This window comes from Streptomyces sp. AK02-01A (genome assembly GCF_033795305.1).
GTDB lineage: Bacteria > Actinomycetota > Actinomycetes > Streptomycetales > Streptomycetaceae > Streptomyces.
Window position 1 is genome coordinate 57270 of sequence record NZ_JARBAE010000005.1, and the last position, 57671, is coordinate 114940.

The window sequence follows — 57671 nt, forward strand, 5'->3', positions numbered from 1 at the left end:
GCGCCCCTTCGACCTTTTCGAAATGCTCCAGCTCAAGCTGGAAGAGCTTGACCATCTCCACGGCGAGACCGGCGGTGCCGGCGATGCCCACGGCCGAGTACTCGTCGGCCGGGAAGACCTTCTCGATGTCGCGCTGAGCGATCATGTTGCCCATGGTCGCCCGCCGGTCACCGGCGAGCACCACACCGCCGGGGAAGGTCACCGCGACGATCGTCGTGCCGTGCGGGGCCTCGATCGCGCCCTGCAGCGGCGGCAGCGAGCGCTTGCCGGGCAGCATGTCCGGCGAGTGGTGGGACAGGAAGTCCATGAACGAGGACGAGCCGGGCGTCAGGAAGGCTGCCGGCAGACGCCCGGTGCTACGAGGGTTGGCTTCCACACGTTTCCTTCCGGATGGGCGGCGGCCCGCCGCTCGGGCCGGGCCGATCATTAGAGCTGTGCACGGACCTTACCCGCGCCGTCGCCGGTCATCCGCCCCGGTGCGACCGGCTTTCGCCGGCGGCCCCGGGACGGACAACGGCCGCTACTGGCCGCCCTTTTGGACAAAGGACCGCACAAAGTCCTCTGCGTTCTCCTCAAGTACGTCGTCGATCTCGTCCAGGACGGAGTCGACGTCGTCGGACAGCTTCTCCTGGCGCTCCTTGAGGTCCTCGGAAGCCTGCGCGTCCTGCGCCTGCTCCTCGACCTCCTCCGTGGAACGCGTGGCCTTCTGCTGTCCGCCGTCGGTGTCCTTGGTCGCCATATCCCTCACCCCGCTCGGTTCGCCCCGCTCGATGTGACCTTCAAGATCCGACCCTACAAGGAGGGTCCGACATCGGCCCCGCACTTCCTACAACGTCCGGCGACCACCTCCATGATTCCCGTACGGGGACCATTTCAGCCTCCGGACAGCACCCGGACCAGCTCCTCAGCGGTGCGGCAGCGGTCGAGCAGCTCCTTGACGTGGTTACGCGTGCCGCGCAACGGCTCCAGGGTGGGCACCCGCTGCAGCGAGTCCCGGCCCGGCAGATCGAAGATGACCGAATCCCATGACGCGGCGGCCACATCGTCCGCGTACTGCTCCAGGCAGCGGCCGCGGAAGTAGGCCCTGGTGTCCTCCGGAGGCTTTGTCCTGGCCCGCTCGACGTCCTGCTCGTCCAGCAGGCGGCGCATCTTGCCACGGGCCGCCAGACGGTTGTACAGGCCCTTCTCGGGCCGTACGTCGGCGTACTGCAGATCCACGAGATGCAGCCGGGCCGCGTCCCACTCCAGCCCGTCCCGGCGGCGGTAGCCCTCCAGGACCTCGCGCTTGGTGATCCAGTCCAGCTCCCCGGACAGGCTCATCGGGTCGTTCTCCAGCCGGTTGAGCGTGTCCTCCCAGCGGCCCAGGACGTCCTTGGTCTGCTCGTCGGCGTCGGCGCCGTACCGTTCCTCGACATACTTCCTGGCCAGCTCGAAGTACTCCATCTGAAGCTGGACGGCGGTCAGTGTCCGGCCGCTGCGCAGCGTGACGAGCTGGCGGAGGCCGGGATCGTGCGAGACCTGGTGCAGCGTACGGACCGGCTGGTCGACGGCCAGATCCACATTGATGAAGCCGTCCTCGATCATGGAAAGGACGAGCGAGGTCGTACCGAGTTTGAGATACGTCGAGATCTCCGACAGGTTCGCGTCGCCGATGATCACATGCAGCCGGCGGTACTTCTCCGCGTCCGAATGCGGTTCGTCGCGCGTATTGATGATCGGGCGCTTGAGGGTCGTCTCCAGACCCACCTCGACCTCGAAATAGTCGGCCCGCTGGCTGATCTGGAAGCCGTGCTCGTGGCCGTCCTGTCCGATGCCGACCCGGCCGGCGCCGGTGACCACCTGCCGGGAGACGAAGAACGGCGTGAGGTGGCGCACGATGTCCGAGAAGGGCGTCTCCCGCCTCATCAGGTAGTTCTCGTGCGTGCCGTAGGAGGCGCCCTTGTTGTCGGTGTTGTTCTTGTACAGATGGATCGGCTGGGCGCCGGGAAGCTGCGCGGCGCGCTCGGCGGCCTCGGCCATGATGCGCTCGCCGGCCTTGTCCCAGAGGACGGCGTCACGCGGATTGGTGATCTCGGGAGAGCTGTACTCCGGATGGGCGTGGTCCACGTACAGCCGTGCGCCGTTCGTGAGGATCACATTGGCCAGACCGATGTCCTCGTCGGTGAGCTGGCTGGAGTCGGCCGTCTCGCGGGCGAGGTCGAAGCCGCGGGCGTCCCGCAGCGGGTTCTCCTCCTCGAAGTCCCAGCGGGCTCGTCGCGCCCGGTGCATCGCCGCCGCGTAGGCGTTGACGATCTGGGACGAGGTGAGCATGGCATTGGCGTTCGGGTGGCCCGGAACGGAGATGCCGTACTCCGTCTCGATGCCCATTACTCGCCGTACGGTCATGCGGCCCTCCTTGCCCGGCGGCACTCCCCTCCGGGAGCGGCGCTCAAGTACCGCTGTCTCTCAGATGCGTGTGCGGTGCCCGTCCCCGCACTGCGCGACGCGGCGGTACGAAAGAGCCTAGAACGCCTTTGCGCCGGTGGGGAGATCATTTCCGTCATTGGCCTGGTGTGGTGGAAGGTGCGGGTAAAGCAACCGGCTGCGGATGCCCGTCCGGACATCCGCAGCCGGTGCTCGTTCCGGGGCGTGTTTCGAAAGGAGCGCCGTCCGCCCGGCGGGCCAGGCGCTACTTTCGCAACAGGCCCTAGAGGTACTGACCGGTGTTCGCCACCGTGTCGATGGAGCGTCCGGTGTCCGCGCCCTGCTTTCCGGTGACAAGGGTACGAATGAACACGATCCGCTCGCCCTTCTTTCCGGAGATCCTGGCCCAGTCGTCCGGGTTGGTGGTGTTCGGCAGGTCCTCGTTCTCCTTGAACTCGTCCACGCAAGCCTGGAGGAGATGGGAGACTCTGAGGCCCTTCTGGTTGTGGTCGAGGAAATCCTTGATGGCCATCTTCTTGGCCCGGTCGACAATGTTCTGGATCATCGCGCCGGAGTTGAAGTCCTTGAAATAGAGGACTTCCTTGTCGCCGTTCGCGTACGTGACTTCGAGGAAGCGGTTCTCCTCGGACTCCGCGTACATCTGCTCCACGACGGACTGAATCATTCCGTGCGCCGCGGCGGCCTTGGAGCCGTTGTGCTCGGACAGGTCGTCCGCGTGCAGCGGCAGCGTGGCCGTCAGGTACTTCGCGAAGATGTCCTTCGCCGCCTCCGCGTCCGGACGCTCGATCTTGATCTTCACATCGAGCCGGCCGGGCCGCAGGATCGCGGGGTCGATCATGTCCTCGCGGTTGGAGGCGCCGATGACGATGACGTTCTCCAGGCCCTCCACACCGTCGATCTCGGCGAGCAACTGCGGGACGATGGTGTTCTCCACGTCCGAGCTGACACCGGATCCACGCGTGCGGAAGAGGGATTCCATCTCGTCGAAGAAGACGATGACGGGAGTACCCTCGCTCGCTTTCTCCCGGGCACGCTGGAAGACCAGGCGGATATGCCGCTCGGTCTCACCGACGTACTTGTTGAGGAGCTCCGGGCCCTTGATGTTGAGGAAGTAGCTCTTCCCCGCCGGACGGCCGGTCACCTCGGCGACCTTCTTGGCGAGGGAGTTCGCCACGGCCTTGGCGATCAGTGTCTTGCCGCAGCCGGGCGGACCGTAGAGCAGGATGCCCTTCGGCGGCCTGAGCTCGTGCTCCTTGAAGAGGTCCGGGTGGAGGTACGGAAGCTCGACCGCGTCGCGGATCATCTCGATCTGGCCGCCCAGACCGCCGATCTTGTCGTAGTCGACGTCCGGGACCTCTTCGAGGACCAGTTCCTCGACCTCGCTCTTGGGAACCACTTCGTAGACATAGCCGGAGCGGGGTTCGAGCAGAAGGGCGTCGCCGGGACGGATGGTGATGTCCAGCAGTGGCTCCGCGAGCCGCACCACCCGTTCCTCGTCGGTGTGCCCGATCACCAGGGCGCGCTCGCCGTCCTCAAGGATCTCCTTGAGAGTGACGATGTCCCCGGCACGCTCGAACGCCATGGCTTCGACCACATTGAGTGCCTCGTTGAGCATGACTTCCTGGCCGCGCCTGACCTCGTCAAGCTCGACGCCGGGGCTGACATTCACCCGGAGCTTGCGGCCCCCGGTGAAAATGTCGGCCGTACCGTCCTCATTCGACTGCAGAAAGACCCCGAAGCCGGCCGGCGGCTGTGCGAGCCGGTCGACCTCCTCCTTGAGGGCCACGATCTGGTCGCGGGCCTCACGCAGCGTATTGGCGAGCCGCTCGTTCTGCGCGGACACGCCCGCCAGGTTCGTCTGCAACTCGACGATCCGCTCTTCGAGAATCCTCGTGTGCCGCGGAGAGTCGGCGAGCTTACGTCGCAGGACGGCGATTTCCTGCTCGAGATAGGCAACCTGGCCGGCTGGGTCTTCAGACCCCCGCCCCGGCCGGATGCCGCGGTTGATGTCGTCGTCGTGGGCTGCCACGGTCCTCACCTCCTCCAAGGGGAGCTGGACGCTTCCTGACCCTACCTGGGTGGGTGATGATTGAAACCCCTAGATCACAAAGACTGTCGGAGTGTGTCCGATCTTCACCCTTGCGCTCTCCCTCACGCCAGGGGAATACCCACCGATCAACATCGGAAAGCGGCCGGTTGTATCGTCGAAGTGTTCAACACCCGTCAGGGCTTGCGCGACTTACTTCAGATCGCGTCACCCGACGCAGCAAACGGCAGGAGAGATGACCGTGCAGCAGGAGGCTCCCACCGAAGGCGTCACCGGGACCGGTGAAGCGCTGGAAGTCTGGATCGACCAGGATCTCTGCACCGGGGACGGGATCTGTGCCCAGTATGCCCCGGAGGTCTTCGAACTGGACATTGACGGCCTGGCCTATGTGAAGAGCCCCGACGACGAGCTGCTCCAGTCACCCGGCGCGACGACGCCCGTACCACTGCCGCTGTTGCGCGATGTGGTCGATTCGGCCAAGGAGTGTCCGGGCGACTGCATCCATGTACGGCGCGTCTCCGACAGGACCGAGGTGTACGGCCCCGACGCGGAGTAGAGCCCGAAGTCACCCGGGGTGAGCGGTCAGACGCTCTGTGCGACGGGCCGCTCACTCCGTACGAACGCGCCGTTCTTCCACTGCCAGGAGAGCCTTCGCTCCTCGTCGGGGCAGCAGCTCGGCACGTCGGGACCCGAGTAGCCGAGCAGCGTCGCCAGCACCGCGCCGTCCCGGATCGCGAAGTCGTCTCCGACGCTCTGCTTGTCCTGGGGATCGACCAGCGTCGCCACCACGCGCGGCCCGGACTTCGCCGTCGCGGTCAGCACATACACACCGCTCGGCGGGGTGCCGGAGCCGGCGGCGCAGCGGACGACCGCCGCGGTCTCGGGGCTGCCGTCCCCGTCGAGGTCGCCGGATGCCTTCGCCGTGACCACCTGTGCCGCTCCGCCGCACTCCAGTGGGAAGTCCACACCGGACGGATCGGGAGCGGGAAGCGGGGCGCGGTCCCGGGCGGCGGCCCCGTGGGCGCCGGAGCCCGACTGGGACGCCTTGGCGGCGTCGGGCTGCAGCAGACCCGCCAGCGCCACGACAGCGGCCATCGCGGCGGCCGTCGCGAGCCAGTGCATCGGGCGGGGCCGGGTGTGCGCGAGGTCCGGGACATCGGAGAGCTGCACGCGGAGTGTCTCCTGTGAGGGGTGCCGGCGAGTGACCAACGGTGGGAGGGAGACAGCATCGTGCCACACGTCACAGCCAGGCGGAACAGCGGGGTCCGTAAGCGCAACATGACGATGCCGCCGTCGAGTTCCCCGGTTCGAAGGGAGAACTCGGCGGCGGCGTCGTCATGTTGGCGGGCGGCGGCCGGAGCGCTGATCAGCCGCGGGAGCCGCTGCCGCTGCCGGGGCCGTCGTAGTCGTCGCCGTAGGCGCCCTTGGCGGGACGGCGGCGGCGCAGCGGCGGCTCGACGCCGTCCGCGAGCCGGCGGGCGGTGACCAGGAAGCCGGTGTGGCCGATCATCCGGTGGTCCGGCCGTACGGCCAGGCCCTCGACATGCCAGTTGCGGATCATCGACTCCCAGGCGGCCGGCTCGTTGAACGTGCCGAACTCCCGGATCGTCTCGACCGTGCGGGCGAGCTGAGTGGTCGTCGCGACATAGGCGCAGAGGATGCCGCCGGGGACGAGCGCCTTGGAGACGGCCTCGATGCACTCCCAGGGAGCGAGCATGTCCAGGATCACGCGGTCGACGTCCGTGTCCGACAGATTGTCCTGAAGGTCACCGACCGTGAGCTGCCAGGCAGGGTGAGGCTCGCCGAAATAGCGCTCCACATTCTGCTGGGCGATCTCCGCGAAGTCCTGGCGGCGCTCGTACGAGTGCAGCATGCCCTGGTCTCCGATGACGCGCAGCAGGAAACTGCTGAGCGAGCCGGAGCCCACTCCCGCCTCGACGACGCGTGCGCCGGGAAAGATGTCGGCGAAGGCCAGGATCTGGCCGGCGTCCTTCGGATAGACCACGGCGGCGCCGCGGGGCATGGACAGGACATAGTCGGGGAGCAGGGGGCGCAGCGCGAGATAGGCGACGTTTCCCGTGGTACGGACAACACTGCCCTCGGGAGCACCGATCAGCTCGTCGTGCGGGAAGGACCCTTTGTGGGTGTGGAAATTCTTCCCGGCTTCGAGCGTGAAGGTGTAGTGGCGTCCCTTGGGATCGGTGAGCTGGACCTGGTCCCCGACCTTGAAGGGCCCGCGTCGGCGGGCGGCACCGGTCGGTTCGGACATGTGACCAGCCTAGCCGCTTTTTCGGGGCCCTCGGTTCGCCTCCGGTGCCCGTACCTCCCGGTCCCGGCGATCAGCTCGCGTGCGGCCGGGCCATCGCGGCGACGAAAGCGCGTTCGACGTCGGCGGTGGACAGCACGCCGTAGATCTCGCCGGTCTCCTCAAGCACCAGATACTCGGTGGCGGGGCTGGCCCGGAGGCGGTCCAGGAGGGCCTCTCCCGCCAGCTCCGCGGGGACCTTCATGGCGTCCGTGAGGTCCTGGGCCAGTCCGCTCACCGCGACCCAGGGCCGCCGGTGCTGCGGGACGCCGACGATCGCCGCCTCCCGGACGATCCCCGTCGGGTCGCCGTGGCCGTCGACGACGACCAGCGCGCGGGCGCCCGCCTCGTTGGCCCGGCGCAGCGCCTCGGAGAGCGGCGTACTGGATTCGACCGGCACCGCGCGCCGGGTGAGCGCGCGGGCCTGGAGCTCGGGAAGGTGCTCGCGGAGTCTGGCCATCCGCAGGCTGTTGCCGGCGCCGGTCCAGATGATCGCGGCGAGGATGGCGGCGAGCAGCGCGTCGGTGACGGTCTCGGTGCCGCTGACGGACTCGGCCGACCTGCCGAGCGCTCCGGTCTGCGTGAGCACCGGAAGGCCGAAGAGGACGGCGACGGCCAGCGCACGGCCGACCCAGGCGGCGGCGACGGTGCCGCTCATCGGTTTGCCGGTGATCTTCCAGACGACCGCGCGCAGCATCCGGCCGCCGTCCAGCGGAAGACCGGGCAGCAGATTGAACGCGGCAACGATCAGATTCGAGACCATCAGACCGGCGAGCAGGACGCCGGGAACCGTACCGGGCTCGACGGCCAGCAGGCCGAGGTAGAAGAGACCGGAGAGCACCAGCGAGAGCAGCGGTCCCACGAAGGCGAGGATGAATTCGCGGCCGGGCGTCTCGGATTCCTTCTCGATCTCGGAGACGCCTCCGAAGAACTGGAGCTGGATCCGGCGCACCGGCAGTTTGAAGCGCAGCGCGGCGACCGTATGGGCCAGTTCGTGGACGAGTACGGAGGCGTAGAAGGCCACCGCGAAGAACAGCGAGACCAGATATCGCAGGCCGCCGAGCTCGGGCAGCACCCGCTCAAGCTGGCCGCCGAAGATCCAGGTGATCAGCGCGGCCACCAGGAACCAGCTCGGAGCGACATACACCGGCACACCGAAGGGACGGCCCATGAGGATGCCGCCACCGGGGCTCTCGCGCTTCGGCGGCTTCCCGCCGGAGCCCGTGTCCCCGGGCCCGGACCGCCTGGTCTCGCCGCTCTCGTCGTCCTCTTTCACGGGTTCCCTTCGTCGGCGGCGGTGTCGCTCAGTCGATCATGCAGTGCGAGAGGCTCTGTAGTCGATGGTATTCGGCTCACTGTCAGTCCAGGGCCATAGGGTCTGCGTCATGAGTACGAGCGTGCCCCCTTCCTCGCTGTCGCCGTCGCGTGCGAGCGACTTCATGCAGTGCCCTCTGCTGTACCGGTTCCGGGTGATCGACAAGCTGCCGGAGAAGCCGAGCGAGGCGGCGACCCGGGGCACGCTGGTGCACGCCGTGCTGGAGCGGCTCTTCGACGCACCCGCCGTCGAGCGCACCGCGCCGCGGGCCAAGGCGCTGATCCCGGGCCAGTGGGACCGGCTGCTGGAGTCCAGGCCGGAGCTGGGTGAGCTGTTCGCGCGGGACGAGGAGGGCGAGCGGCTGGCGCGCTGGCTGGCGGAGGCCGAGCTGCTGGTGGAGCGGTGGTTCTCGCTGGAGGATCCGACGCGGCTGGAGCCGGCGGAGCGGGAGCTGTTCGTCGAGACGGAGCTGGAGTCGGGGCTGCGGCTGCGCGGAGTGATCGACCGCGTCGATGTGGCGCCCACCGGCGAGGTGCGGATCGTCGACTACAAGACGGGCAAGGCTCCCCGCCCCGAGTACGCGGAAGGGGCGCTCTTCCAGATGAAGTTCTACGCCCTGGTGATCTGGCGGCTCAGGCGCCTGGTGCCGCGCCGGCTCCAGCTTGTGTATCTCGGCAGCGGCGAGGTCGTGACTTACGACCCGGTGGAGGCCGACCTGGAGCGGGTGGAGCGCAAGCTGCTGGCGCTGTGGGACGCGATCCGGCTCGCCACCGAGACGGGTGACTGGCGGCCGCGGCCCACCAAGCTGTGCGGCTGGTGCGACCACCAGGCGGTCTGTCCGGAGTTCGGCGGCACACCTCCGGTGTATCCGCTGAGCGTTCCGCCCGTGGCCGTCCCGGTGCCGAGTGTGCCGCCGGTCGCGGAGAGCGGACTGGAGAGCGGGCCGGAGACCGCGCGGGCGGCCGAGTAGCGCCGTCGGCGCCCGCCGGACTCGGGACAGGACGCCCAGGGCAGAATTGGGACCGGTCTAGTGAAGGAGCTCCCTGTGGCTATCCGCGTCCTACTGGTCGACGACCAGCCGCTGCTGCGCACCGGATTCCGGATGATCCTGGAGGCGGAGCAGGACATCGCGGTCGTCGGCGAGGCCGGGGACGGCCTTCAGGCCATCGACCAGGTCCGGGCGCTCCAGCCCGATGTGGTGCTGATGGACATCCGGATGCCCAGGATGGACGGGGTCGAGGCGACCCGCCAGATCACCGGTCCCGGCCGGGACGGCCCGGCGAAGGTGCTGGTCCTGACGACCTTCGACCTCGACGAGTACGTGGTGGAGGCGCTGCGCGCGGGAGCCAGCGGCTTTCTGCTGAAGGACGCGCCCGCCAATGAGCTGGTGCAGGCCATCCGGGTGGTGGCGGCGGGCGAGGCGATGCTGGCGCCGAGCATCACACGCCGGCTGCTCGACAAGTACGCGGATCATCTTCCGTCCGGCGAGGAGCCGGTGCCCGACGCGCTGCACACACTGACCGAGCGTGAGGTCGAGGTGCTCAAGCTGGTGGCCCGCGGGCTGTCCAACGCGGAGATCGCCGCGGATCTCTTCGTCAGCGAGACGACGGTCAAGACGCATGTGGGTCATGTGCTGACGAAGCTCAGTCTGCGCGACCGGGTGCAGGCCGCCGTGTACGCGTACGAGAGCGGTCTGGTGCGCCCCGGCGCCCAGTAGCGGCTCTGCGGACCGGTCGGCGCGAACGCCGCGAGCACCGCCCCGGAGGGCGGTGCTCGCGTTCCGGCCGTGCGGGCGACGCCCACACGGCCGGCCGGGTCAGGATGCCTTGCTGGTGCCGCGGTGCAGCTCCCACAGGAGCAGCTCCGCCGACGAGTTGACCGCCCACTCCACGCCCGCGATGTCGTCGCGGGAGGCGACGTACTGCTTGCCCTGCCAGAGCGGCAGCACGGGGACGTCCTCGGCGACGATGTCCTGGATCTGGGCGAAGGTGTTCGTGGCGGCGCTGCGGTCGGCCTCGCGGCGCGAGTCCGGGATCAGCTCGTTGCGCAGAGTCGGGTTGGCGTACGGCGTGTTGAGGAAGTTGTCCTTGTCGAGGAAGGGCGCGATGTAGTTGTCCGGGTCCGGGAAGTCCGGGAACCAGCCCATTCCGTAGACCGCGTAGTCACCCTTTGTCTGGTTCGGCCGGAAGCTCTTCCACTCCTCGCCCTTGACGGTGATGTCGAAGAGCCCGCTGTCGTTGAGTTGCGCCTTGAGGGTCTCGAACTCCTTGGCCGTGGCCGCGCCGTAGTGGTCGGTCGTGTAGTTCATGGTGAGCTTCACCGGCGTGCTGATGCCGGCGTCCTCAAGAAGCTGGGCCGCCTTCGCCCGGTCCGGCTCGCCGTACTTGTTGAAGAACGAGTTCGTGTGCGTGGCGATGGTCGCCGGGATGAGCGAGTAGAGCGGCTCGGCCATCGCGCCGTACACCTTGGTGACGAGGTCGCCTCGGTCGATGACGTACGCCATGGCCTGGCGGACCGCCTTCTCCTTCACGGACGGGGCGGCGGTGTCGAATCCGAGATACCGGATCTCCAGGCCGGGGATCTCGGTGAGCGCGATGCCTTCCTTGGGGTTCTCGACCAGCGACTTGATCTGCTCCGGAGTCATGGCACGGGTCATCATGTCGATGTCGCCGGAGTCCAGCGCCTTGCCCATGACATTGGCGTCCGTGAAGGTCTTGACCTCCACCTTGTCGTTCTGGAGCTTCAGATCGCCCTTGTAGTTCGGGTTCCTGGTGAAGATCGCCTTGGTCATGACGTCGCCGCTGACCTCGGCCTTGAAGGTGTACGGGCCGGAGCCGTCCACCTCGAAGCCCGTACGCAGCTTGTTCGCCGAGTACGTCTTCGGGTTGAGGAGGCCGGCCACCGGGGTGGACAGCTTGTACGGGAACGTCGCGTCGGGCGTCTTGAGATGGAAGACGATCTCGGAGTCGCCGTTGGTGTCGATCGTGTCGATGTTGGTCATCAGACCGGACGCGCCGTTGGGGTCCTTGATGTTCACCAGGCGCTCGATGGAGAACTTCGCGTCCGCCGCGGTCACCGGGTCGCCGTTGCTGAACTTCAGCCCGCTGCGCAGGGTGCAGCGGTAGCTCTCGTTCTGCCGGTCCGTGAACTCACACTTGGAGGCGGCCTCGGGCACCGGGGCTCCGCCACCGCGCGGGACATGCATCAGCGACTGGATGGTGTTGCGGATGAGATTCCACGTGGCCGTGTCATAGGTGAAGGCCGGGTCCAGAGGAGCCTGGGCGTCCTTCGTGGCGATGACCTGGTCCGTGGTGCCCACGACAATGGCGTCAGCGCCGTCGGAGCCGCCGTCCGACCCACCGCAACCGGCGAGCACGGGCGCGAGCAGGCCGATCACGGCCGACAGCACCAAAGTCTTGCGGTTCATCCTGGACGTACTCCCTCATCCGGCACTGAGATACAGCGGTGTAAATGGGAGACTCCGCCGCGTCCACCCGTTCGGGGCAGTGCGATCGGGCCGGGATACAGGGCGATCGGTCCTGTGTGCATGGCGACTTGATGGCCGTCGGGACACGTCGTTGATGCGGCGAAGTACTCGCGACGAGATTAGTCGGAGGCACCAGGAATGCCGGACCGGGCCCGAACTGAAACGTAATCACACAGTGATCACCAATAGCGGCGCGTGGATATCCGGCTCCCTGCATGTTTCGTACACGCCTCCACCAACCAGGACACAAGGGCACGGGAAGGCTCCTCGCGGCCGGACGTGGATCAGTCCCACCCGGCCCTGTCGATGAGAGAGCAGGTGATAAAGGTCACTCCCGGAGCCGTTTTACGGCGTCGTCATCGTCCGTGCGGACGTCACGGAAAATGTCCGTACCAATGCCGAGAGTCTCCGGCGCATTCAATTACCACGCTCGGTGCGCGTCTCAGTACCCGTGTGTCATCAGACCGCGCAGAAATACGAGATCGACCTCTTCCAGAGATCCGACGATCATCCGGCCGTCGGCGGGTGCGATCGGAGCGACGGAGGGTACGACGACGACCCGGCAGCCGGCGGCCTCGGCGGCGGCCACGCCGGTGGCGGTGTCCTCCACGACGGCGCACCGCGCGGGATCGGCGCCAAGACCGCGCGCGGCGAGCAGATAGGGATCGGGATGGGGCTTCGTCCGGGGCACCTCGTCGCCCGCGACGGTCAGCGCGAAGTACTCGGGCCCCAGCGAGGCCAGGACCCGGTCGATGATGCGCCGGTGCGAGGCGGAGACCAGTGCGGTGGGCACGCCGTGCGCGGCCAGCTCGGTGAGCAGTCTGGTCGCGCCCGGCATCAGCGGCACTCCGCGTCCGATGCGCTCCTCGAACTTGTCGTTGAGCAGTACGGTCAGCTCGGCGAGGGTGACGATGGCGCCGGTGGCCTCGATGAGGAAGCCGGCGCTGCGGGTCATGGGCCCGCCGACCACCACATCGCGCCATGCCTCGTCGAGGACGTGGCCGAGGTCCTTGAAGACCTCCACCTCCGCGTCCCACCAGAAGCCCTCGGTGTCGACCAGGGTTCCGTCCATGTCGAGAAGGACGGCCTGCAGGGCGGAGCCCTCGGCCGTTCGGGTCAAGGACGCGGGGACCGTACTGGTCATCGGCACACCTCCGTGAGGGACGAGAAGGCCGGTCACCTGTCCCTCCGGGTTTCCCCGCGGGGACAGGCGACCGGCCTGCGCTGGACCAACGAGTGTACGACTCGTCCGCTCGCCGCGCCGACTGGTCCGCGGCCGTCCGGGTGCGCGCGCCTCCCGGGTCAGCGTGCGTTGAAGTACTTCGCCTCGGGATGGTGGATGACGATGGCGTCCGTGGACTGCTCGGGATGGAGCTGGAACTCCTCGGAGAGCTGTACGCCGATCCGCTCGGGCTCCAGCAGCTCGGCGATCTTGGCGCGGTCCTCCAGGTCCGGGCAGGCGCCGTAGCCGAGCGAGAAGCGGGCGCCCCGGTACTTCAGGGCGAACATGTCCTCGACGTCGGCCGGGTCCTCGCCGGCGTATCCCAGCTCGGAGCGGACCCTGGCGTGCCAGTACTCGGCGAGCGCCTCCGCGAGCTGGACGGAGAGCCCGTGCAGTTCGAGGTAGTCGCGGTAGGCGTTCCTCTCGAACAGCTCCGCGGTCGTCTCGCCGATCTTCGAGCCGACGGTGACGACCTGGAGTCCGACGACGTCACGCTCGCCGGACTCCTCCGGGCGGAAGAAGTCGGCCAGGCACAGCCGGCGGCCGCGCCGCTGGCGCGGGAAGGTGAAGCGGGTGCGCTCGGAACCGTCGTCGTTGAGCAGGATGAGGTCGTCGCCCTTGGAGACACACGGGAAGTAGCCGTAGACGACGGCGGCTTCGAGCATGTTCTCGGTGTGCATCCGGTCCAGCCAGCCGCGCAGATGGGGCCGGCCCTCGCTCTCCACCAGCTCCTCGTAGCTGGGACCGCCCTTGCGGGCCTCCTTGAGGCCCCACTGGCCCTTGAAGAGCGCTCCCTCGTCCAGCCACGAGGCGTACTCCTTGAGCTGGATGCCCTTGACGACCCGGGTGCCCCAGAACGGCGGTTCCGGGACGGGGTTGTCGACGGAGACGTCCGAACGGACCGCGCCCTCCTCGGGCCGCTCCTCCACCACCGTGCCGGCCGTGGCCCTGACCCGGCGCTGCTTCAGCTCCGGGAGCGTGGCGCCCGGTACACCGCGCTTGACGGCGATCAGGGCGTCCATCAGACGCAGGCCCTCGAACGCGTCGCGGGCGTAGCGGACTTCACCTTCGTAGATCTCGTGCAGATCCTGCTCGACATAGGCCCGGGTCAGTGCGGCGCCGCCGAGGATCACCGGATAGTCGGCCGCCATGCGCCGCTGGTTCAGCTCCTGCAGGTTCTCCTTCATGATCACGGTCGACTTCACCAGCAGACCGGACATGCCGATGACATCGGCCCTGTGCTCCTCGGCGGCCTCCAGGATCGCGGAGACGGGCTGCTTGATGCCCAGGTTCACCACGTTGTAGCCGTTGTTGGAGAGGATGATGTCGACCAGGTTCTTGCCGATGTCATGGACGTCGCCGCGGACGGTGGCGAGGACGATGGTGCCCTTGCCGACATCCTCGCCGTCGGCGACTTTCTCCATGTGCGGTTCGAGGTGGGCGACCGCGGTCTTCATGACCTCGGCGGACTGGAGCACGAACGGAAGCTGCATCTGGCCCGAGCCGAAGAGCTCGCCGACGACCTTCATGCCCTTGAGCAGGGTGTCGTTGACGATCTCCAGCGCGGGACGGACGGTGAGGGCCTCGTCGAGGTCGGCTTCCAGGCCGTTCTTCTCGCCGTCGATGATGCGGCGCTGGAGGCGCTCGTCCAGCGGCAGGGCGAGAAGCTCCTCGGCCCGGCCGTCCTTCATGGACTTGGTGTTGACGCCCTCGAACAGCTCCATGAGCCTCTGCAGCGGGTCGTATCCCTCGGACCGCCGGTCGTAGATCAGGTCGAGAGCGACCTTGACCTGCTCCTCCTCCAGGCGCGCGATCGGCAGGATCTTCGAGGCGTGCACGATCGCGGAGTCCAGACCCGCCTTGACGCACTCGTCGAGGAAGACGGAGTTGAGGACGATCCGGGCGGCCGGGTTGAGGCCGAAGGAGATGTTCGACAGGCCCAGCGTGGTCTGCACGTCGGGATGGCGGCGCTTGAGTTCGCGGATCGCCTCGATGGTGGCGACGCCGTCGCCCCGGGACTCTTCCTGGCCGGTGCAGATGGTGAAGGTCAGGGTGTCGATGAGGATGTCCGACTCGTGCACGCCCCAGTTGCCGGTCAGGTCCTCGATGAGCCGCTCCGCGACGGCGACCTTGTGCTCGACGGTACGGGCCTGGCCCTCCTCGTCGATGGTCAGCGCGATCAGCGCGGCGCCGTGCTCGACCGCCAGCTCGGTGACCTTGGCGAAGCGCGACTCCGGGCCGTCGCCGTCCTCGTAGTTGACCGAGTTGATGACGGCGCGGCCACCGAGCTTCTCCAGGCCGGCCTGGATGACGTTCAACTCGGTGGAGTCGAGGACGATCGGCAGGGTGGAGGCGGTGGCGAAGCGGCCCGCCAGCTCGGCCATGTCGGCGACGCCGTCCCGGCCGACGTAGTCGACACAGAGGTCCAGCAGATGGGCGCCCTCGCGGATCTGGCCGCGGGCCATCTCCACACAGTCGTCCCAGCGGCCGTCCAGCATGGCCTCGCGGAACTTCCTCGACCCGTTCGCGTTGGTCCGCTCACCGATGGCGAGGAACGAGGCGTCCTGGCGGAACGGGACGGTCTGGTACAGGGAGGCGGCGCCGGGCTCGGGGCGCGGCTCACGCTCCGTACGGGCCGCGCCGCGGACCCGCTCGACGACCTGGCGCAGATGCTCCGGCGTCGTACCGCAGCAGCCGCCCACCAGCGACAGGCCGTACTCGCGGACAAAGGTCTCCTGGGCGTCGGCCAGCTCGGCGGCCGTCAGCGGGTAGTGCGCTCCGTCCTTGCCGAGCACCGGAAGGCCGGCGTTGGGCATGCAGGACAGCGGGATCCGGGAGTGCCTGGCGAGATAGCGCAGATGCTCGCTCATCTCGGCGGGACCGGTGGCGCAGTTCAGACCGATCATGTCGATGCCCAGCGGCTCCAGCGCCGTCAGGGCCGCGCCGATCTCCGAGCCGAGCAGCATCGTGCCGGTCGTCTCGACCGTCACCGAGCAGATGACCGGCAGATCCGTGCCGGTGGCCGCCAGCGCCCGGCGGGCCCCGAGGACGGCGGCCTTGGTCTGCAACAGGTCCTGGGTGGTCTCCACCAGCAGCGCGTCCGCGCCGCCGGCGATCATGCCCTCGGCGTTCTGCTGGTAGGCGTCGCGCAGTTTGACGTACGGCGCGTGGCCCAGCGTCGGCAGCTTGGTGCCCGGGCCCATCGAGCCCAGCACCCAGCGCTGCTGACCGGTGGACGCGGTGAACTCGTCCGCGACCTCGCGGGCGATCCGGGCGCCCGACTCGGAGAGCTCGAAGACCCGCTCCGGGATGTCGTACTCTCCGAGCGCCGCGAAGTTCGCGCCGAACGTGTTGGTCTCCACACAGTCGACACCGACCGCGAAGTACTCCTCGTGCACGGACCGGACGATGTCCGGGCGCGTCACGTTCAGGATCTCGTTGCAGCCTTCCAGGTCCTGGAAGTCCTCAAGCGTCGGGTCCTGGGCCTGGAGCATCGTGCCCATGGCGCCGTCGGCCACCACCACCCGGGTGGCGAATGCCTCGCGCAGGGCTTCGATACGGGTCCGGCTGTCGGTGGAGGGGGTCGGCGACGAGGCCATGAATGTACTCCCGGGGCTGCGACGGCTGTCGGCTTTGCGCCCGCTGAGGCGGGCGCACCCGGCCAGGGTAGCCGGGCCGGTCCGGTTACGGTGCGGCATCCCGCCGACCGGACGGCATCCTGTCCGCGGGAACATCCGGGACACGTGGTCTTGACAGATGTTTCTCATTGCGAGAAAAGGTCGGCATCGACCGATAGTGTTCAGCATTGTCGAACATAGTGGAGGTCCGCCGATGGCGAAGAACATCCAGTCGCTGGAGCGGGCGGCGGCGATGCTGCGGCTGCTCGCGGGCGGCGAGCGCCGGCTCGGCCTCTCCGACATCGCGTCGTCCGTCGGCCTGGCCAAGGGGACGGCGCACGGCATTCTGCGCACCCTCCAGGCGGAGGGCTTCGTCGAGCAGGACGCGGCGTCCGGCCGCTACCAGCTCGGGGCCGAGCTGCTGCGGCTCGGGAACAGCTATCTGGACGTGCACGAGCTGCGGGCCCGTGCACTGGTCTGGACGGACGACCTGGCCCGCTCCAGCGGTGAGAGCGTCCATCTCGGGGTCGTCCACCAGCAGGGCGTGCTGATCGTCCACCATGTCTTCCGCCCGGACGACAGCAGGCAGGTCCTGGAGGTGGGAGCGATGCAGCCGCTGCACTCCACCGCGCTGGGCAAGGTGCTCTCGGCGTACGACCCGGTGGCGCACACCGAGGCCGTCGAGAGCGACCGCGCGCTCTTCACCCCGCGGACGATCACCGAGCTGGCCGAGTTCGAGTCCGTGCTGGACATCACCAGGGCGCGCGGCTGGGCGGCGGACGTCGAGGAGACCTGGGAAGGCGTGGCCGCGGTGGCCGCGCCCATCCACGACCGCCGTCGGATGCCGGTCGGCGCCATCGCCATCACCGGGGCGGTGGAGCGGCTCTGCGCGGCCGGGGAACTGCGGTCCGAGCTGGTCGCCGCCGTGCGCGAATGCGCCCGTTCGGTCTCCAGGGACATCGGCGCCGGGCGCTTTTGAACCGGATGGCGGATCATCTGTAGTGGTCGAGATGGGTCGAATTGACCGAAATTGGTCGAATTGATTGAAGGTCTTGCCCACTGAACCCTTGACGGCGTGTTGACCGCAGGACAAAACTGCCGTCTACCGGTTCGGCATTGTCGAACACTTACCGGCAATACGAGTTAGTGTGTGACAACGCCAGGGCCGGTTACGCCCTCACCTGAGGGCTCGGACCTGTGGCGCGAGCCGGAGGTCCGCCTCCCCCTGGACGAAGGAGTCTCGGGTGTCCAACTTCGACATCTTCATCGGCGAGTTCACCGGTACCGCCCTGCTGATCCTGCTCGGCGGCGGCGTGGTCGCCGGAGTCGTGCTCAAGCGCTCCAAGGCGCAGAACGCCGGCTGGCTCGCCATCAGTTTCGGCTGGGGCTTCGCGGTCATGGTCGGCGCGTACCTCTCGGCCGGCGTCTCCGGCGCCCTGCTCAACCCCGCTCTCACCATCGGTCTCGCGATCGAGGGCGGCGTCAAGTGGGGCGACGTACCGCTCTACGTCGGGTCCCAGCTCCTGGGCGCGATGGTCGGCGCGTTCCTGGTCTGGGTGGCGTACATGGGCCAGTTCAAGGCCCATCTGACCGATCCGGAGATCCTCGCGGCGCAGCCGCAGATCGAGGGCCTGGTCGACCAGGCATCCGCTCCCAAGGCCGGTCCCGTCCTCGGCATCTTCTCCACGGGACCGGAGATCCGGAACGTCTTCCAGAACATGCTTACGGAGATCATCGGGACCTTTGTCCTGGTCATCGCCATTCTCACGCAGGGTCTCAACGACCAGGGCAACGGCCTGGGCACCCTCGGCGTCCTGATCACGTCGTTCGTGGTGGTGGCGATCGGTCTCTCACTCGGCGGTCCCACCGGCTATGCCATCAACCCGGCCCGTGACCTGGGCCCGCGCATCGTGCACGCGCTCCTGCCGCTGCCCAACAAGGGCGGCTCGGACTGGAGCTATGCCTGGATCCCGGTGGTCGCCCCGGTGATCGGCGCCGCGCTGGCCGGCGGTTACTACAACTGGGTCTTCGCGTAAGCCACCCCTCCCCTACGCACCGAGCAGGAGCAGACACGTGAGCGACGAAAACACCACCGGCACCTCCTCCCATGGGGCGGGGCCGTTCATCGCGGCCATCGACCAGGGCACCACCTCCAGCCGCTGCATCGTCTTCGACCGGGACGGCCGCATCGTGGCGGTCGACCAGAAGGAGCACGAGCAGATCTTCCCGAAGCCGGGCTGGGTGGAGCACAACGCCCTTGAGATCTGGGCCAATGTCCAGGAAGTGGTGGCGCGCGCCATCGAGAAGGCGGGCATCACCTCCGCCGACGTCAAGGCGATCGGCATCACCAACCAGCGCGAGACGACGCTGCTCTGGGACAAGAACACCGGCCTGCCCGTCCACAACGCCATCGTCTGGCAGGACACCCGTACCGACGCGCTCTGCCGGGAGCTCGGCCGCAATGTCGGCCAGGACCGGTTCCGCCGGGAGACCGGTCTGCCGCTGGCGAGCTACTTCGCGGGACCGAAGGCGCGCTGGCTGCTGGACAACGTCGAGGGTCTGCGCGAGCGCGCCGAGAGCGGCGACATCCTCTTCGGCACGATGGACTCCTGGGTCATCTGGAATCTGACCGGTGGTACGGACGGCGGTGTGCATGTCACGGACGTGACCAATGCCTCCCGCACGCTGCTGATGAGGCTGGACACGCTCCAGTGGGACCCGAAGATCTGTGCCTCCATCGGCGTACCGACGGCGATGCTGCCGGAGATCCGCTCCTCCTCCGAGGTGTACGGCACGGCCAAGGGCGGCGTGCTGGACGGAGTCCCGGTCGCCTCGGCGCTGGGCGACCAGCAGGCGGCGCTGTTCGGGCAGACGTGTTTCGCCGAGGGCGAGGCCAAGTCCACGTACGGCACCGGCACATTCATGCTGCTGAACACCGGCCACAAGCCCGTCAACTCCTACAACGGTCTGCTGACGACCGTCGGTTACCGCATCGGCGACCAGAAGGCGGTGTACGCCCTGGAGGGCTCCATCGCCGTCACCGGTTCGCTGGTGCAGTGGATGCGCGACCAGATGGGCCTGATCAAATCCGCGGCCGAGATCGAGACGCTGGCGTCCTCGGTCGAGGACAACGGCGGCGCGTACTTCGTGCCCGCCTTCTCCGGTCTGTTCGCACCGCACTGGCGCCCGGACGCCCGTGGTGTGATCGCCGGCCTGACCGGCTACGTCACCAAGGCGCACATCGCCCGCGCGGTGCTGGAGGCGACCGCCTGGCAGACCCGTGAGATCAGTGACGCCATGACCAAGGATTCCGGCGTCGAGCTGACCGCGCTCAAGGTCGACGGCGGAATGACCTCCAACAATCTGCTGATGCAGACGCTCTCCGACGTCCTCGACGCACCGGTGGTGCGCCCGATGGTCGCCGAGACCACCTGCCTCGGCGCCGCCTACGCCGCCGGTCTCGCCGTGGGCTTCTGGCCGGACACCGACGCGCTGCGCGCCAACTGGCGCAGGGCCGCCGAGTGGACGCCCCGGATGGACGAGGCGACCCGCGACCGTGAGTACAAGAACTGGCTCAAGGCCGTCGACCGGACCATGGGCTGGCTCGGCGACGACGACAGCTAACCGGGCCGAAGAGCCGACGAGAGCTGAAGAGGAGTAAGAATGACCACCCTGCAGAGCGTCCCCGCACTGGGGACGCACCCGGCCGGCGGTTCACTGCCAAGCCGCGCCGAGACCCGGGAACAACTGTCCAAGGCGACGTACGACCTCCTGGTGATAGGCGGCGGCATTCTGGGCATCTCCACCGCCTGGCATGCCTCCCAGTCGGGACTGCGGGTGGCCCTGGTGGACGGTGGCGACTTCGCGGGCGCCACCTCCTCCGCCTCCTCCAAGCTGCTCCACGGCGGTCTGCGCTATCTGCAGACCGGCGCGGTGAGGCTGGTGGCGGAGAACCACTTCGAGCGGCGTGCGGTGTCCCAGCAGGTGGCACCGCATCTCGCCAATCCGCTCACCTTCTATCTGCCGGTCTACAAGGGCGGTCCGCACGGTGCGGCGAAGCTCGGCGCGGGTGTCCTGGCGTACTCGGCGCTCTCCGCGTTCGGTGACGGCGTCGGCCATGTCATCGGCCCGGCCAGGGCGCGGCGCGCCGTGCCCGAGCTGCGTACGGAAAATCTGAAGGCCGTGGCCGTGTACGGCGACGACCAGATGAACGACGCCCGGATGGCGCTGATGACGGTCCGCGCGGCCGTCGAGTCGGGCGCCACCGTCCTCAACCACGCCGAGGTCACCGGACTGCGCTTCACTCAGGGCCGGGTGACCGGCGCCGATCTGCGCGACCGCATGGACGGTACCGAGTTCGGCGTCGACGCCCGGCTGGTCCTCAACGCCACCGGGCCCTGGGTCGACCATCTGCGGAGGATGGAGGATCCCGGCGCGGCGCCCTCCATCCGGCTCTCCAAGGGCGCGCATCTGGTCCTCAGGCGCACCGCTCCGTGGAAGGCCGCGCTCGCGACGCCGATAGACAAGTACCGCATCACCTTCGCCCTGCCCTGGGAGGACATGCTGCTGCTCGGTACGACCGACGAGGAGTACGAGGGCGATCCCGGCGATGTCGCGGTCAACGAGCGGGACATCCACCAGATCCTGGACGAGGCGTCGCTGTCCGTCCGTGACCAGCAGCTCTCCCGCGATCTGATCACCTACTCCTTCGCCGGTCTGCGGGTGCTGCCCGGCGGGCCCGGCGACACCTCCAAGGCCAAGCGCGAGACGGTCGTGACCGAGGGCAGGGGCGGGATGCTCTCGGTCGCCGGCGGCAAGTGGACGACCTTCCGTCATATCGGCCGTACGGTGATGAACAAGCTGGCGGCGCTGCCAGGACACCCGCTGGGCGACAATATGGAGCCGATCTCGGAGCTGCCGAAGAAGCTTCCGCTGCCCGGGATCTCCAATCCGAACGCGGTCGCCCACCGGCTGCTGATCGACGCCGGCGGGACGGGTCCTTCGATGGCGGCGGACACCGCGCGCCATCTCGCCACCCACTACGGCTCGCTGGCCTTCGACATCGTGCGGCTGGCCAATGAGCACCCGGAGCTGGGCACGCGGATCCATCCGGACGCCCCGGAGATCTGGGCGCAGGTCGTCTACGCCCGTGACCACGAATGGGCCGAGACGGCGGACGACGTACTGCGCCGCCGTACGACGCTGACGATCCGCGGTCTGGCCACGGACGAGATCCGCTCCAGGGTCGAGGAGCTGCTGGGCCGGCGCGACTGAGGTACGCGGCTGAGGCGCCTGAGCGGTCCCAGGGCGGCCCCCGGTGCGGGGCCGCCCTTTCGCGCGTCCGGGATCGCGCCGGCCGATCGTCCCGGCCGTACGGAAGCGTGCCACCGGCGCCTCCCGGGACGCATAATGGGGGCCGATACATCGGATGTCTGGAGGTCGCCCATGGCTGTCACCGACGAGGCCATCGAGAAGATCAAGGAAATGATCGTCTCCGGCGCGCTGCGCCCGGGCGACCGTCTTCCCAAGGAGAGCGAGCTCGCCGCCGAGCTGGGACTGTCCCGGAACTCGCTGCGCGAGGCGGTGCGCGCGCTCTCGCTCATCCGCATCCTCGACGTACGGCAGGGCGACGGCACCTATGTGACCAGCCTCGATCCCCAGCTCCTGCTGGAGGCGATGAGCTTTGTCGTGGACTTCCACCGGGACGACACCGTGCTGGAGTTCCTCGCGGTACGCCGCATCCTGGAGCCGGCCGCCACGGCGATGGCCAGCGCACGGATCACCGAAGCCCAACTGGACGCGCTCGGCGCCCAGTTGGACGCTCTTGGGCCGGAGCCCTCGGTGGAGCAGCTTGTCGCCTCCGATCTGGAGTTCCACCGCGGGATCGTGCAGACCTCCGGCAACTCGGTGCTCTGCTCGCTCCTTGACGGACTCTCCGGGCCCACCACCCGGGCCAGGGTCTGGCGCGGTCTCACCCAGGAGGACGCTGTCAGCCGCACGCTCCACGAGCACCGGGCGATCCTCGCGGCGCTGCGCGACCGGGACGCGGAGGCGGCGAGGTCCTGGGCGACCGTGCATATCGCGAGCGTGGAGATGTGGCTGCGGTCGACGCTCTGAGACGGCGGTGAGCCACGGCCGGCGCGCCACGACGCGGGGAGCCCCTACGGAATGTCCGTAGGGGCTCCCGCGTTTCGCCGGCTCCTCGCTCAGTCCTGCTTCTCACCGCTCGCGAAGCGCGAGATGACCAGGGCCACGATGATGATCGCGCCGTTGAGGAACTGGTTCCACAGCGCCGGTACGCCGCCGAGCGTCATCACGTTCACCACGAGCTGAAGGGTCAGCACACCCGTCAGCGCGCCGAAGAGCGTGCCTCGTCCGCCCTTGAGACTGATGCCGCCGATGACGGCCGCGGCGAAGACCTGGAAGATCCAGCCATTGCCCTGGGTGGCCGCGACCGAGCCGTAGTGGCCGGTGTAGAGGACACCGGCGAAGGCCGCCAGCAGCCCGCCGACGGCGAGGACGATCCAGGTGATCCGGTCCACCCGGATGCCGGCCGCGCGGGCCGCCTCCGGGTTGCCGCCGATCGCGTACAGCGAGCGTCCGTGGCGCAGCCAGGCCAGGGCCGCGCCGCCGATGGCGAACAGCGCCAGACAGATCCACACGGCGGCCGGCACGCCCAGCCAGTCGGTCTTGCCCAAGTACCGGAAGGACTCCGGGACATCGGTGATCGACTTGCCCTCGGTGATGCCGATGTGGAGGCCGCGCAGCATGGTGAGCATGCCGAGCGTGGCGATGAAGCCGTTCACCCGCAGCTTGAGCATCAGGAAGCCGTTGACCGCTCCGACGGCCACACCGACCAGCAGGCAGAGCGGAATCGCCGTCCAGGTCGGCAGCAGTTCGAGCCCGGCGAACCGGCCGCCCTCGGCCGGCAGCACCAGCCACATGGCGACGACCGGCGCGATGCCGATCGTCGACTCCAGCGACAGGTCCATCCGGCCGCAGATCAGGATCAGCGCCTGGCCCAGCACCAGCAGGCTCAGTTCGGAGGACTGCTGGACCACGCTGATCAGGTTGTTGGAGGTGAGGAAGACCGGCGAGACGATGAAGCCGATCACCATCAGCACCAGAATCACCGGTACGAGCGAGAAGTCGCTCCACCTGATCAGCCGCAGCCGGCTGGGGGGGCTCGCGCTCCTGGTCGCGTCGGCCACTGGCGGACGTATGGTCTCGGTCATTCCCGCTCCCCCACACCTTCCATGGCGGCGACCAGCTCCCGGTCGGTCCACCCGCTCCCGAACGAAGCGACCACACGCCCGTGGAACAGGGCGAGCACCCGGTCGCAGACCCGCAGATCGTCCAGCTCGTCCGAGATGATCACGGCCGCGCTGCCCTCGTCCGCCACTCTGCGCACCACGCCGAGCAGCGAGTCCTTCGATTTGACGTCGACGCCCGCGGTGGGCCGCAGGGCCACCAGCGCGCTGGGCCCGCGCGCCAGGGCGCGGGCGACGACGACCTTCTGCTGATTGCCGCCGGACAGGCCGGAGACCGGCTGCTCGGGACCCTGCGTCTTGATGTCCAGCGACTCGATCATGGACCGGGCGAACTCCCGGGTCCGTGACGGCAGTACGGTCCCCCACGGGCCGAGCTGGTCGGTGACCGTGAGCGTGGCGTTCTCCGCGACGCTGCGGTCCGCGACAAGGCCCTGGAGATGGCGGTCCTCGGGGATGTAACCGATGCCGGCGTCCAGCGCGTGCGGCACGCTGCCGGGCTTCACCGTACGGCCGTGCATCGCGACCTGTCCTGAGGTCGCCCTGCGCATACCGACCAGGACCTCGCCGAGAGCGGTGGCGCCGCTGGCCGCGGCTCCGGCCACACCGAGCACCTCACCCGGCCGCACCGCGAGGTCGAGCGGCTCGAACTCGCCGTCAAGAGCGAGCCCCTCGGTGCGCAGTACGGGCTCGGTCTCCGGGCCGGGCGCGACCGCGCCCGCGGCGTGCCAGGCGGCCGCCGCGCTCGCCGACTCGCCGGTCATCGCCGACACCAGGTCCGCCTTGGACAGTTCGGCGACCGGAGCGGTCAGCACATGGCGGGCGTCGCGGTAGACGGTGACGGCGGTGCACAGTTCGTACACCTCCTGCAGATGGTGGGAGATGAAGAGGAACGCCACTCCCTGGCTCTGCAGTTCACGCAGCTTGTCGAAGAGCCGCTGGATACCGCGCGCGTCGAGCTGCGCGGTCGGCTCGTCCAGGATGATGAGCCGGGCGCCGAAGGACAGCGCCCGCGCGATCTCGACGAACTGCCGCTGCTCGACCGGCAGATCCTTCGCCCGGACATTCGGGTCGACCTCCACGCCGTAACCGGCGAGGAGGTCCCGCGCGCGCTGCCGCAGCCCGCGCCAGCCGATGAAGCGGCCACCGGTGCCCGAGCGGTCCAGGCCGTAGTTGTTGAGGAAGAGGTTCTCGGCGACGGTCAGATCGGGAACGACCATCGACTTCTGGTAGACGCAGGCGATCTTGGACTGCCAGGCCGTGGTGTCACCGAAGGCGGGCGCGGGCTCGCCTCCGAAGCTGACCTGTCCCGCGTCGGGCCTGTGCAGCCCGGTGAGAACACTGACCATAGTGGACTTGCCCGCTCCGTTGCGGCCGACGAGTGCGTGGGACTCGCCGGGCCGCACGGTGAGCCGGACACCGTCGAGCGCCACGGTGGGGCCGAAGCGCTTGACGATGCCTTCCGCGTGTACCGCGGCCGGCGCCTCGCGCCGCGCGGGCTCCATGGGCTCATTGGGCTCCATGGTTAGCTCTTCTTCTCCAACTGGTTGGCCCACAGCTTCTGGTCGTCCACGTTCTCCTTGGTCACCAGAGGCGCGGGAAGCTGGTCCTCGAAACCATTGGGGATCTTGATGACCGTGGACTCGTGGTCGGTCGGACCCTCCTTGGGAACCGTGCCGGCCAGCGCCTCCTTGGCCCAGTGCAGCGCGTACTTGGCGTACAGGTCGGCCGGCTGGGAGACGGTGGCGTCGATCTTGCCTTCCCGGATGGCGTCCAGTTCCTCCGGGATGCCGTCGTTGGAGATGATCGTGATGTGTCCCGGCGTGCCGGGAGCCTTGAGGAGCTTCTTCTGCTCCAGCAGCGCCAGCGTCGGCTGCAGGAAGACGCCGCCCGCCTGCATGTAGATGCCGTTGATGTCCGGGTGCGCGGCGAGCGTGGACTGGAGCTTGGCCGACGCCACGTCGCCCTTCCAGTCCGTGGCCAGCTCGAAGACCTCGATGCCCGGGTACTTCTGGTCCATGCAGGACTTGAACGCCTCGGACCGGTCACGGCCGTTGATGGAGGCGAGGTCGCCCTGGAATTCGACGACCTTGCCCTTGCCCTTGAGCTGCTCGCCCAGGTACTCGCAGGCCTTCTCGCCGTAGGCGCGGTTGTCGGCCCGTACGACCATGTAGACGTCGCCCTTGTCGGGCCGGGTGTCCACGCTGATGACGGGGACCTTCTTCTCGCTCAGCGTCTGGAGCGTCTCGGCTATCGCGCCGGTGTCCTGCGGTGCCATGACCACCGCCTTGGCACCCTGATCGGTGAACACCTGCACATTGGAGACGAGCTTGCCGATGTCGTTCTGCGAGTTCGTCAGCGGAAGGGCGTCGACCTCGCCGGACTTGACGCCCTGCTCCACATACTGCTGGTACGAGTTCCAGAAGTCGCTGTCATTGCGGGGCAGGTCGATACCGACCTTGCCGCCGCCGTCGGCACCGGCCTCCTGGTCACGGTTGCAGCCCGCCAGGGCCGTGACGGCCACAAGCAAAACGCAGGCCGAGGCACTGGTCGTACGCAATCTGCCGAGTGGGAGGCGCCCCACGGTCTGTCGCGGCATGGATGTCCGTCCTTAGGTGAGTGTCGGCTCAGGTGGCGGGACGCAGGCGCAGGCCCTGCATTCCACCGTCGACCGCGAGCGCCGTGCCCGTGACGGCGGCTGCGGCGGGACTGGCGAGATAGGCGACGGCCGCGGCCACCTCGTCGGCGCCGACCAGCCGTCCCGTGGGCTGGCGCGCTTCCAGTGCGGCGCGTTCGGCCGCCGGGTCCTGGGCCTGGTCGAGCAGCCGGCCGACCCAGGGAGTGTCGGCGGTACCGGGGTTGACGCAGTTGACGCGGATGCCCTCGCGCACATGGTCGGCGGCCATGGCCAGGGTCAGCGACAGGACCGCGCCCTTGCTGGCGCTGTACAGGGCGCGCTGGGGCAGACCGGCGGTGGCGGCGATGGAGCAGGTCTGGGTGATCGAGACGCAGCCCGGCCGGTCGGCGGCGGCGCGGCGCAGATGAGGCACGGCGTGGCGGGCGGTACGGACCATGCCGAGGACATTGATGTCGAGGACCCGCCGCCACTCGTCGTCGGAGTTGTCCACGACCGTGCCGATGGCGCCGATGCCCGCGTTGGAGACGACCGTGTGCAGCGCGCCGAACTCCTCGGCCGCCGCGTCCACCGCCGCGCGCACGGCGGCGTCGTCGGTCACGTCGGCCTTGAGCGCCAGCGTCCCGGCCGGCGCGCCGGCGGTCTCACGGTCGAGGACGGCGACTCGCGCGCCCCGCTCCAGCAACAGCGTCGCGATGGCCGCGCCGATGCCCGAGGCACCGCCGGTGACCAGGGCGGCGAGCCCCTCGAAATCGCGTACCTGTACCGCCGTCATGAACTGATCTCCTCGGTGGTGCGGCGGGCCTGCCACACAGGCCCGTCCGGATAGCTGTGTTCGGTAATCGACTCGGGCAGCATCCGGGCGGAGAAGCCCGGTGCGGCCGGAGCGGTGTAGCGCCCCGACTCGATCACGACGGGGTCGGCGAAGTGTTCGTGGAGGTGGTCGACATATTCGATGACGCGGTCCTCCTGGCTCCCGGACACCGCGACATAGTCGAACATCGAGAGATGCTGGACCAGTTCGCAGAGGCCGACACCGCCGGCGTGCGGGCAGACCGGGACGCCGTACTTGGCCGCGAGCAGCAGGATCGCCAGGTTCTCGTTGACACCGGCGACCCGCGCGGCGTCGATCTGGACGAAGTCGACGGCACCGGCCTGCAGGAGCTGCTTGAAGACGACGCGGTTGGCGACATGCTCGCCGGTGGCCACCTTGACGGGCTGACCGGCCCTGATCGCGGCGTGGCCGAGGATGTCGTCGGGGCTGGTCGGCTCCTCGATCCAGTGCGGTTCGTACGGCGCGAGAGCGGACATCCAGCGCAGCGCGTCGGACACGTCCCAGCGCTGGTTGGCGTCGACGGCGATCCGGATCCCGGGGCCGACCGCCGCGCGGGCGATCTTCATCCGGCGTACGTCGTCGTCGAGGTCGCCGCCGACCTTGAGCTTGATCTGCTCGAAGCCGTCGGCGACCGCCTGTTCGGCGAGCGTGACCAGCTTGGTGTCGGAGTAGCCGAGCCAGCCCGGCGAGGTCGTGTACGCGGGATATCCCTCGGCTCTCAGCCGGGCGGCCCGCTCCTCGCGGCCCGGCTCGGCGGCGCGCAGGATGGCCAGCGCCTCGTCCGGCGTGAGCGCGTCGGAGAGATAGCGGAAGTCGACGAGCGAGACCAGCTCCTCGGGCGTCATACCGGCCAGGAACTCCCAGACCGGCTTGGACGCGTTCTTGGCGGCCAGGTCCCAGGCGGCGTTGATGACGGCGCCCGCCGCCATGTGCATCACGCCCTTCTCCGGGCCGAGCCAGCGGAGCTGCGAGTCATGGGTCAGCTCGAAGGAGAGCGCGGCGAGATCGGCCGCGGTGTGCGGGGCCGGGCGCCCGACGACATAGGGACGCAGCGCCTCGATGGCGGCGGCGGTCACCTCGTTGCCGCGCCCGATGGTGAAGCAGAAGCCGTGGCCCTCGGCGCCGTCCTCGGTACGCAGGACCACATAGGCGGCGGAGTAGTCGGGATCCGGGTTCATGGCGTCGGAGCCGTCGAGCTGTTCCGAGGTGGGAAAACGGATGTCGTGAACCTCGAACCCCGTGACGGTCTGACTCATGCACGCCCCCCTGAGAAGAACATCGGACCTCTTCTGGTCATCCGATGTATAGCGTCGTTGAGACCCGATAGTCCAGGGGCGGGAAGAAATTTACGGTCACAGCTCGGATGAATGTGGGTGGAGAAGGCTCAGCTCTCCGACCTATGCCCCAGTACGGCGAAGTTCACCCGGCCGGGCACGGGCTGCGGGCGGGCTGCGGGAAAGCCGTAAGGTTGGTGCGTACGAAAGGGAACTTCGGAAGGAGGCACTGGGTGATCGAGCTCGAGGGGGTTCCCGAGCTGATCGACCCGGTCATGGTGGCCGCGTTCGAGGGCTGGAACGACGCGGGCGACGCAGCCTCCACAGCGGTCGCGCATCTGGACCGGGAGTGGAAGGGCGAGGTGTTCGCGGCGCTCGACGCCGAGGACTACTACGACTTCCAGGTCAACCGGCCCACGGTCTACCTGGACGGCGGCGTACGGAAGATCACCTGGCCGACCACCCGGCTCTCCGTGGTGCGGGTGGGCGGGGAGAAACCTCGTGACCTGGTGCTGGTCCGCGGCATCGAGCCGTCCATGCGGTGGCGGTCGTTCTGCAACGAGCTGCTGGGCTTCGCCCATGAGCTGGGCGTGGAGATGGTCGTCATCCTGGGCGCGCTGCTCGGCGACACCCCGCACACCCGGCCGGTGCCGGTCAGCGGGATCACCTCGGACGCGGACCTGGCCAGGACGATGGACTTGGAGGAGACACGGTACGAGGGACCGACCGGCATCGTCGGCATCCTCCAGGAGGCGTGCACGCACGCGGGCGTACCGGCGGTGAGTCTGTGGGCCGCGGTGCCGCACTATGTGTCGCAGCCGCCCAATCCCAAGGCGACGCTGGCGCTCCTCAACCGTCTTGAGGATCTCGTCGGCCTCCGTATCCCGCTGGGTGAGCTGGCCGAGGACGCGCGCGCCTGGCAGCTCGGCGTGGACCAACTGGCCGCCGAGGACAGCGAGGTGGCGGAGTACGTCCAGTCGCTGGAGGAGGCGCGGGACACCGCCGAGCTGCCCGAGGCCTCGGGTGAAGCGATCGCACGGGAATTCGAGCGGTATCTGCGGCGGCGGGACGGCGGACCGGGACAGGCGCCCGGCGGCCATGCCACGGAGAGCGGTGACGGTTCGTCGTATCTGCGCGACGCGTCGAGCGGCCGGGGCAGACCCCAGAGGCCGCGCGGCGGCCCGGAAGCGGGTACGGATCCGGAGCCCGGTCCCGAGTCCGGCTCCGGTGCCGAGCCGGACGACGGGGAAGATTCATCCGAGGACTGAGTCCCGGACAGAGCACTGACAGAGCACTGACAGCTTCGGAACGGAGCGGGGCGGCGCCGGACGGCGCCGCCCCGCTTCCGCGCGTTCTCCGGCCGGTCGGATCAGCGGACGCGGCAGGGCCGGTCACGGACGCTCAGCTCCATGACCGGCCCCGCCACCGCTCGCGACACGCCCTACAGCGCCACTCCGAGGAGCGCGTCGACCGACCGCGACACCACGCCCGGCGCTCCCTCGTCCGTACCGCCGGCGGAGCCCTGGAGCTCCGCCCAGCGGTCGACGGCCGCCAGCGCCGCCGGAGCGTCCAGATCGTCCGCCAGCGCCTCGCGGATCTCCTCCACGACCGCGTCGGCCGGAGGACCGTCGGGCCGCGACACCGCGGCCCGCCAGCGGGCCAGCCGGTCCACGGCGTCCTGGAGCACCTGGTCCGTCCACTCCCAGTCGGAGCGGTAGTGGTGCGCGAGCAGCGCGAGACGGATCGCCGCCGGATCCACGCCGTCGCGGCGCAGCGTCGACACGAAGACCAGATTGCCCTTGGACTTCGACATCTTCTCGCCGTCCAGGGCGACCATGCCGGCGTGCACATAGGTCCGCGCGAACGGATGCTCGCCGGTCAGCGCCTGGGCGTGGGACGCGCCCATCTCGTGGTGCGGAAAGGCCAGATCGCTGCCGCCGCCCTGGACGTCGAAACCCATGCCGAGATGGTCGAGAGCGATGGCCACACACTCGATGTGCCAGCCGGGCCTGCCACGGCTCAGGGTGCCGCCGTCCCAGCTCGGCTCGCCCGGACGGGCGGCCATCCAGAGGATCGGGTCCAGCGGGTTCTTCTTGCCGGGGCGGTCGGGATCGCCGCCGCGCTCGGCCGAGAGCAGCCGCATGGCTTCGGCGTCGAGACGGGAGACCTCACCGAAGTGCGGATCGGCCTCCACCGAGAAGTAGACGTCACCTTCGAGGTCGTAGGCGGCCCCGGCCTCGCGCAGCCGCTCCACCAGCGGCACGATGCCCGGTATCGCCTCGACGGCGCCGATGTAGTGCTGGGGCGGCAGCATCCGCAGTGCCGTCATGTCCGCGCGGAACAGCGCCGTCTCACGCTCGGCGAGCCCGACCCAGTCCTCTCCGTCGCGCTGCGCCCGCTCCAGCAGAGGATCGTCGACATCGGTCACGTTCTGGACATAGTGAACCTGCCGCTTGGTGTCGAGCCACACGCGCTGAACAAGGTCGAACGCGTTGTAGGTCGCCGCGTGACCCATGTGGGTCGCGTCGTACGGTGTGATGCCGCAGACGTAGATACGGGCGACGGGACCAGGTTCGAGGGTGACTCGGCCGTCGGTCGAGGTGTCGTGAATCCTGAGGTCGCGGCCCTTGCCAGGCAGGGCGGGGACCTCGGAAGCGGGCCAGGCATGCATGTCCTGAGCGTAACCGGATGGAAGTTCCGGATACGAACCGGAGGGGGTGTCGCCCCGCCGGGCCTCTCCCCGCGGGGCCGGCCGGGAGCCGGTCAGCCCTCCCGCGCGGGTCTCACACAGGAGGCCAGGGGATGGCGGGCCACTGGCCGGAGGGCTCGGGATGACGGCCGGTGCGGCGCAGCTCACGGACCCGCGCCCGGACGGCCTCGGTCTCGGCCGTGGTGATGAGTTCGGCCAGTCGGGTGGCGAGCGGCGAGCCGTCCGCCAGGGCGTCCTCCAGCCGCTCCAGCACCCGCAGCACGTCGTCGGTCAGGGGTTCACCGGCCCAGCCCCACAGCAGCGTGCGCAGTTTGTCGTCCACGTTGAAGGTGACGCCGTGGTCGATGCCGTAGAGCCGGCCCTCGGGCGCCGCCAGCAGATGGCCGCCCTTGCGGTCACCGTTGTTGATGACGGCGTCGAGCACGGCGAGGCGCCGCAGCCGCTCGTCGTCGGCATGCACCAGCAGGGCCGTCCGTCCCTCCTCGACCTCGGCGAAGCCGATCGCCTTCCAGCCCTCGCCCGGCTCCTCCTCGTCGACGAGGGCCAGCAACCGCGCGGCGTCCTCGCCGTTGTCCGCCTCGATCCAGAGCTGGCACATCCCCTGGCCGTACGGGCCGTCCCGCAGCACGGTGGGCGGCACCAGGGCCCAGCCGGTCGCCTCGGAGACCTCGTACGCCGCCACCTCGCGCTGGGCGAGCGTCCCGTCGGGAAAGTCCCACAGGGGCCGCTCTCCGGCGACGGGCTTGTAGACGCAGTGCGCCTCCATGCCCTCGTACGCGACGGAACAGTAGAGCACCGCGTTGGACGCCTCACGGATCCGGCCCTGGACGGTCAGTTCGCCCTTGGCGAGCAGATCGGTGACGGTCACGCTCCCCGGCGGTATCCGTTCTGGCGCGGGCATACGTGTCCTTCCGGGTCGAGCGGCAGGCTGCACAGCGGGCACGGCGGCCGGCCCGCGTTGACCACGTCCAGGGCGCGCTTGGCGAACGCGCGTGCCTGGGAGCCGGTCAGCCGCACGCGGAGCATCGGCGGGCCGTTCTCCTCGTCCTGGAGCAGTCGCTCCTCTGCCTCGGCGAGATCCTCGTCGGTGTCGGCGTCGAGCTCGACGAGCGCCTGGGCCTCGACGATCATGCGCTGCTCGTCACCGTCCCAGGCCAGCGCCATGGTGCCGACCCGGAACTCCTCCTCGACAGGCGCGTCGAGCGGAGCGGAGTCAGTGATGTCGGAGGGCGCCATGGCCGGTACGGGAGCGTTGCCGCCGGTGCGGCGTACGACCTCGTCGAGCAGTTCGTCGATCCGCTCGGCGAGCGCGGCCACCTGAGTCTTCTCCAGGGCGACGCTGGTGACGCGCCCCGCGGCGGAAGCCTGCAGGAAGAACGTACGGCGTCCAGGCAGCCCGACCGTACCGGCCACGAAACGGTCCGGTGGGTCGTAGAGGTACACCTGACGGGACACGTTCTGTCTCCCTTGGGAATCGGCGGAAACTGAAATCGGCGGACCGGGTGTCCGGGGAGGTCACCCCGGATCGCGCGGACGGCGCGTCCACCCTACTGCGCGGAGCGATCACGGTGCTCCCGCGCCGCCTCCTACGACACCGGCCCCGCCGTTCGCGTCCTCACGCGGTGCCAGTCCGGCCAGATCGCCCGTGTCGCCGAGCCGCGTCAGATAAGGACGCATGCGGGTGTACCGGATGGCCGTCACCGAACACGGGTCGACATGGATCCGCTGGAAGAGATCGAGATGCATCCCGAGGGCGTCCGCCACGATCGCCTTGATGATGTCTCCGTGCGAGCACATCAGAAAGACGGCGTCCTCGCCGTGCTCCTCCTCGACGCGCGCGTTCCAGTCCCGTACCGCCTCCACGGCACGCGCCTGCATCGCGCGCATCGACTCCCCGCCGGGAAACGCCGCCGCCGAAGGGTGCTGCTGCACGACCTTCATCAGCGGCTCGTCGGTCAGCTCGGCGAGCTTGCGGCCCGACCAGTCGCCGTAGTGGCACTCGCCGATCCGCTCGTCGGCCTGTGCCTCCAGACCGGGCCTGGCGTCCAGCAGCGGCTGGAGCGTCTCCCGGCAGCGCTGCAGCGGGCTGGTGACGACGGCGGCGAGCGGCACCTGCGCCAGGCGTGCGGGCAGCGCGGCCGCCTGGGCGTTGCCCCGCTCGTCGAGGGCCACCCCCGGTGTCCAGCCCGCGAGCAGCCCCGCGGTGTTGGCGGTGGACCGTCCATGACGTACGAGGATCAACGTGGCCATGCCCGCCAGCGTAAGCCTCCGGCGATCCGGAGGTGCGCCCGGGCCCAAGAGGAGGAAGAATGCCCGCCGTGATCGTGGACTGTGCCATTTACCGGGACGGGCGCCGCACTGACGGGCCCGCCGACTTCTCCGATGCCCTCGACGAGGCGCGGGCCGAGGGGGACGCGTTTCTCTGGCTCGGGCTGCATGATCCGACGGAGAAGGAGTTCGACATGGTGAGCAGCGAGTTCGGGCTGCATCCGCTGGCCGTGGAGGACGCGCTCACCGCCCATCAGCGGCCGAAGCTGGAGGTCTACGACGACTCGCTGTTCATGGTCCTCAAGCCGGTGGCGTACGAGTCGGAGAGCGACACGGTCTCCACCGGTGAGCTGATGGTCTTCATAGGTGACTCCTTCGTCGTGACGGTCAGGCACGGCGAGGGCGCGGCGCTCAGCGTCGTACGGCAGCGGCTGGAGGCGGAGCCGGAGGTCCTCAAGCACGGGCCCACCTCGGTCCTGTACGCCATCAGCGACGCGATCGTGGACCACTACATCGAGGTGGCCGTGGAGCTCCAGGTCGACCTGGAGGAGCTGGAGGCCGAGGTCTTCGCACCCGACAACAGCAGCGGCCGAGGGCCTTCCGTGTCATCGGCCTCCGGTACACCGACCGCCGCGCGGATCTACGACTTCAAACGGCAGGTGCTGGAGTTCCGCCGCGCCAGCGGACCGCTGGCGGCGCCCATGGCCCGGCTGGCGAGCGCGGGCGTGCCGTTCGTCCACCAGCGTTCGCAGCCGTTCTTCCGGGACGTCAACGACCATCTGCTGCACGCCAACGAACAGGTGGAGGGGCTCGACCGGCTGCTCACCGACATTCTGTCGGCGCATCTCGCGCAGATGGGCGTACGTCAGAACGACGACATGCGGAAGATCTCGGCCTGGGCCGCCATGGCGGCCGTTCCCACACTGATCGCCGGAATCTACGGCATGAACTTCGCGCACATGCCGGAGCTGAGGACGGTCTGGGGATATCCGGCCGTGCTCGGTCTGATGATCGTCCTGATCTTCGGGCTGCACCGCACATTCAAGCGCCGCGGCTGGCTCTGAGGCCACGGCGCCACTTCGCGATATTCCCTGGAAAACTGCCCTAGAAAACCGGTGCCGCGGTCGCCGGTCCGCCGAGGGCGTCGCGCCGCTCCGGCGGCGTGAGAGTGACCATCTTGCGCCAGCCGGCGAGCCGTTCGTACGCGTACACGCTGTGGATCCCCGCGGCGAGCAGCGCGGCCTTCGGCGCGGGCCAGCCGAGAAGCCGGCCCATCCGCTCCATCACCGCGAGGCCGACCTGGTGGTAGACCTGGATCTCGACCATGGCGCACTCCCGCAGGACGCGCTGGATGGTCCGGCCGTGTCCTTTCCGGGCCAGCCTCAGCAACTCCTCGTGGCAGTAGGCGAGATGGTTGTCCTCGTCGTTGCTGATCATCCTGATGGCCCTGCCGACCTCGGCGTTGTCGCCGAAGTACTTGATCAGCATCACCATCTGGTCGGCGGCCCGCTGTTCGGTGATCCGGCTGTGCGCGAGATAGACCAGGATGTCCTGTTCGGTCAGCGGCTCGTCGCGGTAGAGCTTCTCGTGGGCGAGGCCGATGCCCCGGCGCTCCAGCAGCATCGTGTAGTCGGTCTCCGGCGGGACCTCGACCGGATCGAGGCCGCGCTTCCTCAGCAGGGCGTGGAAGATCCGCCCGTGCTTGTCCTCGTCGGCGCCATGCCGGGTGATCTTCGGAGCGAGATCGCGCATGCTCTGGGGCACAAGAGCGGCGATCCGGCCGTTCTCCCATCCTCCCTGGGCCTCGCCGCTGGCCGCGATGGAGCAGAAGAGCCGGAAGGAACGATCGTCGTCCAGGATTTCCTGGAACAGGCTTCGGGCCGAGAGCATCACGGGCACCTCCATACAGACATCCGCAGAAAACGAGTCAAATGGGGCGCGAGGCAACAGGCAACAGGGACGGCGCCCGACTGAGCCGAAAGAAGGAGCGCAAGGGTGTGTCCGGCGCGTAGTCGGGCGGCGCCGGTCGCGTTGTTGTACCTGACAGCCGTGGCGGAGGCACTGAGCCCTCACCACGGCCGAGTACTTCCGCCCAAGGGCTGTCCCGTAATCCACCGGGGATTACGGGACAGCCCTCAGGACACCAGGCCCGCCCGCTCCAGGGCGTCGGTGCCGACGCGCAGCGCGGCGAGCCGCTCGTCGAGAGTGAAGCCGGCCGGAGCGAGCGTGAGCGTGGTGACACCGGCGGCGGCATACGCCCGCATCCGGTCGGCGATCCGCTCCACCGGACCGAGCAGTGTGGTCGAGTCGATGAGCTGGTGCGGTACGGCCGCCGCCGCGCCGTCCTTGTCGCCCGAGAGGTACTTGTCCTGGATCTCGGCGGCTTCCTTCTCGTATCCCATGCGCCGCGCGAGCTGGTTGTAGAAGTTCTGCTTGCGGCTGCCCATGCCGCCCACGTACAGCGCGGTGTACGGACGGAAGACATCGGCCAGGGCGTTGATGTCGTCGCCGACCGCGAGCGGCACCGTGGGACACACGTCGAAGCCGTCCATGGTCAGTCCGGCCTTCTCCCGGCCCGCCCGCAGATGCCTGATCGCCGTGTCCTCCAGGTGTTCCGCCGAAGGGAAGATCAGCAGCGCGCCGTCGGCGATCTCGCCGGTCTGCTCCAGGTTCCTGGGGCCGATCGCGGCGATGTAGAGCGGGATGTGCTCGCGCTCCGGATGCACGGTGAGCTTCAGCGGCTTGCCGGGGCCGCCGGGCAGCGGCAGGGTCCAGTGCTCGCCCTCGTACGACAGCCGCTCGCGGGACATCGCCCTGCGGACGATCTCGACATACTCCCGGGTGCGGGCGAGGGGCTTGTCGAACTTCACGCCGTACCAGCCCTCGGAGACCTGCGGGCCGGAGACCCCGAGGCCGAGACGGAAGCGGCCGCCGGAAAGGGAGTCGAGAGTGGCCGCGGTCATGGCTGTCATCGCCGGCTGGCGTGCCGGGATCTGGAGAATGGCGGAGCCGACGTCGATGCTCTCGGTCTGCGCGGCGACCCAGCTCAGTACGGTCGGTGCGTCGGAGCCGTACGCCTCGGCGGCCCAGCAGACGTCGTAGCCGAGCCGGTCGGCCTCCTGCGCGACCGCGAGATTGTCGCCGTCCATCCCCGCGCCCCAGTACCCGAGGTTGATGCCGAGCCGCATAACCACTCCCTTACTGATCAGTAACGTCTCCCTGTGCCGGGGACTCTAGCGCGCGGAACTGGCATTCGTCAGGTGTGGGTTGTCCACAGGTTCTCTCCGCGTGGGGTCTTGGCCAGTAATCTCAGCAGCCATGGAGCAGAGGCAACTCGGCCGTACCGGCCTGCGCGTGTCCCGGATCGGACTCGGCACCCTGACCTGGGGTCGGGACACCGACGAGCACGACGCCGCCGACCAGTTGAAGACATTCTGGGAGGCGGGCGGAACGCTGGTCGACACGGCCGACGTATACGGCGGCGGGGAGGCCGAATATCTGCTCGGCAAGCTCGTCGAACGGCTCATACCGCGGCGCGACGTGATCATCGCGACCAAGGCCGGCAGTGTGCCCGATCCGTACCGGCGCTTCAACGGCTCCCGCGGGCATCTGCTCGCCGCGCTGGACGCGTCGCTGGAGCGGCTCGGCACGGACTACGTCGACCTGTGGCAGATTCACGCCTTCGACAACGCGACACCGCTGGAGGAGACGCTCCACGCGCTGGACATCGCCGTCACCAGCGGACGGGCCCGGTACGCGGGAGTGTCGAACTTCTGCGGCTGGCAGCTCGCCAAGGCCGCCACCTGGCAGCTCGCCTCACCCGGCATACGGACCCGGCTGGCCAGCACACAGATGGAGTACTCCCTGGTGCAGCGCGGAGTGGAACGCGAGGTGCTGCCGGCCGCGATCGATCTGGAGGTCGGACTGCTGCCGTCGTCACCGCTCGGGCGCGGAGTGCTCACCGGCAAGTACCGGCACACCACACCGCCGGACTCGCGCGGCGCGTCCGAACAGATGGCGCGCTTCGTCGAGCCCTATCTCGACGAGGCCGCGAGCCGGATCGTGGACGCGGTCGCGACGGCGGCGGACGGCCTCGCCACCACACCGCTGGGAGTGGCGCTGGCATGGATCAGGGACCGTCCAGGAGTCGTGGCCCCGATCATCGGCGCGCGGAACATACAGCAGCTCACGGCCGCGCTGTCAGTGGAGAGCCTTAGTCTTCCTGACGAGATCTGCCAGGCGCTCGACGATGTGTCGGCGCCCGTGCACCGCTATCCCGACCAGGACTGGAGCACGCTGTGAGTACGGACCGCGACACCGCCGCCGAGGAGGAGGCCGGACCCATGGCCGACGACACAGGCCGGCCTCCCGCGGCACCGGCGCCGGACCCGGGCTCGGAGCCCGCCGGGACGGCCGCCGCAGCGGCGCACTCCGAGCCCAACGACGAGCCCAACGACGAGAGCAACGGCGCGGACGACGGAGCGGACAACGGCGCGGACACCGGCGCGGACGCCGATCCGGCGCGTGCGGGTGAGGCCGGAGCCGAATCGGCCGAGGCCGCCGCCGCGGCACTGTCCGAGGCCGAGGCCGAGCTGGCCGCGCAGCGGGAGTTGCGTGAGCGGATCGAACAGCGGAAGGCGGAGAAGGCCGGGCCCATCTCCGCGGGCGCCAAGCTGAGCGGGCAGGCCGCCGATCTGCTCGCCGCCGTGCGTGCCGTGGAGAGCGGCGCGCCGGTGGACACGTCCTTGCTGCGCGCGTCCACTCCCGGGCCCGAGCCGGCCCGGCCCGCGCCGGGGTCGCCGCGCCCTCAGGAAGCCGCGTCGGCGCACCGGACCGCACCGGCCGGGACCGTGTCCGCCGTGCGGGCCGTGCTCGCGGAGGGCGGTGCGCCCGAGGCGCTCGCGGGACAGCTCTCCGCGACGCTCGGAGAGCAGGCCGCGGACGCGCTGCGCGAAGACCCGTGGCGGCTTCTCGCCATGCCCGGCGTACGGCCCGAGCAGGCGGACGGTTTCGCGCGGGCCCTGCTCGGAGCGGCGTGCGGCCCGGGCGACGAGCGACGGGCGGCGGCGCTCGTCGGCTGGCTGCTGGAGCGGGCCGCGCTCCAGGGCCACACCGCGCTGGAGGCGTCGGCGGTGCGTGGCGCGCTGGCCGGGCACGCGGTGCCCGATCCCGACGAGGCCGTGCAGCACGCCATCGCCGAGGGCGCCGTGCTGGTGTTCCAGGACGGCCTCGAAGCGGAGGCGGAGGGCTCGGCGGCCGCTACGGAGGACGCAGCGGGCACGGACGGCGCGGAAGGCACGGAAGGCGGCGAGGAGCCGGCCGGGACACCGGTGCCGGTGCTGCTGGGCCTTGACCGGTACGCCCTCGCCGAGGAAAGCCTGGCCGACGGACTCGCGCGGCTGGTCAAGACCGGTCCCGACGCCTCCTGGGAGGAGGCCGCGACGGCGTCCGCCGGGCACTCGGCAGCCGAGCTGATCCGCGCGGCCGCCGGCCATGGGCTCGTCCTGCACACAGGCGGTGAGGCCGCCCGTGCCGAGCCGGTCGCCCTGGCCGAGGCCGCCCGGGCGCTCGGGCTGCGCGCGGTGGTCGCGGCACACAGCGAGAACGGCCGCGACCGGCTGGGCGCGGAGGCGGTCACCGTGGCCGGACTGCTCGCCGGTACGGAAGGCCCGGGGCGGGACACGGACGGCACCTTCGCGCTCGATCTTCTGGTGGTGCTCGACGCTCCGCAGCTCGACGTGGAGACGGCGGCGATGATCGTGGAGTCGCTGCCGGACGGCAGCCGGCTGGTGCTCAGCGGTGATCCGGGAGTGCTGTGGTCCGCGGGCGCGGGCCGGGTGTTCGCCGATCTGCTGGGTGCCCGGGTGTGTCCGCGGATCGCCTCTCGCACGCCGGACGCCGGACCGATCGGCGAGCTGGTCTCCGGCATCGGCGTCGGTGAGCTGATCCCGGTGGAGGCGCCCGGCAAAGAGGTCGTGATCGTCCCGGTGCGGGACGCGGGCGAGGCGGTGCACCGCACGGTGCAGCTCGTCGCGGATTCGGTGCCGCGCGCCTTCGGGGTCGCCGCCGGGCAGACGCAGGTGATCACGGTGGGCCATGGCGGTTCCGCCGGCACCCGCGCGCTCAACGCGGCGCTCAAGCAGCGGCTCAATCCGGGGCCCGGCCGGTTCGGAGGCTTCGACCCCGGGGACAGGATCGCGTATGTCCCGTCTCCCGGCAGGACGCTGCAGGGCTCGGTGGTCTCCGCGGACCCCGACGGGCTCCGGCTCGACTGCGAGGGTCTGGCGGTCGTCGTGCCCAGGGAACGGGTCGAGTCGGCGGTCCGCCATGGCTGGGCGCTCACCGCGCATCAGGCCGCGGGAATGCGCTGGCCCGCGGCGGTCGTGGTGCTCCCGGGCGACGCCGCCCAGGGGCTGAGCCGGCCCTGGGTCTATACGGCCTTCAGCCGGGGAGACCGCCATCTGTCCGTCGTCCACGGCGTCGACCAGGCGCTTCCGCACGCGGTGGCCGGCATCCCCTCTCAGGAGCGCACGACCCGGCTGCGGCCTCTGATCGAGGGCCTGCTCGCCCCGGCGGCCCAGCCGGAGTGACGGGCCCGCGCCGATCGCCGTCGGCGCGGGCCATGGCGGGCGGAGGCCGCGGGCTCAGGCGTCCTGCTCCTCCAGATCGTCCAGGTCCGCGTCGAGGTCGTCCTCGTCGAAGACCGAACTCACATCGAACCGGCAGACCACCTGCTGCGGGTCGGCCTGGTCGAAGGGGGCGCTCAGCCACTCCCCCGGTTCCGGGAGATCTTCCGCCGCCGCCACCCAAAGGGTGGAATCGCCCTCTTCGAGTCCGAATTCCTTGTGCCTGGAGGCGATCTCGTCCGGTTCGTACTCACCGAAGAGGACCCCGAGCGCGGCATGCACACTGCTGCCCACCACGGCTCCGGTGTCGGCGTCACCTTCCACAGCTGCGATGCGCTGCGCCTGGGCGAGCAGCCGCTGCGGCTCCACCACCGCGTAATCGCGCCTGCTCAGCACGGTGAGGGCGTTCGGCTCCTCGGGGCCGTTGTACGGCGGCAGCGAGTCGTCCGGCTCGGGGATCTCAAAGGGAGTGACTTCGTCGTACCGGTTGTAGAGCCGCTCGTCGTAGACCTCGGCCGCGACGGCGAGGGCGTTGAACGCTTCGGAGACAGCCGGGTCGTCCTCACCCGAGCGGCGTTCGACCGCCGCGAGGTGGCGGTCCAGGGCGACCTTGACCGCCTCGGCGGCGGCGCGTACCTCGGCAGCGGTGGGCTGGGCAGCATCAGACATAGTGCAGACGCTATCCGTACGAGGGCTCTGCCCGCACAATAGATGCGATGCCGGAATACGAATTTGTCGACGTGTACGTGCCGCGCGGGGTCTCCCGCAAGGAAGCGGCACGTCTGCTGACCGACCACGCCGAGTACGGACACTGGGAACTGGACCGTCTGAGCCTCCACCGAGACGGCAGCCGCAGAGTGCGGCTGCGTCGGCGCATCATCCGTCAGGTGCGCGCCACCTGGTGAGAGCGACAGAACGGGCCCCGCTGTCGCGAGGCCCGCCCCTGTCCGTACGCGCTCGCCTACGCCGCGGCTCGGCTGCGACGGTAGATGACGCTGCCCGCGAGCAGCAGCCCCGCGGCGGCCGGGATGGCGATCCCGAGCGAACCGGCACCGGTGTGGGCCAGCTCCTGGGGCGCCGCTGTCTGCGGTTCCGGGGCGGGCGGGACGACGGCCGGCGCCTCCGGGGTGACCGGCTCTGCGGGCTGCTCCGGGGTGACCGGCGGAGTGACCACGGGCGACTCGTTCTCGCAGTCGCTACCCGTGACCGGGGTGCCGAGGCCAACGACGCTGACGCCGTTCCCGCAGGCGTTCACGGGAAGGTCGATCGGCAGCTCGATGGAGTTGCCCGAGCCGATGCCCGGAGAATTCACCGCGCCGCCTCCCGTGTGGGACCCGCCGGCGTGCGAGCCGCCACCGAGCGAACCACCGCTGTGGGATCCGCCGTACCCTCCGCCGTCGCCGTCCCCTCCGAGCCCGCCGTTACCGGACGTGTTGTCCGACGTATTGGCGCAGCTGTTGCCGAGGGCCGGGTTGAGCAACCCGACGACATTGACGGTGTTCCCGCACACATTGACCGGGACATGTACCGGAACTTGAATGTTGTTTCCGGACAGTACGCCCGGAGAATTCGCCGCGGTGCCTCCGGCTTCGGAGTCCGCGTGCGCGTAGCCGCCGCCGAGCGCGAGCACGCCGCCCGCTGCCGCCACGGTGATCAGGCCTTTGCGCGTGACCTGCCTCATAACTTCGATCCCTGCCTTCTGCCTTCCGGACTGCCTCCGGGCTTCGGTGCCGGGGCAGGCTGCCCGACGGCCCTGGAGTACGTGGCGCGCACTCCGAGGCCGCCAGGCCTGCTCAGCCCCTGAGGGGCTGAGCCAACGTCACGCGTTGACGCAGGTGTTGCCGAAGGCGGGGTTCAGCAGCCCGATCACGGAGACCGTATTGCCGCACGCGCTCACCGGCACATGGACGGGCACCTGGATGACATTGCCCGAAACCACGCCGGGGGAGTTCACAGAGGCACCCTGAGCGCCCGAGTCGGCGACGGCCATGCCCGCGCCCGCGAGCACCAGACCACCAGTGACTGCCGCAGCAGCGACGACCTTCTTGATCATTATTCCTCCTTGTTGGCAAACACGCGGTCCCAGCCGCGGACCGCACACCTGTAACGAGGAGGGAGTAATGAGGCTACGAGCCTATGGTCGCATTCACTCTTTTCAGTCAAATACGCACGCGTTGACGAATAGCCCTGCTCCGCACCGGCGTTGGCGAATTCATGAGGCCGTTTTCACCACCGCCGGTTCAGTGGCCGCCGGTTCAGCTCTGGTCGATGAACCGGTCCAGTACGCGCACACCGAATGTCAGACCCTCCACCGGTACCCGCTCGTCCACACCGTGGAACATCCCGGCGAAGTCCAGCTCCGGCGGCAGCTTGAGCGGCGCGAATCCGAAGCCGCGGATACCGAGGTCGTCGAAGGACTTGGCGTCCGTGCCGCCGGAGAGCATGTAGGGCACGGCGCGCGCGATCGGGTCCTCCGCCGAGAGCGCGGTCTGCATGGCCTCCACCAGCTTCCCGTCGAAGCTGGTCTCCAGGGCCTTGTCGCCGTGCACGTCCTCGCGCTTGACCCGCGGGCCGAGGATCCGGTCGAGGTCGGTCAGGAACTCCTCCTCGTAACCCGGCAGGAAACGGCCGTCGACATGGGCCGTCGCCTGACCGGGGATGACGTTCACCTTGTAGCCGGCTCCGAGCATGGTCGGAGCGGCGGAGTTGCGCAGGGTGGCCCCGATCATCTTCGCGATGCCGCCGAGCTTGGCGAGTGTCGCCTCCATGTCCTCCGGATCCAGCGGGGTGCCGAGGGCGTCGGACAGCTCGTCGAGGAAGGACCGTACGGTCTTGGTCACCCTCACCGGCCACTGATGGCGGCCCAGCCGGCCCACGGCCTCGCACAGCTCGGTGATGGCGTTGTCGTTGTTGGTCATCGAGCCGTGTCCGGCGGTGCCGTCCACGGTCAGCCGCATCCAGTGCATGCCCTTCTGCGCCGTCTCGATCAGATACAGCCGCAGATTCTCGTTGACGGTGAAGGAGAAGCCGCCGACCTCGCTGATCGCCTCCGTGACGCCCTCGAAGAGGCCCGGGTGATTGTCGACGAGATACCGCGCCCCGTAGGTGCCGCCCGCCTCCTCGTCGGCGAGGAAGGCCAGCACGATGTCGCGCGGAGGTTTGCGTCCGCTGCGCATCCGGTCGCGTACGACCGCGAGGGTCATCGCGTCCATGTCCTTCATGTCGACCGCGCCGCGGCCCCAGACACAGCCGTCCGCGATCTCGCCGGAGAACGGATGGTGCTTCCAGTCGTCGGCGTTGGCCGGGACGACATCGGTGTGGCCATGGATGAGCAGGGCGGGCCTGGAAGGATCCTCACCCTCGATCCGTGCCACGGTGGACGCGCGGCCCTTGTGCGACTCGAAGATCTGCGGTTCGAGACCCACTTCGGCGAGCTTCTCCGCCACATACTCGGCGGCGGCCCGCTCCCCCGGCCCCGAGTGGTCGCCGTAGTTGCTGGTGTCGATCCGGATCAGGTCACGGCAGAGGTCCACGACCTCGTCCTCGCCCGATACGGTCCTGCCCGCGCTCGGCTCGCTCACGCTGCTCACTCCCACGGTCGTTGCTGGTGGTCCTCATATTCTCCCGCGAACCGCCTCCGGACCCCAAGGGCGGCCCCGGCCGCCTTCGGGCGCTCGTCACACGGAACGGGGCGTGATCGGGCACCGTCGAATGTTTGCTATGGTTTTCCACGTCGGAACGGCCCAGGGCCGTCGGCAGACACCTTGTCCGGGTGGCGGAATGGCAGACGCGCTAGCTTGAGGTGCTAGTGCCCTTTATCGGGCGTGGGGGTTCAAGTCCCCCCTCGGACACCAGCGTGTGAGACGGGTCTCATCCAGTGGCATAAGTCCTGGTGGGGCCCGTTTCTCTGTTCCCGCGGCCGCCCGTCCATGGCCGCCGGTGGCCGCCGATGTCCGCCGGACGCACCAACACCAGAACAGGGTCCCGCGCAACCACTCCGACCGGGATGAACTGCTCTTTTTAAAAGGGAAGTTGGCCGATAGAATCCCTGGATGATCAGCAGGACCGCCAGAGGGCGTACGTTACGCGTCGCCGCCGCGGCGGTCCTGGGCGCCGGCGGCGCGACGGCCCTCTACACGCTCAACGAAGCCGGTGGCGGCTACGCGTTCGTTCTCGTCGGGGCCGTCCTGGGCGCGTTGATCGCTCTGGGAATCGACCTCTACCGGCGGACCGCCCGGCTCACCGAGGTACGGATCAGCATCCCGCAGTTCAGCGAACTCACCTTCGTGGTGAACGACGACGCTCAACGGGTCTCCTGGCAGTTGTTCGTGGAGTCCGTGACCCGCGTCTCGATACAGCGGCTGGAGGACGACGAGGGTCTCATCAGGGAAGCCCTCACCTCGCTGTACGGACTGTTCTCCACCACCCGCGACATCCTCAGGGCCGCGCGGCCCTCCGCTCCCGGCGAGGGCCTCACCGTCGAGTATCTGGCGGTGAATCTGCTCAATCGCGAGCTCAGGCCGTTCCTGTCCAAGTGGCACCCGCGGCTGCGGGAGTTCGAGAGCGCTCATCCCGAACTCCCCGAGGCCGACTGGCCGTACGCGGCCGAGTGCCGGTCCGAACTGCGCCGCGCGCAGGCGCACACCCGGGAGTATGTGATCGGCTTCGCCCGGCTGGCGGGCGTCCGGGACCCGGAGCTGATGCTGGGTGCCACCGGCCGCGACCCCGCGGTCTGACGATCAGGCGTGAACGGCGTACAGCCGCCCGTCCATGGAGGCCACCTGGACGATGCCGTCCCGCAGGACCGGCGAGGAGATCACCGGACCGCCGGTGCCGAACCGCCAGAGGCGGCGGCCGGTCCTGGCGTCCAGTGCGTACAGCCTGCTGTCCAGGCTGCCGACATAGACCGTGCCGTCCGCGACGAGCGGCGAGCTGAGCACTCCTCTGCCGGTGGGAAAGGCCCAGCGGCGCTTGCCTGTCGTGGCCTCGATCGCGTAGAGAAAGCCGTCGTCGCTGCCGACGTACACGATCCCGTCCGCCACCGCCGGCGACGACACCACCGGGCCACCGGTCTCGAAGTCCCAGCGAACGCGTCCGGTGGCGGCGTCCAGGGACCATACGTGGCAGTCGTCGCTGCCCACATAGACGGTGCCGTCGACGACGACCGGGCTGGAGGAGACCAGATCTCCCAGCCGCCGCGACCACTGGCCGGTGCCGGTGACCGCGTCGATCGCGTTCAGATGACCCGACCGGCCTCCGACATAGATCATCCCGTCCGCGAGGCAGGGCGAGGAGACCGGGCCGGATCCGGCCGCTCCCGGGCCCGGCGCCGGGCGCTTCCAGAGCCAGCGCACGGACGCCGCGTAGCTCCGCGGCAGTGCGTAGACATCGATGTCGTCCGCGGCGACGTACACCGTGTTGTCCACGACGGCCGGGCGCGAGCTGACCGGTTCGTCCGTGTGCAGGGCCCAGGCACGCTCTCCGGAAGCGAGGTCCAGGGCGTACACCCCGTCGTCGCCGCCCGCGAACACCAGCTCGCCGTCGACGACCGGTGAGGACCGCACCGGTCCACCGCCCAGTTCCGCCGTCCAGGCGCCGGTCATCCGGCCCCGGTGCACGGCGTGCAGCCGTCCGTCGTCGCTGCCGACGAGGACGAGGTCGTCGGCGATGACCGGCGACGACACGATCGGCCCCGCCGTCTCGTACACACCGGATCCCGAGCCCGGTTGCCGGCTTCCCTTCGACGGCGCCTCACCGACAGGTCTCCGTGGTTTCCGGGAGGCACCGCCGCTCGCGGACGGCGGTACGGACACGGACCTCCCGGCCGCACCGCCGGGGAAGGGAGGTTCGGCGACCGGCGGCGCGGGCTGTGCGCCCGACACCGCGCGCAGCAGCCGCTCCTTGGCCACGTCGGCCGGAACACCGTGGATCCGCACCGGAACGAGCGGGCGCAGCACGGCCGGAATGATGTCCTTGTCCATGTCCTCGATCAGGACCGGTATCAGCCGGTCCGAATCCCGGCCGAGGACCACGACCGCCGTCCACTCGTCGGTGGTGAAGCGGTGCGGTTCGAAGTAGGCGGGCGAGAAGAGCGCGACCATCTTGCGCGCGTTCGTGAGCGCCTGGGACATCCGGGTCACCGCGTTGGCGCCGACGTCCCAGTTCCACGCGTCCAGTTCGACCATGTAACCGGCCTCCTGGAGCTGCCAGGCGACCCACTCGGCCCAGGACAGCTCCGGGCTGGCGTAGCTCACGAAGAAGTCCAGCTCTCTCGCCGTCACAGGCCCCCCTCGGTCGTCCCGCGCTCCCCGTACCGGTGTGGCCGACGATTATGCCCGCTCGGCGCCGCCGGTGTCCCCGTCATGAAGCGGGCAGTGGTGGTGGAGCGGTCGGGCGGCGCCGCCTGCCGCCGCCCGCCACGACGGCGGCTATGACATCCACGGCGGCGGCGCTGCTCAGGCCCGCCAGCTCGGCGGTGACGACTCCGCGCAGCAGCGGCGGCAGCTCCGTCTCCCTGATCAGCAGCGGTGTGAACCGCGGAGTGCCGTCCGGGCCGTGATGGGCGAGGGCGTCGCCCCATTCGGACGCCGTGGGGCTGTCCGGGTTGAGATAGGCCGGTGAGATGAGCGCGATGACCTTGTGGGCCCGCTGGAGCGCGTCCTGCACACGGCGCAGTGAGTTCTGGCCGAGCTGCCAGTCGTAGATGTCCATCTCCGTATGCTGGCCGAGCTCGCGTATGTGGTAGTCGACCCAGCTCGCCCACTCCTGGTCGGCCCTCGCGTAGCTGATGTAGTACAGCCGTCCGTCCTCGCCGTTCTCTCCGGAGCCGTCCTGTCCCGTCCTGGTCAACGGCTCCTGGGATCGCTCTCCGCCGGGACTCGGGATCTTCGCCCGTACGGAAGGGAACGCGGGCCACATCCGGGAGCGGTCGTCCAGGGGCAGCGGTGGCAGGTCCGCGGCGTGTCCGGTACGCACGGCGGCGGCTATCTCACGGAGCGCCGCGCGGTACGGCTCGGAATTCCACCCTCGGCGGCGCATGATGCCGAGCAGCCCCGTCAGGGCGTAGTCGCCCAGAACGCCGGAGTGGTTCACCGGGGCCCGGGGCAGGCCGGGCGGCGGGTCCGCGGGCTGCCAGCGGACGAGGACGCGCGACCGGGCGGACGCCGGACGCAGCTCGGCGGAGACGCGCTCCAGGCGGCGTTCGAACAGGGCCCAGTCCCATCCGCAGCCATGGTCCGTGTAGTACAGCTCGGAGCAGAGCGAGACCATGACGCCCGTATCGGCGGCGGGCGACAGAGTGTTGGGGCGCGCGCCGCCACAACTGCCGCACATGGCCGCGGTGATCCCCTTGCCCGTCAGCGCCTCCACCTCTCGGACCAGGTCATTGTGGAATCTCGCCGTATAGGACTCATTCTCCCCGGCGGCGAAACTCGTGATGAAGTAGTTCGCCATGCGGCCCCTCACTTCCGTCGCACCTTGCCATTGCCCCGGTCCTACCGAAAATCACCTGACTTTGGCCAGTTGACACCTCACCGGGCCGGAAGCGGCATGCGTACGTTTACGTGGGGGACTTATCACCGACATGCCGCCGGCCGCTCCGGCCGGAGCATGCCGGGGCCTCCATCATGACGGACGGGGGCACCAGGGTGGAGTGGCCGCGGAACCACCGGCGAGTACATTCGGCCCGGCCAAGATCCTCTTCTCCGGCGCGCCCTGAGCCCGTGTCACCTCATGCCGACGACTCCGGCGGACGCCCGGGCCCGACCTTCGAGGAATTCGCACCCTCGCCGAAGCCTTGGCCCATGCCTCGGGTATCACTCGGTCCGGGTGGCGGCACGGTACTGCGGGCCCTCGACCAATTCGTCGTCAAACTCCACAGCCGCTGCAATCTCGCGTGTGACTACTGTTACGTGTACGAGCTGCGGGACACCGGCTGGCGCGGGCGTCCGCGGACCATGCCGTCCGCGGTGCGGGACCGTCTGGTGCTGCGGATCGCGGAGCACGCGCGCCGTCACCGGCTGCGCCGGATCCGAGTGATCCTGCACGGCGGCGAACCTCTGCTCGCCGGCGAAGAGGTGATCGCCGGCTTCGCGGAGTCCGTACGGCATGCCCTCGCCGGCACGGAGACGGAGGTGCGGCTCGCCGTACAGAGCAACGGCCTGCTGCTCGACGAGGCCATGCTGGAGGTGCTGCTGCGCCATGACGTGCGCGTGGGCCTCAGCCTGGACGGCGATCAGGAGGCGCACAACCGGCATCGGCGCCGCCGGCCCCGGCGGTCCGGTGACGGACGGGGAGCCGGCAGCCACCAGGAGACCGTACGCGCTCTGGCGCGGCTCGGACGGCCGCGCTACGCCGGGCTGTTCGAGGGCCTGCTGTGCACGGTGGACACGGCGAACGATCCGGTCCGGACGTACGACGCGCTGGTGTCCCACCGGCCGCCCGCCATCGACTTCCTCCTGCCGGACGGGACATGGGACCATCCGCCGCCGGGCACCACCGGCGGGACAGCGCCGTACGGTGCCTGGCTCGCGGCGGCCTTCGACCGGTGGTGGCAGACGGGCCGTCCGGTGCACGTGCGTCTTTTCGAGGCGGTCATCTCCCTCTGCCGGTACGGCGGCGGCAGTGGCGGCAGCGAACTCGTGGGCACGCTGCCCGCGGCCGCCGCGGTGATCGAATCGGACGGCACGGTCGCCTGGACGGACTCGCTCAAGGCGGTCGCGGACGGCGCCGGGAACACCGGCGGAAACGTATTCAGCCACTCGTTCGACGAGATACTCGCCCTCCCCGAGGTACCGGAGTACGGGACGGGGTCACTGTGCCGCACCTGCCTCATGTGTCCGCTGGTGGACATCTGCGGTGGCGGGATACGTGCGCACCGCTACGGGCGAGGGAATGGTTTCGGCAATCCCTCGGTCTACTGCCGCGATCTCTCCCTGCTCATCCGGCACATCCGCACCCGGCTCGACGAAGGATCCCCTCACCCGTCCGTGCGGCGCGACAGAGGCGGGGACCAGCACGGACAGGCGTCGCCGCTCGCTCTTTCGGATGAGGTTCGGCCAAATGACGTGTTTCCAGGGCGCGTTGAGGCCAATCTTGCCTACACTAGACCCGAAGTGGCGGCTTCGCACAAGGATCTCAGGGATGTTCTCAGGGATATCGAGCCGTCACCCATGCGCACCGACAGAACAGGCAGGCCGTAGAGGGTTTCCGGAGGCAGGCCCTTGGGGGTTGGAGTGGGGCCATTATTTTACACCAGCTATGCCGGTTCGACCGGTGACAGAGGACCGGTCCAGCGGTTTCACAGCGATGTGCAGAACGAGATCCACAGCCTGCTGGGCAGCGGCCCCGAGACCAGGGGCCGGCTCAAACACGCGGAGCCCACACCCGGACCGGACCCCGCTGTGCTCAACTGCCGCTCCGTACTGGCGCTGTACTCCGCGGATTATCTGCGCGACCCCCAGTGCGCGCGGGAATGGTCGGTGTTCCGGGAGCGAATGGACCGCCGGACACGGCAGACCGGTGAGCGGCCGGATTCTCTGATCGGAGTGCTGTGGCGGGCCGATGACCTGGTCCTGCCGCATGTCGTCGCCAGCACCGGACAGATCCTGGACGACGAGTCCGGCCAGGGATATCAGGGGCCCGGAGTGCTGGGGCTCCAGCGGGACCCGCTGCACTGGGACGAGTACCGGATCCTGGTCCGGCAGGTCGCCGAACGGCTCACCCGCGCCGCCAACACGCCGCTGCCCGACCTGAGCGAGTCCGAGAGCCGCGCGGTGGCCCCGCGCTTCGGTCCCGTCCCGCCGTCCAGGGATCGCGGTGTCTCCGGCGCGCCGACCAGACACCCGGACCGGCATGACACCGGTCAGGAGATCGTCGTGGCCCTTGTCGCGGGCACCAGGACCCGGATGGAGACGCTGCGTACGTCCGTGACGGCCTACGGCGAATCCCCGGAGGAGTGGCGTCCGTTCCGGCCGGGGAGCGACGAAGCCGCCGTGTCCGTCGTCAGACGGGCGCTGCGCGCCTGCGGCGTCGACCGGATGACTGTCGTCCCGCTCGATTCCGATCCTCCTGATCCCGATCTCGGCACCGGTGACCAGGCGGCCGTCCTGGTGCTCGTCGACGCCTGGATGACGGGTGATGTCTCCTTTCGTGCGCTGTGGGAGCGGCTGTCGCGCTCCGGCGCCGGTATCTCGGCCGTCATCGTGGTGCTGACCCGGCAGGACGAGGAGAGCCGGCTGAACGCCAGACGACTGCGGGAGGCGATGGCGCGCACCCCGGCTCGGATGCTGGGCGCGGCGCATCATGAGGTCGGGTCGCCGGAAGCCCTGGCCCACACCGTCGCCGGAGTGCTGGCCGACACCGTCGCGCACCAGGACGGAGACCGGACCGGCGAGGAGGCTCCCTGGGACAGGACCGGTGATCTGTCGCCGGAGAGCGCGTCCGAGCGACTGAGCCGCAGACGGCGCGAGCGCGCCGGATGGATCAGACGGAGCGCGGGGCCGTGGCCGCCGCTGTTCAGCGGAGCGTCCGGAGAACTGTGGGGCGGAGGATGACCACGACCAGCCGACCGGCGGAGATCATCGCGTTCTATTCCTTCAAGGAGGGCGCGGGCCGCACCATGGCCCTGGCGAACGCCGCCTGGATCATGGCGAGCCACGGGAAGTCCGTCCTTGTCATCGACTGGGATCTCGAAGCCCCGGGGCTGCATCTGTACTACCACGAGTATCTCCCGGTCCCCGACCTGCGTTTCGGCGCCGGGATCCTCGACATGTTCTGTGCCTTCGCCGACGCGGCCACCAGCGACGAGGACGGGATTCCGGAGGACCTGAGCGGTCTGTACGACGAACACGCCAACTTCGAGCGCTACCGGGTCGGGGTCAACTACCCCTTCCCGGAAGGCGGCCGGCTGGACTACATCGGGCCGGGCCGGATGGACGACGGTTACGCGGAGCGGCTGCGCGGGTTCGACTGGGGCACGTTCCAGGCCAGTGACGACGGCAGGGAGTTCCTTGAGGCGCTCCGTGCCCGGATGCACGACAGCGACTACGACTACATCCTCATCGACAGCCGCACCAGCTTCTCCGACGGAGCGGGCATCTGCACCCTGGCCCTGCCGGACAGCGTCGTCGTCGGACTGGCCATGAACCGTCAGGCGATCGAGGGCGCCGGCCGGATGGCCCAGCGGATCAGCGACTACCACCGGCCCATCCGCCTGCACATGCTGCCGATGCGTATCGACTTCTCCGAGGAGGAGCGGCGCGCCAGGAGCATCAAGGAGGCCCGGCGCGTCCTCGACCGGTTCCTGGACATCCGGGGCGAGGACCAGCTCGACGCGTACTGGGGCGAGGTGCAGATCCCGTACAAGCCTTACTTCGCCTTCGGTGAAGAGCTCGCGGTGATGGTCGAGAACCCACGGCAGAAGATCAGTGTGCTCGCGCAGTATGTGAAAGCCGTCGCACGCGTCACCGACGGCGCGGTCGACGGCTTCGAACCCGTGTCGGACGCTCAGCGCAACTGGTACTACGAGCGGTTGTTCAACACCGGACGGTCCACCGAGGTGCGGACCGTCGCCCTGTTGCACGCGCCGGACGACCAGATGTGGGCCGACTGGATAGGCGAGCAGCTCAGGCCCGCGCGGATCCAGGTGATTCACCGCCGGCCGGACGGGCAGGACCCGGACTCACTGCCCGATTCCGACTATCTCCTGGTCCTGCTGTCCCCGCAGCTCCAGGGAACACCGGTGGGCCGGACCGTCGAACGGCTCAGCACGGGCGCGCCTGTCAGCAGTGACCGGGAGCGGCGGGTCGTCGGTCTGCGGGTCAGCGGAGCGCGTCTCGCCCCGCAGTTCGACTGGCTGGACGCCGCCAGTCTGGCGGGTCTGAGCGAGGAGGCGGCCCGCCGGGCGCTGCTGGCCCGCTTCGGCATCCGGACCCGTGACGAGGCTCTGCTGATCCCGTCGGCGGGGCCGCGTTTCCCCGGCCGGCAGCCGGACGTGTGGAAGATCCCGGTGCGCAACTCGGCCTTCACGGGCCGTGTGGCGCAGCTCGACGCGCTGCGTGAATCCTTCCGCTCCGGCGTCGCGGACCGGCCCGCCCCTCAGGTGCTCTGGGGCATGAAGGGCGTGGGCAAGAAGCAGATCGCCGTGGAGTACGCGCATCGCTTCGCCGCCGAGTACGACTTGGTCTGGTGGATTCCCGCCTCGGATCCGGAGGCCGTCCGGGTTTCACTCGCCGAGCTCGCCCGGGCCGTCAACCGGAACTCGGACGGCGCCCGCACGGGCGAGGAATGGGACGTACTGCTCGAAGATCTGCGGCTGGAGAAGTACTGCCCCAGGTGGCTGCTGATATTCGACGACGCCGAGAACCAGGAATCCGTCGAGCCGTACATCCCGAGCGGTGGCGCCGGCCATGTCCTGATCACCTCGCGCAATCCCGGCTGGCCGCACTTCGACCTGCGGCATGTGGATGTCTTCACTCCGGCGGAGAGCCTCACCCTGCTCAGCCGGAAGCTCCCTGGAGCGAGTGACGCGGAGCTGTCCCGGCTCGCGGAACGGCTGGGTCAGCTTCCGCTCATCGAGGAGGCCGCGGCGGCCTGGCTGGCCGTGGCACCGGAGTCCGTCGACGAGTACATCGCCCTGCTGGACAGCGGCACTCCGCTGTCCGCGGAGGGTTTTCCCGAGGAATACCAGAAGTTCGCCGCGGTCTACCGCCTCGCCTACGAGAAGCTGCTGGGAGGCTCACCGGCCGCCGCGAGGCTGCTGGACCTGTGTGTCTTCATGTCACCGGACGGGGTCGGGCTGAAGGTCATCCAGTCGAAGGTGATGCGGGACCTGCTGGCCGAGCGGGACGAGAGACTGCGGGACAGCATCCTGCTGCGGACCCTGCTGAACGAGCTCAGCGTGCAGGCCCTGGCCGTGGTGGACCAGTCGGCCCGGAAGCTGAAGGTGCACCGGGTGGTCCAGGATCTGGTGCGTGGCTGGATGTCGCCGGAGGAGCAGGCGCTCACGCGCGCGCAGGCACTGAGCGTCCTGGCCTCGATGGCGCCGAGCGACCTGGAACGCGACGAACCGGGCCACCGCCAGACCTTCGCCGAACTGGACCAGCACGTGGTGGTGTCCGGAGCGCTGGACAGCGACGACCCGGCCGTGCACGCCTGGCTTGTCAACCAGGTCCGCTACCGCTGGTTCTGGGAGCAGTGGAGTGACGCACGTGAGCTGGGCACCCGGATCCTGCTGAAGTGGCGCGCGAGGCTCGGCTCCGAGCACATGGCCGTGCTGCGCCTGGAGTCACAGGTGGGCGCGGCGTGCCGGATGCTCGGCAGGTACGAGGAGGCCCTGTCCCACAGCAAGCACGCCGTCATGGCCCAGCGCGCTCTGAGCAGCCATCACACCTACGCGCTGCTGGCGGGGCGGGGTTACGCGGCGGATCTGCGCGCCATGGGTGACTTCGACGGGGCGTTCGACGAGGACAGGCGCTCGTACTTCGGTCTGTGCGACGCGATCGGTGTCGACCACACCGAGACGCTCAACGCCTCCGCCAATCTCGCGCTGTCCAAGTTCTACATGGAGTCCGTCGAGGCCGCGGTGCGCCAGGGCCAGTCCACCTTCGAGACCCGCCGGCGTGCGCTCGGAGAGCGCAATCACCAGACCTGGAGGTCCTACGCCGACCTCGGCACCTTCCACCGGGAGGCGGGTCAGCTCGACATCTCCGAGGAGCACCTCCTCGAAGCCAGGAACCGGCTCCGGGATCTCCTGGCGGACGACCACTATCTGACGCTGTGGGCGCTGCAGAGCCTTGGCATGACGATGGTCCGGCAGGGCCGGGCGGGGCATGGTCTGGAACTGCTCCAGGACGCGCACAGCGGCTTCCAGCGCCAGTGGAGTGACGGCCATCCGCGCACCATGTCCTCCCGTCTGGCCGTCGCCGCGGGTCTGCATGCCGCCGGACGGCCGGGAGACGCGGCGGGCTACGCCGAGGAGGTTCTCGACCACTACGTCGAGCTGTTCGGCGCCGACCATCCCTTCACGGGCATCTGCCGCAGCAATCTCGCGCTGTATCTGCTGGACATCGACGACCGGGACAACGCGTCGGACCACGCCAAGAAGGCCGCGCACCAGCTCAAGAGCGCCCTGGGACGTGAGCACCGCTACACGCTGGTCGCGCGGATGAACCAGAACAACTGCCTGGAGGCGCTGGGTCAGGTCAGCAGGCAGGAGCTGATCACGGAGGACGAGGAGATCCTGAAGGGCTGCGAGCTGAGCAGCGCCTGGGGGCCCCGGCACGCGATCACTCTGACAGCCATGGCCAATCTGGCCGGCTCACGAACCCGGGACAACGCGGAGCTGCTCGCCACCGTCAAGCGCCGCGCCGCGGAGTTCTTCGACGAGGGCCATCGGCTCGCCGGCGCCCTTGTCGCCCAGCCGTACCGCAGGCTCGGTGCGGACCTGGAGGTCCTGGATGTCTGAGCACACGGAGATCACGGAGGGATCCGCTGTGCGGTATCCGGATGGAGAGAGTCCACAGATGAATGATCTGGCCACCAGACTGCGTCAGTTGCTGGACTCGGAGGGGCTGGCGCACCTCGTGCTCTACGACCGCGACACAGCCAAGGTGGTCCTCGACGCCGCCACGGAGACGCCCGAGGACAGCTCCGGTTTTCCGCAGGTCTCCCGGGCTCATGAGCGGACGGGCCGGCAGCTCTATTACATACTCGAAGAGCTTGAACCCGATTTCGCCGAACTCCGCACCGGAGCACTTATTCGTACGGTCCTGCGGGTGCCCACCGGTTCGGTCTTCTATTACTTCATCGAGCAGGGATTTCACCTTTACGGCGCCACACCGGCCGTGGACCGGCTTGACGAGCTGGACCTGATGATGGCGGAAAGCGTCAATGAACTCAGGACCGCCGTGCGGTACAGCCCGCTGGACTTCGGCTCTTTCTTCAGCAGGCCGGGCGCGGCCGTGGCCGCTTCGCTCACCGGACCTCCGGCGTCCTCTCCCGTGGCCGAGGAAGAAGGAGATCCGGAGGAATCCGAGGACACCGATGAAACCGCGGACACCGATGAAACCGCAGGCTATGTCTCGCAGAAACCCGCGGAGACCACCGACGCATCGGACATATTGCAGGCCGCGCTTGATGTGCGCGGGTTGCACTACGTCGCGTATTACAGGGATCCGCACACGCCTTTCGTGGCCGATGTCTTCCGTCATCCGGCGCTGGAGAAATTCTTCCGGGGCCCCACTCCCGACCAACGGCGCGACAAGTACGGCAGGATGGGCCAGTTACTGCCCGGCGTCGTACGGCGTATGAATGTCTCTCTGCACGCCATCATGCGAGGAGAGCTCAGTCAAGTGGTCCTCGATGTGGAGCAGGGTGCCGTATATTTCCACGCACTGCCGGATCGCCGTTTTCTTGTGGGCGTGACTCTCGACCAGTCCATGGTGGCCGGCGCGGACAGGCAAATGGCCAGGCTGGGCCGCGAGCTGGCCAGAACCTGACAGTTCGGCCATGAATTCCTTGTCCGCCTTTCCGCCTCCTTCTATGATCGAGGTGCGGCGCTGCCGGGTATTCGGGCGCCGCCGGTTTCCCGATGTGGTGTGCCGAGGGGGGTGAGAGATGTGCTGTCCGCATCCGGACGTATTCGCGCCCTCTTCGATGCTCTCTTTCTGCCACTGCTGCTCCCGGTCATGATCGCGGGCGCGGGATGTCTGGCGGGACAATGGCTGTCCGTCGACATTCGCGCGAATGGAGGACCGTACAGTTATCTGACATACGGACTGCTGGCCGTGGGTCTCTACGGAAGCGCGTACGGAATCACGCGGCCCGAGGCGCGCGGCGACGTCTACCGGATCGTCGTCGCGATCACGTTCGGTGTGATCGTCAAGGCCGGCTTCATCGCCGCCGTACTGGCGCTGTTCTTCCGCCGGGAGCCCGAGTATCTGGTGCTCGCGGTCGCCATGGCCCAGATCGACCCGCTGTCGGTGTCCGCGATGCTGGAGAGCCGCGACATGTCACCGCGCGCGAAGTCTCTCCTCGCCGCCTGGGCGTCCTTCGACGATCCTGTCACCACCGTCCTGGTGGTCGTCATCAGCTCGATGGTGCTGACCGGTGCCGACGGCGCCGCGGCCGGCACCGCCTCCTACGCCCAGACGCTGGTGGGCAATCTGGCGCTCCTGCTGGCGGCGGCGGTCGTCTGGGCGCTGCTCCGGCGACGCGCGCGGGCCGACGCGCCGGCCGGTGGAGCCCGCCGGGCCGTTCAGATCGCCGCGCTGGTGGCTCTGATGGCCGTCGCCACCTGGCAGTTCCTGATGCTCGGGCTGGCCCTTTCGGCGTTGTTCTTCCGGCCCTCGCTGGGACGCTGGATCGGACGCCTGACCAATCTGGCGCTGTTCGTGGCGACGTTCCTGGTGGGTGTGCTGCTCGCCCAGGGCATTGATCCTCGTGTCGGGATCGTGCTGGGATGCGCGACCTTCGCGGCGCAGATCGTCGTGGGTGCCGCCGTGTCCTGGGGCTTCTCCCGTCGCGACCGCGTGTCGTTGTGCCTCAGCCAGCAGAACGGCATCACCGCGATCATCCTCGCGCTGTTGCTCCAGCCGTTGCTGCCCGACGCCGTCGCCATCATCGCGCCGGCGATCCTTGTGGTGAACGTGCTCCATCTGACGTCCACCAGCCTGCTGGACCTCTCCCGGCGCCGGGCCGGCCGGGATCCCGGAGCATCCGTCACGACGGATACGGACGACGGCGATGCCGTCGCGGACCCGGCCGAACAGGAAACCGCCGTGTGCGCGACGCCGGTGAAGGAAGCCGGCTGATACCGCTCCCGTCCGCGCCGCTGTCAGCGGACGCGAGGCTTGGGCATGGGCGCGCCGGAAGCCAGCGGAGAGCGGGCCAGTTCCACACAGCCCACCGTGATCAGGGCGATGGCGATGAGCTCGGGCAGCAGCCACCAGCCGACGTTCAGGGTCTCGTGGAACAGCGTCACACCGTAAGTGATGCTGATCAGCGCGTCGCCGAGCGTGAGCATCGGCTGGGACGCCACGAGCGAGCCCGCCTGGAGCGCGTTCTGCAGCAGGAACAGCGCTCCCACTCCGGCGACAGCGGTGCCGTAGAGCTGCCACGAGGTGAACAGCGCCACCGCGCCGCCACCGTCGTCGAGACGTGCCACGGCGTCCTTCATCAGTGCGGCGGTCAGCGCGTAACCACAGGCCGCCGCGAGCCCGAGGAGCGCGGCCCGCGGATTGCCCCGTAGCCGCAGCGACCAGGCGATCAGCACCGCCTCGAAGATCCCGGTGGCGATCAGTGCCGGGATCCAGGCCGTCCCGCGCACGGTCTCATTGCCGCCACCGGGTGCGGCGCTGGCCATGCCCAGAGCCAGCCCGCAGGTCACCGCCGCGACCCCGTACCAGGCGGAGCGAGGCAGCCGGATCCGGAAGACGATACTCGCGATCAGCAGCGTGGCGGGCAGCTCGATGACGAAGATCGGCTGGACCACGGCGATCGGTCCGGTGGCGAGGGCCACCGCCTGGCAGCCCGCGGCCACCAGCACCAGACTGATCCCGGCCAGCCACACCTTCTGCCGCAGCAGATGGCCGATCAGCGAGAGACGCATGGCCTCGGTGTCGGGCACCGTGGAGGCGGC

General features: G+C 69.2%; 47 protein-coding genes and 1 tRNA gene (2 of these 48 cut by a window edge). 20 read left to right on the forward strand and 28 right to left on the reverse strand.

Going from position 1 to position 57671, the window contains the following annotated elements; all coding sequences use genetic code 11:
• From prcB to arc, 4 genes are all read right to left on the reverse strand, one after another.
• Positions 1-376: the 5' portion of a proteasome subunit beta gene (gene prcB / locus PV679_RS07595; RefSeq protein ID WP_319679290.1), read on the reverse strand. 470 nt of this gene lie to the left of the window's left edge; only the first 376 of its 846 coding nucleotides appear in the window; the start codon lies at positions 374-376; its stop codon lies off the left edge, out of view.
• A gap of 144 nt (positions 377-520) precedes the next feature.
• Positions 521-739, reverse strand: coding sequence for a ubiquitin-like protein Pup (locus tag PV679_RS07600; RefSeq protein ID WP_319679291.1), 219 nt, complete (start codon positions 737-739; stop codon positions 521-523).
• Between the two features lie 134 nt (positions 740-873).
• Positions 874-2385 carry a depupylase/deamidase Dop gene (gene dop, locus PV679_RS07605; RefSeq protein WP_360179715.1) on the reverse strand — a complete coding sequence of 504 codons (1512 nt, stop codon included), beginning with the start codon at positions 2383-2385 and terminating at the stop codon, positions 874-876.
• A 301-nt stretch (positions 2386-2686) separates the two neighbouring features.
• Positions 2687-4453 carry a proteasome ATPase gene (gene arc, locus PV679_RS07610; protein ID WP_319679292.1) on the reverse strand — a complete coding sequence of 589 codons (1767 nt, stop codon included), beginning with the start codon at positions 4451-4453 and terminating at the stop codon, positions 2687-2689.
• Positions 4454-4706: 253 nt separating this feature from the next.
• Between arc and PV679_RS07615 the strand changes: the two genes are divergently transcribed.
• Complete coding sequence (locus tag PV679_RS07615; protein ID WP_319679293.1) at positions 4707-5027, forward strand: ferredoxin; 321 nt, start codon at positions 4707-4709, stop codon at positions 5025-5027.
• Positions 5028-5053: 26 nt separating this feature from the next.
• Here PV679_RS07615 and PV679_RS07620 read toward each other — a convergent pair whose 3' ends face one another.
• The 3 genes from PV679_RS07620 to PV679_RS07630 all read right to left on the reverse strand — a co-directional run bounded on the left by PV679_RS07620 (position 5054) and on the right by PV679_RS07630 (position 8052).
• Positions 5054-5641, reverse strand: coding sequence for a hypothetical protein (locus tag PV679_RS07620; RefSeq protein ID WP_319679294.1), 588 nt, complete (start codon positions 5639-5641; stop codon positions 5054-5056).
• Positions 5642-5837: 196 nt separating this feature from the next.
• Complete coding sequence (locus tag PV679_RS07625) at positions 5838-6740, reverse strand: tRNA (adenine-N1)-methyltransferase (protein WP_319679295.1); 903 nt, start codon at positions 6738-6740, stop codon at positions 5838-5840.
• A 70-nt stretch (positions 6741-6810) separates the two neighbouring features.
• Entirely contained in the window at positions 6811-8052 is a 1242-nt protein-coding gene (locus PV679_RS07630) for a site-2 protease family protein (RefSeq protein ID WP_319679296.1), read from the reverse strand.
• A gap of 64 nt (positions 8053-8116) precedes the next feature.
• Here PV679_RS07630 and PV679_RS07635 point away from each other — a divergent pair, with 64 nt between their 5' ends.
• Both PV679_RS07635 and PV679_RS07640 read left to right on the forward strand, forming a co-directional pair.
• Entirely contained in the window at positions 8117-9061 is a 945-nt protein-coding gene (locus PV679_RS07635) for a RecB family exonuclease (RefSeq protein ID WP_319679297.1), read from the forward strand.
• A 75-nt stretch (positions 9062-9136) separates the two neighbouring features.
• Complete coding sequence (locus PV679_RS07640) at positions 9137-9808, forward strand: response regulator transcription factor (RefSeq protein WP_319679298.1); 672 nt, start codon at positions 9137-9139, stop codon at positions 9806-9808.
• Between the two features lie 99 nt (positions 9809-9907).
• Here the strand turns inward: PV679_RS07640 and PV679_RS07645 are convergent, their stop codons facing one another.
• From PV679_RS07645 to metH, 3 genes are all read right to left on the reverse strand, one after another.
• Complete coding sequence (locus tag PV679_RS07645; protein WP_319679299.1) at positions 9908-11518, reverse strand: ABC transporter substrate-binding protein; 1611 nt, start codon at positions 11516-11518, stop codon at positions 9908-9910.
• A gap of 502 nt (positions 11519-12020) precedes the next feature.
• Complete coding sequence (locus PV679_RS07650; RefSeq protein ID WP_319679300.1) at positions 12021-12722, reverse strand: HAD family phosphatase; 702 nt, start codon at positions 12720-12722, stop codon at positions 12021-12023.
• Positions 12723-12880: 158 nt separating this feature from the next.
• On the reverse strand, positions 12881-16399 hold the full coding sequence (gene metH, locus PV679_RS07655) for a methionine synthase (RefSeq protein ID WP_319679301.1): 3519 nt from the start codon (positions 16397-16399) through the stop codon (positions 12881-12883).
• 232 nt (positions 16400-16631) lie between these two features.
• Here metH and PV679_RS07660 point away from each other — a divergent pair, with 232 nt between their 5' ends.
• The 5 genes from PV679_RS07660 to PV679_RS07680 all read left to right on the forward strand — a co-directional run bounded on the left by PV679_RS07660 (position 16632) and on the right by PV679_RS07680 (position 22534).
• On the forward strand, positions 16632-17396 hold the full coding sequence (locus tag PV679_RS07660) for an IclR family transcriptional regulator (RefSeq protein WP_319679302.1): 765 nt from the start codon (positions 16632-16634) through the stop codon (positions 17394-17396).
• A 265-nt stretch (positions 17397-17661) separates the two neighbouring features.
• On the forward strand, positions 17662-18453 hold the full coding sequence (locus PV679_RS07665; RefSeq protein ID WP_319679303.1) for an MIP/aquaporin family protein: 792 nt from the start codon (positions 17662-17664) through the stop codon (positions 18451-18453).
• Between the two features lie 37 nt (positions 18454-18490).
• On the forward strand, positions 18491-20041 hold the full coding sequence (gene glpK / locus PV679_RS07670; RefSeq protein WP_319679304.1) for a glycerol kinase GlpK: 1551 nt from the start codon (positions 18491-18493) through the stop codon (positions 20039-20041).
• A 39-nt stretch (positions 20042-20080) separates the two neighbouring features.
• Positions 20081-21691, forward strand: coding sequence for a glycerol-3-phosphate dehydrogenase/oxidase (locus PV679_RS07675; RefSeq protein WP_319679305.1), 1611 nt, complete (start codon positions 20081-20083; stop codon positions 21689-21691).
• A 171-nt stretch (positions 21692-21862) separates the two neighbouring features.
• Positions 21863-22534, forward strand: a complete 672-nt coding sequence (locus PV679_RS07680) for a FadR/GntR family transcriptional regulator (protein ID WP_319679306.1) — start codon at positions 21863-21865, stop codon at positions 22532-22534.
• An 89-nt stretch (positions 22535-22623) separates the two neighbouring features.
• Here the strand turns inward: PV679_RS07680 and PV679_RS07685 are convergent, their stop codons facing one another.
• From PV679_RS07685 to PV679_RS07705, 5 genes are read right to left on the reverse strand one after another with little or no spacing between them, the layout of a single operon-like run.
• Entirely contained in the window at positions 22624-23652 is a 1029-nt protein-coding gene (locus PV679_RS07685; protein ID WP_319679307.1) for an ABC transporter permease, read from the reverse strand.
• On the reverse strand, positions 23649-25208 hold the full coding sequence (locus tag PV679_RS07690; protein WP_416069668.1) for a sugar ABC transporter ATP-binding protein: 1560 nt from the start codon (positions 25206-25208) through the stop codon (positions 23649-23651). Before PV679_RS07690 ends, PV679_RS07685 begins: the two co-directional genes overlap by 4 nt.
• Positions 25209-25210: 2 nt before the next feature.
• Positions 25211-26284, reverse strand: coding sequence for a sugar ABC transporter substrate-binding protein (locus PV679_RS07695; RefSeq protein ID WP_319679308.1), 1074 nt, complete (start codon positions 26282-26284; stop codon positions 25211-25213).
• Positions 26285-26312: 28 nt separating this feature from the next.
• The gene (locus PV679_RS07700) at positions 26313-27095 is read right to left on the reverse strand and encodes an SDR family oxidoreductase (RefSeq protein ID WP_319679309.1); all 783 of its coding nucleotides are present in this window, start codon (positions 27093-27095) and stop codon (positions 26313-26315) included.
• Positions 27092-28411: an enolase C-terminal domain-like protein gene (locus PV679_RS07705; RefSeq protein ID WP_319679310.1), complete on the reverse strand. Its 1320-nt coding sequence runs from the start codon at positions 28409-28411 to the stop codon at positions 27092-27094. Before PV679_RS07705 ends, PV679_RS07700 begins: the two co-directional genes overlap by 4 nt.
• A 251-nt stretch (positions 28412-28662) precedes the next feature.
• Between PV679_RS07705 and PV679_RS07710 the strand changes: the two genes are divergently transcribed.
• Complete coding sequence (locus tag PV679_RS07710; protein ID WP_319679311.1) at positions 28663-29697, forward strand: PAC2 family protein; 1035 nt, start codon at positions 28663-28665, stop codon at positions 29695-29697.
• A gap of 173 nt (positions 29698-29870) precedes the next feature.
• On the opposite strand, the gene mshC is transcribed toward PV679_RS07710, so the two are convergent.
• The 4 genes from mshC to PV679_RS07730 all read right to left on the reverse strand — a co-directional run bounded on the left by mshC (position 29871) and on the right by PV679_RS07730 (position 33389).
• Positions 29871-31100: a cysteine--1-D-myo-inosityl 2-amino-2-deoxy-alpha-D-glucopyranoside ligase gene (gene mshC, locus PV679_RS07715; RefSeq protein WP_319679312.1), complete on the reverse strand. Its 1230-nt coding sequence runs from the start codon at positions 31098-31100 to the stop codon at positions 29871-29873.
• A gap of 112 nt (positions 31101-31212) precedes the next feature.
• Positions 31213-32040, reverse strand: a complete 828-nt coding sequence (locus PV679_RS07720; RefSeq protein ID WP_319679313.1) for an SCO1664 family protein — start codon at positions 32038-32040, stop codon at positions 31213-31215.
• Entirely contained in the window at positions 32004-32594 is a 591-nt protein-coding gene (locus PV679_RS07725) for a DUF3090 domain-containing protein (RefSeq protein ID WP_319679314.1), read from the reverse strand. Before PV679_RS07725 ends, PV679_RS07720 begins: the two co-directional genes overlap by 37 nt.
• 108 nt (positions 32595-32702) lie before the next feature.
• Positions 32703-33389: a histidine phosphatase family protein gene (locus PV679_RS07730; protein WP_319679315.1), complete on the reverse strand. Its 687-nt coding sequence runs from the start codon at positions 33387-33389 to the stop codon at positions 32703-32705.
• Between the two features lie 59 nt (positions 33390-33448).
• On the opposite strand from PV679_RS07730, the gene corA reads away from it, so the two are divergent.
• Positions 33449-34471, forward strand: a complete 1023-nt coding sequence (corA, locus tag PV679_RS07735) for a magnesium/cobalt transporter CorA (protein WP_319679316.1) — start codon at positions 33449-33451, stop codon at positions 34469-34471.
• Positions 34472-34511: 40 nt separating this feature from the next.
• On the opposite strand, the gene PV679_RS07740 is transcribed toward corA, so the two are convergent.
• Together PV679_RS07740 and PV679_RS07745 are read right to left on the reverse strand one after the other, a co-directional pair.
• A complete protein-coding gene (locus PV679_RS07740) occupies positions 34512-35297 on the reverse strand; it encodes a ferritin-like domain-containing protein (RefSeq protein WP_319679453.1) in 786 nt (261 codons plus the stop codon).
• Positions 35298-35542: 245 nt separating this feature from the next.
• Positions 35543-36595: an LLM class F420-dependent oxidoreductase gene (locus tag PV679_RS07745; protein ID WP_319679317.1), complete on the reverse strand. Its 1053-nt coding sequence runs from the start codon at positions 36593-36595 to the stop codon at positions 35543-35545.
• A gap of 130 nt (positions 36596-36725) precedes the next feature.
• Here PV679_RS07745 and PV679_RS07750 point away from each other — a divergent pair, with 130 nt between their 5' ends.
• On the forward strand, positions 36726-37709 hold the full coding sequence (locus tag PV679_RS07750) for an aldo/keto reductase (RefSeq protein ID WP_319679318.1): 984 nt from the start codon (positions 36726-36728) through the stop codon (positions 37707-37709).
• 41 nt (positions 37710-37750) lie between these two features.
• Complete coding sequence (locus PV679_RS07755) at positions 37751-39997, forward strand: helix-hairpin-helix domain-containing protein (protein WP_319679454.1); 2247 nt, start codon at positions 37751-37753, stop codon at positions 39995-39997.
• Positions 39998-40051: 54 nt separating this feature from the next.
• Here PV679_RS07755 and PV679_RS07760 read toward each other — a convergent pair whose 3' ends face one another.
• Positions 40052-40702: a hypothetical protein gene (locus PV679_RS07760; RefSeq protein WP_319679320.1), complete on the reverse strand. Its 651-nt coding sequence runs from the start codon at positions 40700-40702 to the stop codon at positions 40052-40054.
• 47 nt (positions 40703-40749) lie between these two features.
• Between PV679_RS07760 and PV679_RS07765 the strand changes: the two genes are divergently transcribed.
• Positions 40750-40938, forward strand: a complete 189-nt coding sequence (locus tag PV679_RS07765; protein ID WP_030354641.1) for a DUF5703 family protein — start codon at positions 40750-40752, stop codon at positions 40936-40938.
• A 56-nt stretch (positions 40939-40994) separates the two neighbouring features.
• Here the strand turns inward: PV679_RS07765 and PV679_RS07770 are convergent, their stop codons facing one another.
• The 3 genes from PV679_RS07770 to PV679_RS07780 form a co-directional block, all read right to left on the reverse strand.
• Positions 40995-41714 (reverse strand): chaplin, encoded by a 720-nt coding sequence (locus tag PV679_RS07770; protein ID WP_319679321.1) that lies wholly within the window; start codon positions 41712-41714, stop codon positions 40995-40997.
• Positions 41715-41852: 138 nt separating this feature from the next.
• Positions 41853-42086: a chaplin ChpH gene (gene chpH, locus PV679_RS07775; protein WP_319679322.1), complete on the reverse strand. Its 234-nt coding sequence runs from the start codon at positions 42084-42086 to the stop codon at positions 41853-41855.
• Between the two features lie 202 nt (positions 42087-42288).
• Positions 42289-43614 (reverse strand): M20/M25/M40 family metallo-hydrolase, encoded by a 1326-nt coding sequence (locus PV679_RS07780; RefSeq protein ID WP_319679323.1) that lies wholly within the window; start codon positions 43612-43614, stop codon positions 42289-42291.
• A gap of 185 nt (positions 43615-43799) precedes the next feature.
• Between PV679_RS07780 and PV679_RS07785 the strand changes: the two genes are divergently transcribed.
• A tRNA-Leu gene (locus tag PV679_RS07785) sits at positions 43800-43887 on the forward strand.
• A 198-nt stretch (positions 43888-44085) separates the two neighbouring features.
• Positions 44086-44769, forward strand: a complete 684-nt coding sequence (locus PV679_RS07790; RefSeq protein WP_319679324.1) for a hypothetical protein — start codon at positions 44086-44088, stop codon at positions 44767-44769.
• 3 nt (positions 44770-44772) lie between these two features.
• Here the strand turns inward: PV679_RS07790 and PV679_RS07795 are convergent, their stop codons facing one another.
• Both PV679_RS07795 and PV679_RS07800 read right to left on the reverse strand, forming a co-directional pair.
• Positions 44773-46314, reverse strand: coding sequence for a toll/interleukin-1 receptor domain-containing protein (locus tag PV679_RS07795; protein WP_319679325.1), 1542 nt, complete (start codon positions 46312-46314; stop codon positions 44773-44775).
• A gap of 79 nt (positions 46315-46393) precedes the next feature.
• Positions 46394-47485 (reverse strand): toll/interleukin-1 receptor domain-containing protein, encoded by a 1092-nt coding sequence (locus PV679_RS07800; protein WP_319679326.1) that lies wholly within the window; start codon positions 47483-47485, stop codon positions 46394-46396.
• Between the two features lie 350 nt (positions 47486-47835).
• Between PV679_RS07800 and PV679_RS07805 the strand changes: the two genes are divergently transcribed.
• The 5 genes from PV679_RS07805 (at position 47836) to PV679_RS07825 (ending at position 56844) form a co-directional block, all read left to right on the forward strand.
• Positions 47836-49233 (forward strand): FxsB family cyclophane-forming radical SAM/SPASM peptide maturase, encoded by a 1398-nt coding sequence (locus PV679_RS07805; RefSeq protein ID WP_319679327.1) that lies wholly within the window; start codon positions 47836-47838, stop codon positions 49231-49233.
• 108 nt (positions 49234-49341) lie between these two features.
• Positions 49342-50586, forward strand: coding sequence for an FxsC protein (fsxC, locus tag PV679_RS07810; RefSeq protein ID WP_319679328.1), 1245 nt, complete (start codon positions 49342-49344; stop codon positions 50584-50586).
• Positions 50583-54497: an FxSxx-COOH system tetratricopeptide repeat protein gene (gene fxsT, locus PV679_RS07815; RefSeq protein ID WP_319679329.1), complete on the forward strand. Its 3915-nt coding sequence runs from the start codon at positions 50583-50585 to the stop codon at positions 54495-54497. The genes fsxC and fxsT overlap by 4 nt, the downstream gene beginning before the upstream one ends.
• A 58-nt stretch (positions 54498-54555) precedes the next feature.
• Positions 54556-55530: a hypothetical protein gene (locus PV679_RS07820; protein WP_319679330.1), complete on the forward strand. Its 975-nt coding sequence runs from the start codon at positions 54556-54558 to the stop codon at positions 55528-55530.
• Positions 55531-55650: 120 nt separating this feature from the next.
• The gene (locus tag PV679_RS07825; RefSeq protein WP_319679331.1) at positions 55651-56844 is read left to right on the forward strand and encodes a hypothetical protein; all 1194 of its coding nucleotides are present in this window, start codon (positions 55651-55653) and stop codon (positions 56842-56844) included.
• A gap of 23 nt (positions 56845-56867) precedes the next feature.
• On the opposite strand, the gene PV679_RS07830 is transcribed toward PV679_RS07825, so the two are convergent.
• Positions 56868-57671: the 3' portion of a DMT family transporter gene (locus tag PV679_RS07830; protein ID WP_319679332.1), read on the reverse strand. 69 nt of this gene lie beyond the right edge of the window; the window shows 804 of its 873 coding nt (coding positions 70-873); the start codon falls outside the window, past its right edge — the gene reads right to left on this strand; the stop codon is at positions 56868-56870.

Coding starts and splice junctions, on each gene's coding strand:
- PV679_RS07730 (WP_319679315.1), bottom strand. CDS start 33,389: ATGGCCACGTTGATCCTCGTACGTCATGGACGGTCCACCGCCAACACC.
- PV679_RS07675 (WP_319679305.1), top strand. CDS start 20,081: ATGACCACCCTGCAGAGCGTCCCCGCACTGGGGACGCACCCGGCCGGC.
- PV679_RS07645 (WP_319679299.1), bottom strand. CDS start 11,518: ATGAACCGCAAGACTTTGGTGCTGTCGGCCGTGATCGGCCTGCTCGCG.
- PV679_RS07695 (WP_319679308.1), bottom strand. CDS start 26,284: ATGCCGCGACAGACCGTGGGGCGCCTCCCACTCGGCAGATTGCGTACG.
- metH (WP_319679301.1), bottom strand. CDS start 16,399: ATGGCCTCGTCGCCGACCCCCTCCACCGACAGCCGGACCCGTATCGAA.
- PV679_RS07805 (WP_319679327.1), top strand. CDS start 47,836: ATGCCTCGGGTATCACTCGGTCCGGGTGGCGGCACGGTACTGCGGGCC.
- PV679_RS07685 (WP_319679307.1), bottom strand. CDS start 23,652: ATGACCGAGACCATACGTCCGCCAGTGGCCGACGCGACCAGGAGCGCG.
- PV679_RS07765 (WP_030354641.1), top strand. CDS start 40,750: ATGCCGGAATACGAATTTGTCGACGTGTACGTGCCGCGCGGGGTCTCC.
- PV679_RS07745 (WP_319679317.1), bottom strand. CDS start 36,595: ATGCGGCTCGGCATCAACCTCGGGTACTGGGGCGCGGGGATGGACGGC.
- PV679_RS07650 (WP_319679300.1), bottom strand. CDS start 12,722: ATGACCAGTACGGTCCCCGCGTCCTTGACCCGAACGGCCGAGGGCTCC.
- PV679_RS07705 (WP_319679310.1), bottom strand. CDS start 28,411: ATGAGTCAGACCGTCACGGGGTTCGAGGTTCACGACATCCGTTTTCCC.
- mshC (WP_319679312.1), bottom strand. CDS start 31,100: ATGCATGCCTGGCCCGCTTCCGAGGTCCCCGCCCTGCCTGGCAAGGGC.
- fxsT (WP_319679329.1), top strand. CDS start 50,583: ATGACCACGACCAGCCGACCGGCGGAGATCATCGCGTTCTATTCCTTC.
- PV679_RS07790 (WP_319679324.1), top strand. CDS start 44,086: ATGATCAGCAGGACCGCCAGAGGGCGTACGTTACGCGTCGCCGCCGCG.
- PV679_RS07660 (WP_319679302.1), top strand. CDS start 16,632: ATGGCGAAGAACATCCAGTCGCTGGAGCGGGCGGCGGCGATGCTGCGG.
- PV679_RS07615 (WP_319679293.1), top strand. CDS start 4,707: ATGACCGTGCAGCAGGAGGCTCCCACCGAAGGCGTCACCGGGACCGGT.
- PV679_RS07760 (WP_319679320.1), bottom strand. CDS start 40,702: ATGTCTGATGCTGCCCAGCCCACCGCTGCCGAGGTACGCGCCGCCGCC.
- PV679_RS07750 (WP_319679318.1), top strand. CDS start 36,726: ATGGAGCAGAGGCAACTCGGCCGTACCGGCCTGCGCGTGTCCCGGATC.
- PV679_RS07700 (WP_319679309.1), bottom strand. CDS start 27,095: ATGACGGCGGTACAGGTACGCGATTTCGAGGGGCTCGCCGCCCTGGTC.
- corA (WP_319679316.1), top strand. CDS start 33,449: ATGCCCGCCGTGATCGTGGACTGTGCCATTTACCGGGACGGGCGCCGC.
- chpH (WP_319679322.1), bottom strand. CDS start 42,086: ATGATCAAGAAGGTCGTCGCTGCTGCGGCAGTCACTGGTGGTCTGGTG.
- PV679_RS07690 (WP_416069668.1), bottom strand. CDS start 25,208: ATGGAGCCCAATGAGCCCATGGAGCCCGCGCGGCGCGAGGCGCCGGCC.
- PV679_RS07740 (WP_319679453.1), bottom strand. CDS start 35,297: ATGCTCTCGGCCCGAAGCCTGTTCCAGGAAATCCTGGACGACGATCGT.
- PV679_RS07800 (WP_319679326.1), bottom strand. CDS start 47,485: ATGGCGAACTACTTCATCACGAGTTTCGCCGCCGGGGAGAATGAGTCC.
- PV679_RS07635 (WP_319679297.1), top strand. CDS start 8,117: ATGGTATTCGGCTCACTGTCAGTCCAGGGCCATAGGGTCTGCGTCATG.
- PV679_RS07770 (WP_319679321.1), bottom strand. CDS start 41,714: ATGAGGCAGGTCACGCGCAAAGGCCTGATCACCGTGGCGGCAGCGGGC.
- PV679_RS07755 (WP_319679454.1), top strand. CDS start 37,751: ATGGCCGACGACACAGGCCGGCCTCCCGCGGCACCGGCGCCGGACCCG.
- PV679_RS07625 (WP_319679295.1), bottom strand. CDS start 6,740: ATGTCCGAACCGACCGGTGCCGCCCGCCGACGCGGGCCCTTCAAGGTC.
- PV679_RS07820 (WP_319679330.1), top strand. CDS start 54,556: ATGAATGATCTGGCCACCAGACTGCGTCAGTTGCTGGACTCGGAGGGG.
- PV679_RS07720 (WP_319679313.1), bottom strand. CDS start 32,040: ATGCCCGCGCCAGAACGGATACCGCCGGGGAGCGTGACCGTCACCGAT.
- PV679_RS07600 (WP_319679291.1), bottom strand. CDS start 739: ATGGCGACCAAGGACACCGACGGCGGACAGCAGAAGGCCACGCGTTCC.
- dop (WP_360179715.1), bottom strand. CDS start 2,385: ATGACCGTACGGCGAGTAATGGGCATCGAGACGGAGTACGGCATCTCC.
- PV679_RS07680 (WP_319679306.1), top strand. CDS start 21,863: ATGGCTGTCACCGACGAGGCCATCGAGAAGATCAAGGAAATGATCGTC.